Annotated in this window: 46 protein-coding genes, 1 tRNA gene and 3 pseudogenes (2 of these 50 cut by a window edge); 25 read left to right on the forward strand and 25 right to left on the reverse strand. The window is 57.0% G+C overall.

The window, feature by feature from the left end:
• The 7 genes and pseudogenes from V0R60_RS20900 to V0R60_RS20930 all read right to left on the reverse strand — a co-directional run.
• Nucleotides 1–3,307: pseudogene (locus V0R60_RS20900) on the reverse strand (DNA repair ATPase); its annotated part reaches 1,643 nt to the left of the window's first position; the annotation flags it as partial.
• Nucleotides 3,308–3,412: 105 nt separating this feature from the next.
• On the reverse strand, nt 3,413–5,446 hold the full coding sequence (locus tag V0R60_RS20905; protein WP_375547294.1) for a flotillin family protein: 2,034 nt from the start codon (nt 5,444–5,446) through the stop codon (nt 3,413–3,415).
• 98 nt (nt 5,447–5,544) lie between these two features.
• Nucleotides 5,545–6,189: a hypothetical protein gene (locus tag V0R60_RS20910; protein WP_330080625.1), complete on the reverse strand. Its 645-nt coding sequence runs from the start codon at nt 6,187–6,189 to the stop codon at nt 5,545–5,547.
• A gap of 52 nt (nt 6,190–6,241) precedes the next feature.
• On the reverse strand, nt 6,242–6,937 hold the full coding sequence (locus V0R60_RS20915) for a PspA/IM30 family protein (protein ID WP_330080626.1): 696 nt from the start codon (nt 6,935–6,937) through the stop codon (nt 6,242–6,244).
• A 1-nt stretch (nt 6,938) separates the two neighbouring features.
• Nucleotides 6,939–7,388, reverse strand: a complete 450-nt coding sequence (locus tag V0R60_RS20920; protein ID WP_330080627.1) for a YjfI family protein — start codon at nt 7,386–7,388, stop codon at nt 6,939–6,941.
• A 445-nt stretch (nt 7,389–7,833) separates the two neighbouring features.
• Nucleotides 7,834–11,424: an ATP-binding protein gene (locus V0R60_RS20925; RefSeq protein WP_330080628.1), complete on the reverse strand. Its 3,591-nt coding sequence runs from the start codon at nt 11,422–11,424 to the stop codon at nt 7,834–7,836.
• A 165-nt stretch (nt 11,425–11,589) separates the two neighbouring features.
• Entirely contained in the window at nt 11,590–12,786 is a 1,197-nt protein-coding gene (locus tag V0R60_RS20930; protein WP_136476958.1) for an EAL domain-containing response regulator, read from the reverse strand.
• 209 nt (nt 12,787–12,995) lie between these two features.
• Between V0R60_RS20930 and V0R60_RS20935 the strand changes: the two genes are divergently transcribed.
• From V0R60_RS20935 to V0R60_RS20980, 10 genes are all read left to right on the forward strand, one after another.
• The gene (locus V0R60_RS20935) at nt 12,996–13,622 is read left to right on the forward strand and encodes a response regulator transcription factor (RefSeq protein WP_136476959.1); all 627 of its coding nucleotides are present in this window, start codon (nt 12,996–12,998) and stop codon (nt 13,620–13,622) included.
• 344 nt (nt 13,623–13,966) lie between these two features.
• On the forward strand, nt 13,967–14,521 hold the full coding sequence (locus V0R60_RS20940) for a fimbrial protein (protein ID WP_136476960.1): 555 nt from the start codon (nt 13,967–13,969) through the stop codon (nt 14,519–14,521).
• A gap of 64 nt (nt 14,522–14,585) precedes the next feature.
• Nucleotides 14,586–15,131, forward strand: coding sequence for a fimbrial protein (locus V0R60_RS20945; RefSeq protein ID WP_136476961.1), 546 nt, complete (start codon nt 14,586–14,588; stop codon nt 15,129–15,131).
• A gap of 42 nt (nt 15,132–15,173) precedes the next feature.
• On the forward strand, nt 15,174–17,663 hold the full coding sequence (locus V0R60_RS20950; RefSeq protein ID WP_330080629.1) for an outer membrane usher protein: 2,490 nt from the start codon (nt 15,174–15,176) through the stop codon (nt 17,661–17,663).
• 21 nt (nt 17,664–17,684) lie between these two features.
• Complete coding sequence (locus V0R60_RS20955; protein WP_330080630.1) at nt 17,685–18,440, forward strand: fimbria/pilus periplasmic chaperone; 756 nt, start codon at nt 17,685–17,687, stop codon at nt 18,438–18,440.
• Nucleotides 18,441–18,472: 32 nt separating this feature from the next.
• Nucleotides 18,473–19,045 carry a fimbrial protein gene (locus V0R60_RS20960; RefSeq protein WP_136476963.1) on the forward strand — a complete coding sequence of 191 codons (573 nt, stop codon included), beginning with the start codon at nt 18,473–18,475 and terminating at the stop codon, nt 19,043–19,045.
• Nucleotides 19,038–19,538, forward strand: a complete 501-nt coding sequence (locus V0R60_RS20965) for a fimbrial protein (protein ID WP_330080631.1) — start codon at nt 19,038–19,040, stop codon at nt 19,536–19,538. The genes V0R60_RS20960 and V0R60_RS20965 overlap by 8 nt, the downstream gene beginning before the upstream one ends.
• Nucleotides 19,535–20,038 (forward strand): fimbrial protein, encoded by a 504-nt coding sequence (locus V0R60_RS20970; RefSeq protein ID WP_136476965.1) that lies wholly within the window; start codon nt 19,535–19,537, stop codon nt 20,036–20,038. The genes V0R60_RS20965 and V0R60_RS20970 overlap by 4 nt, the downstream gene beginning before the upstream one ends.
• A gap of 8 nt (nt 20,039–20,046) precedes the next feature.
• Nucleotides 20,047–20,580, forward strand: a complete 534-nt coding sequence (locus V0R60_RS20975; protein WP_136476966.1) for a fimbrial protein — start codon at nt 20,047–20,049, stop codon at nt 20,578–20,580.
• 149 nt (nt 20,581–20,729) lie between these two features.
• The gene (locus tag V0R60_RS20980; protein WP_136476967.1) at nt 20,730–21,194 is read left to right on the forward strand and encodes a hypothetical protein; all 465 of its coding nucleotides are present in this window, start codon (nt 20,730–20,732) and stop codon (nt 21,192–21,194) included.
• Between the two features lie 722 nt (nt 21,195–21,916).
• Here the strand turns inward: V0R60_RS20980 and V0R60_RS20985 are convergent.
• Nucleotides 21,917–22,507 carry an MrpH family fimbial adhesin gene (locus V0R60_RS20985; protein WP_330080632.1) on the reverse strand — a complete coding sequence of 197 codons (591 nt, stop codon included), beginning with the start codon at nt 22,505–22,507 and terminating at the stop codon, nt 21,917–21,919.
• Between the two features lie 955 nt (nt 22,508–23,462).
• On the opposite strand from V0R60_RS20985, the gene V0R60_RS20990 reads away from it, so the two are divergent.
• Nucleotides 23,463–24,302 carry an MrpH family fimbial adhesin gene (locus tag V0R60_RS20990; RefSeq protein WP_136476969.1) on the forward strand — a complete coding sequence of 280 codons (840 nt, stop codon included), beginning with the start codon at nt 23,463–23,465 and terminating at the stop codon, nt 24,300–24,302.
• A 246-nt stretch (nt 24,303–24,548) separates the two neighbouring features.
• Here the strand turns inward: V0R60_RS20990 and V0R60_RS27155 are convergent.
• From V0R60_RS27155 to V0R60_RS21005, 3 genes and pseudogenes are all read right to left on the reverse strand, one after another.
• Nucleotides 24,549–24,794: pseudogene (locus tag V0R60_RS27155) on the reverse strand (outer membrane protein transport protein); the annotation flags it as partial.
• Between the two features lie 251 nt (nt 24,795–25,045).
• On the reverse strand, nt 25,046–26,134 hold the full coding sequence (locus V0R60_RS21000; RefSeq protein ID WP_330080633.1) for a polyamine ABC transporter substrate-binding protein: 1,089 nt from the start codon (nt 26,132–26,134) through the stop codon (nt 25,046–25,048).
• A gap of 41 nt (nt 26,135–26,175) precedes the next feature.
• The gene (locus V0R60_RS21005; protein WP_136476971.1) at nt 26,176–27,477 is read right to left on the reverse strand and encodes an NAD(P)/FAD-dependent oxidoreductase; all 1,302 of its coding nucleotides are present in this window, start codon (nt 27,475–27,477) and stop codon (nt 26,176–26,178) included.
• Nucleotides 27,478–27,612: 135 nt separating this feature from the next.
• On the opposite strand from V0R60_RS21005, the gene V0R60_RS21010 reads away from it, so the two are divergent.
• Complete coding sequence (locus V0R60_RS21010; RefSeq protein ID WP_136476972.1) at nt 27,613–28,533, forward strand: LysR family transcriptional regulator; 921 nt, start codon at nt 27,613–27,615, stop codon at nt 28,531–28,533.
• Between the two features lie 279 nt (nt 28,534–28,812).
• Here V0R60_RS21010 and V0R60_RS21020 read toward each other — a convergent pair.
• A pseudogene (locus tag V0R60_RS21020) lies at nt 28,813–29,010 on the reverse strand (site-specific integrase); the annotation flags it as partial.
• Nucleotides 29,011–29,146: 136 nt separating this feature from the next.
• A tRNA-Cys gene (locus V0R60_RS21025) sits at nt 29,147–29,220 on the reverse strand.
• Nucleotides 29,221–29,530: 310 nt separating this feature from the next.
• Between V0R60_RS21025 and alkB the strand changes: the two genes are divergently transcribed.
• The 4 genes from alkB to V0R60_RS21045 all read left to right on the forward strand — a co-directional run bounded on the left by alkB (nt 29,531) and on the right by V0R60_RS21045 (nt 33,940).
• Nucleotides 29,531–30,184 carry a DNA oxidative demethylase AlkB gene (gene alkB / locus V0R60_RS21030; RefSeq protein ID WP_203481236.1) on the forward strand — a complete coding sequence of 218 codons (654 nt, stop codon included), beginning with the start codon at nt 29,531–29,533 and terminating at the stop codon, nt 30,182–30,184.
• A 104-nt stretch (nt 30,185–30,288) separates the two neighbouring features.
• Entirely contained in the window at nt 30,289–31,284 is a 996-nt protein-coding gene (locus V0R60_RS21035; RefSeq protein ID WP_218571403.1) for an alpha/beta hydrolase, read from the forward strand.
• A complete protein-coding gene (locus V0R60_RS21040; RefSeq protein ID WP_330080634.1) occupies nt 31,281–31,886 on the forward strand; it encodes a class I SAM-dependent methyltransferase in 606 nt (201 codons plus the stop codon). The genes V0R60_RS21035 and V0R60_RS21040 overlap by 4 nt, the downstream gene beginning before the upstream one ends.
• A 113-nt stretch (nt 31,887–31,999) precedes the next feature.
• Entirely contained in the window at nt 32,000–33,940 is a 1,941-nt protein-coding gene (locus tag V0R60_RS21045) for a DNA topoisomerase III (protein WP_330080635.1), read from the forward strand.
• Nucleotides 33,941–33,953: 13 nt separating this feature from the next.
• On the opposite strand, the gene V0R60_RS21050 is transcribed toward V0R60_RS21045, so the two are convergent.
• The 7 genes from V0R60_RS21050 to V0R60_RS21080 all read right to left on the reverse strand — a co-directional run bounded on the left by V0R60_RS21050 (nt 33,954) and on the right by V0R60_RS21080 (nt 41,513).
• The gene (locus V0R60_RS21050; protein ID WP_330080636.1) at nt 33,954–34,778 is read right to left on the reverse strand and encodes a class I SAM-dependent methyltransferase; all 825 of its coding nucleotides are present in this window, start codon (nt 34,776–34,778) and stop codon (nt 33,954–33,956) included.
• Nucleotides 34,779–34,826: 48 nt separating this feature from the next.
• Nucleotides 34,827–36,920, reverse strand: a complete 2,094-nt coding sequence (locus tag V0R60_RS21055; protein ID WP_330080637.1) for a TonB-dependent siderophore receptor — start codon at nt 36,918–36,920, stop codon at nt 34,827–34,829.
• 156 nt (nt 36,921–37,076) lie between these two features.
• A complete protein-coding gene (locus tag V0R60_RS21060) occupies nt 37,077–37,832 on the reverse strand; it encodes an ABC transporter permease (protein ID WP_203542657.1) in 756 nt (251 codons plus the stop codon).
• Nucleotides 37,832–39,031, reverse strand: coding sequence for an ABC transporter substrate-binding protein (locus V0R60_RS21065; protein WP_136477049.1), 1,200 nt, complete (start codon nt 39,029–39,031; stop codon nt 37,832–37,834). Before V0R60_RS21065 ends, V0R60_RS21060 begins: the two co-directional genes overlap by 1 nt.
• The gene (locus V0R60_RS21070; protein ID WP_330080638.1) at nt 38,997–39,845 is read right to left on the reverse strand and encodes an ABC transporter ATP-binding protein; all 849 of its coding nucleotides are present in this window, start codon (nt 39,843–39,845) and stop codon (nt 38,997–38,999) included. Before V0R60_RS21070 ends, V0R60_RS21065 begins: the two co-directional genes overlap by 35 nt.
• The gene (locus V0R60_RS21075; RefSeq protein WP_330080639.1) at nt 39,842–40,903 is read right to left on the reverse strand and encodes an acyl-CoA dehydrogenase family protein; all 1,062 of its coding nucleotides are present in this window, start codon (nt 40,901–40,903) and stop codon (nt 39,842–39,844) included. Before V0R60_RS21075 ends, V0R60_RS21070 begins: the two co-directional genes overlap by 4 nt.
• 52 nt (nt 40,904–40,955) lie before the next feature.
• The gene (locus V0R60_RS21080) at nt 40,956–41,513 is read right to left on the reverse strand and encodes a carboxymuconolactone decarboxylase family protein (protein WP_136477052.1); all 558 of its coding nucleotides are present in this window, start codon (nt 41,511–41,513) and stop codon (nt 40,956–40,958) included.
• A gap of 105 nt (nt 41,514–41,618) precedes the next feature.
• Between V0R60_RS21080 and V0R60_RS21085 the strand changes: the two genes are divergently transcribed.
• A complete protein-coding gene (locus V0R60_RS21085; RefSeq protein WP_136477053.1) occupies nt 41,619–42,530 on the forward strand; it encodes an AraC family transcriptional regulator in 912 nt (303 codons plus the stop codon).
• A gap of 130 nt (nt 42,531–42,660) precedes the next feature.
• On the opposite strand, the gene V0R60_RS21090 is transcribed toward V0R60_RS21085, so the two are convergent.
• Together V0R60_RS21090 and V0R60_RS21095 are read right to left on the reverse strand one after the other, a co-directional pair.
• A complete protein-coding gene (locus tag V0R60_RS21090; RefSeq protein ID WP_136477054.1) occupies nt 42,661–43,014 on the reverse strand; it encodes a DUF1428 domain-containing protein in 354 nt (117 codons plus the stop codon).
• A 172-nt stretch (nt 43,015–43,186) separates the two neighbouring features.
• On the reverse strand, nt 43,187–44,077 hold the full coding sequence (locus tag V0R60_RS21095) for a LysR substrate-binding domain-containing protein (RefSeq protein WP_136477055.1): 891 nt from the start codon (nt 44,075–44,077) through the stop codon (nt 43,187–43,189).
• A 103-nt stretch (nt 44,078–44,180) separates the two neighbouring features.
• Between V0R60_RS21095 and V0R60_RS21100 the strand changes: the two genes are divergently transcribed.
• The 3 genes from V0R60_RS21100 (at nt 44,181) to V0R60_RS21110 (ending at nt 46,561) form a co-directional block, all read left to right on the forward strand.
• Nucleotides 44,181–45,152: a DMT family transporter gene (locus V0R60_RS21100; protein ID WP_330080640.1), complete on the forward strand. Its 972-nt coding sequence runs from the start codon at nt 44,181–44,183 to the stop codon at nt 45,150–45,152.
• Nucleotides 45,153–45,251: 99 nt separating this feature from the next.
• On the forward strand, nt 45,252–46,004 hold the full coding sequence (locus V0R60_RS21105) for a carbonic anhydrase (RefSeq protein ID WP_330080641.1): 753 nt from the start codon (nt 45,252–45,254) through the stop codon (nt 46,002–46,004).
• 77 nt (nt 46,005–46,081) lie between these two features.
• Nucleotides 46,082–46,561 (forward strand): VOC family protein, encoded by a 480-nt coding sequence (locus tag V0R60_RS21110; protein ID WP_330080642.1) that lies wholly within the window; start codon nt 46,082–46,084, stop codon nt 46,559–46,561.
• 98 nt (nt 46,562–46,659) lie between these two features.
• On the opposite strand, the gene V0R60_RS21115 is transcribed toward V0R60_RS21110, so the two are convergent.
• Both V0R60_RS21115 and V0R60_RS21120 read right to left on the reverse strand, forming a co-directional pair.
• Nucleotides 46,660–48,855 carry a TonB-dependent siderophore receptor gene (locus V0R60_RS21115; protein WP_330080643.1) on the reverse strand — a complete coding sequence of 732 codons (2,196 nt, stop codon included), beginning with the start codon at nt 48,853–48,855 and terminating at the stop codon, nt 46,660–46,662.
• Between the two features lie 346 nt (nt 48,856–49,201).
• Entirely contained in the window at nt 49,202–51,142 is a 1,941-nt protein-coding gene (locus V0R60_RS21120; RefSeq protein ID WP_330080644.1) for an amidohydrolase, read from the reverse strand.
• 140 nt (nt 51,143–51,282) lie between these two features.
• Between V0R60_RS21120 and V0R60_RS21125 the strand changes: the two genes are divergently transcribed.
• On the forward strand, nt 51,283–51,930 hold the full coding sequence (locus V0R60_RS21125; protein ID WP_330080645.1) for a TetR/AcrR family transcriptional regulator: 648 nt from the start codon (nt 51,283–51,285) through the stop codon (nt 51,928–51,930).
• Nucleotides 51,931–51,966: 36 nt separating this feature from the next.
• Here the strand turns inward: V0R60_RS21125 and V0R60_RS21130 are convergent, their stop codons facing one another.
• Nucleotides 51,967–52,884, reverse strand: coding sequence for a LysR substrate-binding domain-containing protein (locus tag V0R60_RS21130; RefSeq protein WP_330080646.1), 918 nt, complete (start codon nt 52,882–52,884; stop codon nt 51,967–51,969).
• A 97-nt stretch (nt 52,885–52,981) separates the two neighbouring features.
• On the opposite strand from V0R60_RS21130, the gene V0R60_RS21135 reads away from it, so the two are divergent.
• The 4 genes from V0R60_RS21135 to V0R60_RS21150 all read left to right on the forward strand — a co-directional run.
• Nucleotides 52,982–54,073: a tartrate dehydrogenase gene (locus V0R60_RS21135; RefSeq protein ID WP_330080647.1), complete on the forward strand. Its 1,092-nt coding sequence runs from the start codon at nt 52,982–52,984 to the stop codon at nt 54,071–54,073.
• 197 nt (nt 54,074–54,270) lie between these two features.
• Nucleotides 54,271–55,869, forward strand: coding sequence for a BCCT family transporter (locus V0R60_RS21140; RefSeq protein ID WP_330080648.1), 1,599 nt, complete (start codon nt 54,271–54,273; stop codon nt 55,867–55,869).
• Between the two features lie 127 nt (nt 55,870–55,996).
• Nucleotides 55,997–57,118 (forward strand): aromatic ring-hydroxylating oxygenase subunit alpha, encoded by a 1,122-nt coding sequence (locus V0R60_RS21145; RefSeq protein WP_136477063.1) that lies wholly within the window; start codon nt 55,997–55,999, stop codon nt 57,116–57,118.
• A 51-nt stretch (nt 57,119–57,169) separates the two neighbouring features.
• On the forward strand, nt 57,170–57,671 hold the start of the coding sequence (locus tag V0R60_RS21150; RefSeq protein ID WP_330080649.1) for an NAD-dependent succinate-semialdehyde dehydrogenase. 947 nt of this gene lie beyond the right edge of the window; only the first 502 of its 1,449 coding nucleotides appear in the window; it begins with the start codon at nt 57,170–57,172; its stop codon lies off the right edge, out of view.

Genomic DNA, 57,671 nt, shown 5'->3' on the forward strand with positions numbered 1-57,671 from the left:
ATTTGCTGAACGTGAACTCGATCGACTTGGCCGCCAGTTCCTCAACCAGGTAGGCCGCCGCAGCCTGGCGCTGTGCCAGGCCTATCGGCAGCGAATGCTGGCCAAGGAAGCTCAGCATCGCTGCACCGATTTCTTCCTGTAGCCGCAGCACGCCATCGCTGCTGGCAAACAGCTCGCGCAGCTGCAGGCTGCTGCGGGCACGTTCTGGCCACAGCTCGGCCTCGATGCCCTCGCCACAGCGGTTCCAGAACAACGCGGCAAAGCCTCTCGCCGCGGGTGTGTATCGCAGCAGGCCGGCGCTCTCGCGCAGCGCCAGCAGTTGGGTAAGAATCAGCGCCGCGTCGTGGTCGTGGATGCCTTTCTCGTAGGCATCCTTGTAACGCGGCGCGGCGAAATCACGGATCAACCGGGTCAGGGCATCCGGCTGCGCCAAATGCGTCTTGAGCAGATCGAGACTAAGTCCTTCGCGCCCACCAAGGGCAGCGTCCAGAGCCAGCCCTGCCAGATACTCGGCGCGGTACAGCGACGGCGACTCCGACTCCGACTCCAGCGACACTTGCCAGTAGTCACGCAAGCTTTCCATGGCTTCATCGCGCAGCGGTTCGAGGAAGTCGGTTCCGGTCAGGTGCAGGTACAGTCCATCGGCGCGCGGCAGCAACGTCAGGTCGAGCTCTTGGGTATTGACGCTGAAGCGGTGGCGCGGGCCCAGCTTGATGACATTGCCGCCCTCTTCGAACAACTCGCTCTTGTCGCGCAGGGACCGCACCGCCTGATCGCGGGCAGCCTTCAGACGCGCTTCGACGTCGTCGGCCTTGACGCTGTCCTTGAGCTCGCGCAGGCGCTCAGCCATCTCGCGCAACTTCAGGATAAGCGGGTCGGCGGCAAAGAAGGCGTTCAATGATTGCATCTCGGGGAGGCGCGCGGTGCGCCGGCCCAGGCTGTCGAGAATACGCAGGGCAGCGTCGAGCACCCCTTGGGCGCGACGCTGGCGCTCGTCAAGCAGCCTCTGCTTGTGCGTCTCAAAGGTTTCCAGCAATTCTTCGCGCTTACTGAGTATATCGCCGAGAAACTGTTCCTCATCACCGAACTGACTTTCCAGCTCTTCCAATTGCACCAGCAGGCGCGACAATTGTTCGTCGCAGCGCTCCGGATCCGACGCCTGTGCCAGCGCGTTGGTGATGCCTTGGCCGAACAGCTTGAACTGGGCGCCGAACTGCGCGACCGTCTCGGCCGAACCCAAGCCCTTGCGCCGTTGCTCGGCGCGTGCCTTGGCTTGGTTGAGGCGTGCGTAAACCTCGGAAATCGATTCGACGATGTGGGTGCGCTGGGTGGCGTCATCGATCTTCAGCGACGCCATCAGACTGGACAGCATATCCAGGTTTGCGGCGATGTCCTGCATCTGAGCCAACGGCTCGTTCAGTTCGGTAACGGTCTCAGCCTTCTGGGCCCAAGCATCCAATTCTGCCAGGCGCAGCAGGTAAGGCTGCAGCGCCACTTCGCTGGCCAGAAAGGCCGAGGTGGCGCTGGCCACACGCTCCTGTGCCTGGAGCAAATCGGCTTCCATGGCATCAATGCTTGCGACGTCGATATAGCGATAATCGCGGATGGTCAGCAATTGTCCGCGCTGTGAGGTAATGGCATTGAGCGCGTCGACGAAATGCTGCACCTCATCCCAGCTGTCGGGCAGCAAGCCGGACAGCAGATTTTTCTGTCGCGACTGCGCCTCGGCCATGGCCCGAGTGGACTGTTGGCGAATGCTTTCGACCTTTTCGAACTCGTCGAGCACTCGCTCGGAGGTCGCAGCCACCTCACGCAGCAGCGGCGCCAACTCGGCGCACTGGGTGTCGCCCAACCAATGATAGATATCGAACAGGCGCCGGGTGTTCTGGCACAGCTGGGTGTAGCGCGCCACTGACACATCGCGGCTGTCGATCTCGCGACTGAGATTGAGTAGGTCGGACACGCCGCGCACCAGCTCAGCATTGCCGATACGCCCGAAGAAACCGCTGCGCGCCGGCTGGCGGTCAGCATACTCCTCGCTTTCGAACGGGGTCTGCCAGATCTGCATCGGGTGGATGCGGGTCGGCTCGCTGCCCTCGGCGCTAAAGATCACCATGCGCCCGTCTTCCAGGCGTGCGTAGCCGTGGCCGAAGATAGGATGGTGCAACTGGCGGTTGATCATGTTGTAGGTGAACAGCGCCGAACGACCTTCCTCCGGGTGGTAGAAGATGTACTGCACGTCTTCCCCGTTAGGCGAGCTTACCGAACGCTTGAAGCGCATGCCGTCCATGGGCTGTTCAAAGGTCTTGTATTCGCCGCTCTGCAGGTAGTAACCGCCGGGAAAGATGATGCCGTGATCTTCCGGCAGCTGCACGCAGGCAAGACCGATGGCGTCGATGCGCTCGACCTGCCGGCTCAGGCTGTTGAATACCAGGTAGCGCCACTGCTCCTCGCGGTACGGCAACACCTTGAGCAGAATCAGGCTGCCAAGACGGACATACTCGATTTGCGCATCGTCCAGCGACTGGGTCTTGTCCACCACCGCTTCGCGGTAGATACCCTGGCCGTCCTCGGTGTTGTTCTCGACTTTGATGGTCAGGTCGCCGCCGAGGGTTTCGACGAACACCGTGTCGAGAATGTTCATATGCGGATGGCGCCCCATGACAACCCCCTCGCGGGAAGTCTTCTGCCATTCGAAATCAAACGGCGCCGGCAGCGCGATATCACGCTCACCGCGGTTGTCGATGTAACGGAGGTTGTTGCCGTCACTGGAGATCGACCAGCGGAACACACGGATGTCGCTGATCCGCTCACCGATCTGGAAACTAGCCAACAACCTGCCGTCACGGATGGCCAGTTGCAGCAAGCGCGTGTTCTTGTAATAGGTATACAGTTCATTGAAGTCGGCGACGAAACTGGTTTGGGCGAGGAAGCTGCCCTCCAGCGGCACCGGTTGAGCTTCATAGCCTTCTTCAGCTGCCACCAGACGGTAGAGGGAGAACACGTCGGCGACATTGGTTTCGCGTTTTAAACCGATGAACACGTTGTAGCCGAACAACAGGCACTCCCCAACCTGGACGATGTCGCGGGCGATGCAATTGTTTTCGGTACGGATGCGCACCCTGCCAATGGCGTTCATCTGAGTATTGCCGAACTCAGCCAGACGCTGGCCATTAAGGGCCTCGGTCAATTGCTGCAGGCGCTGACCATGTTGGCGAAGCCGTTTATGCAGAACCTCGTAGGCACCGCCCTCGGCGACTGCTTTGTCCACTACGTTTTCCAGCGATGTGTTATGAGCGTCCGACATTCTGAATGTCCCAAGTCTGCGGTATTCATACAGTGAGAAAGCCCCTGCTAGCAGGGGCGATTCTTGCGGCTTGCTGGCGTTCAAAAAGAAAGCCGGCGACGCTGATCAGCTTTCGCTTTCGGCTTTTTCCACAGCGGCCACAGACGCAGTACTCTTACCGCTCAACACGCGCGCCAGGATGTCTTGCATAACCGGGCTCTTGCCAACAACACCCTCGATAGCCTTACCCACTGACAGGGACTTGGCGAAGGAGTTGAAGAAGTCGCCCTCACCGCCAACGATTTCGATCTTCGCTTTCGACATCGCGGCAGCCAGCACTTGGGCCTGGTCTTTGGCGATATCCTTGTTGGCAGCAATCGTAGCAATGGCTTCGTCGAAGTCCTTCTCCAACTGCATGCGGAACTCTTCATGCTGGCGAGCGCTGTCGCTAAGCGAGTCGAGTGCACCGAACTTCTTGCCCAAGCCTTCGGCCTCGGCATTCAATCGCTCTAACAGATTCGATGCTTCGGCCGCGCCTTGTTCCTTGGTCGCCTTGGCCTTGGCCAGACCAAGTTGCTCTTCACCGCGGGCCTGAGCACCCAGTTTTTCCTCAAGCACTTTGGCCTCAGCCAGACCGTCTTTCTCCTTGGCTGCTGCTTGTGCCTCGGTAACACGCGCCTGGGCCAAGCCCTTCTCTTGCTCACCTTTGGCATCGGCTATCAATTGTTCAGCGTGTACGCGAGCCTCGGCCATGCCCTCTTTCTCCATGGCAGCAGCGGTGACTTCACGCACACGCGCATCGGCCAGCCCAGGCGCGGCGCGTTCGGCTTCGATGCCTTCGGCCAGCTTCTTCTTGGCTTGCGCCTGTTTGGACGCTGATTCCAACTCGGCTTGAGCCAGTGTGTTGATTTCGACGGCCTTGTGCTTGGAGCGGGTTTCATCGGCTTCCGCTTGTTTAACCTGGCGCACGAGGTCTTGCTCTGCTTCAGCCTGGGCCTGCAGCACAACGACCTGTTTGTCTCGCTCTGCTTCGGAAACTACCCGCACCTCCTTGATGCGCTCCTCTTCCTGGGCCACAGTCTTTTCCACCGCAACGCGATCCCGGGTCACATTGGCGATTTCCTTGCGTTTCTCTTCGAGCGCTTTCTCGGCATCAATGCGTTGCAACTCCACTTCTCGCTGACGAGAAACAACTTCCAGATCCTTGGCGCGCGTCACCTTCTCAACTTCAATCACCACCGCTCGCTCACGGTTCTGCTGAGCAACCTCCACTTCCCGCTGATGATTCTCGGCACTGATGTCCAACGCCTGCTGGGTATTGATTCGCGCCTGCTCGAACTTCAAGCGCTCTTCTTCCTTGACCTTGAGGGTTTCAGCTTCCTCGCGGGCGCGGATAGTTTCGACCTCCCGCTGTTGGCGGGCCTCTGCATCAGCCTGTTGGCGCTCCAGCGCCAAGGTCGCTTCACGGGTCTCGACGTTTTTCTTCTTGATCGCAAGCTCTTCATTGCGTTCGAATTCATTGGTGATGACGTTCTGAGCCGCGGTCAGTTCAGTGATCTTGCGGATACCCTCGGCGTCGAGAATGTTGCTCGGATCGAGCGAGCTCTTCGGCGTCTGCTCCAGGTAGTCGATTGCAACGTCCTCGAGAACGTAGCCGTTCAGGTCGTCACCGATCACTTCGAGGATACGATCACGGAAATTCTGGCGTTCCTCGAACAACTGGACAAAATCAAACTGCTTGCCGGCTGTTTTTAGCGCCTCGGAGAACTTGGCGTTGAACAGCTCGTTGACCGCCGCACGGTCGGATGCACGCTCAGCGCCAATGGCCTTGGCAACCTTGAGGACGTCAGTTGTCGTTTCGTTAACGCGCAGGTAGAACGCGACGGTAATGTCAGCACGCAAGTTATCGCGGCAAATCAAACCGTCCTTGCTTCGGCGATCAATTTCCAGAGTGATCAATGAGATCTTCATGAACTCTTTCTTGTAGATCACTGGATAGACCAGGGCCCCGGTGAAGTGCACTTTGGGTATCGTAGACATGTCGTTGACGATCAGCGCCGTACCCTGCGGAACCTTGATATAGAACGCTTTGAACAGAACAAAGAAACCAAAAACCACAAGAAAAAATACGCCAACCCCGACCAGGAAAGGCATCACCATTGCTAGGTTCACTAGAGACTATCTCCTTGAAAATTGCGGGTCAGAAAGCTGCCCTGCACCTTATTTTGTAGGTGTCACATATATTCGCCGCGCCTGGCTCACGGGCCGTTGAACTCTTCCAGGCAAACCACTCTGTAGGCGTGTTCGTTTTCCAGGTACTCAAGAATCACGACGTGGTCACCGCGTTTGAATCCTTGTGCCTCCTCTGCCCGTACTCTCAAAATCAAACCAGCGCCGCCGTCTTCCAAAATTGCTTCGCCAAACACCGGTGTAACCTTTCCACTTCGCACAACGGCGGTCTGCCCTAGAAGCGATTGGGTGTCGGTTGTTTCAAGCTTGCGAAACAAAGGCCGTAACGGACGTATGACCAGGCTTACCGGCGGCGCAGCTAACATCAGCGCAGCGGCCGCAAGAGCGACGCCAAGTGGATAGCGAAAAACCCCGAGCGGAATGTGACGCAGCAGCAATAGCTCCACGAAATAACAGGCAGCCCATGCCACAAAAAACAGGAGTGTGAGCACCAACGTTACCGGCACCCCGTTCAGCCCAAGCTTCAGCAGCAAGCCTGCTAATCCTTCCGGTTGTAGTGAGCCTCCCTCCAGGCTTGAATCTGCCTCGATATCCAGCAGGTCGACCTCAAGAATTCCAAGGGCCGCGACAATCCAGTAGAGGATTGCAAAACACAGCAGGAAGCTGAGCACTACCACGGGAAAAGACAGCGAGGTTTTGAGGAATAGCTCCATCGTTACATCCCGGTCATCTGGAAATAGGCGGGGTGGCAACCCCGCCGCTGATTTAGACGTTTGCCTTTTCTCTCAGGCGAGCCAACACACTGTGGGCGCTCGCTTCAGCTGGCGCGATGCCTGCACCGCGCAACTTGGCGTCCAACGCCTCATCAGACGATTCTTGCGCTGCCAATTCAGCATCGGCTTCCATTCGTGCCTTGCGTTCTGCCTGCTTCTGCTTGATACGCTCCAGCGATTCCACAGCTGTTTGCATCGTTGCCTGCGAGCCGCCAAAGCGCCGAGCAACTGTCATCTGCGCCCTGTACACACTTTCCGTCGCTTTGACGGTGTCCACTTGTTGCTGCAAACGCTTCACGTGACCTTCGCCCTGAGCAACTGCCTTGCGCAGTTCAGATACGCTCTGCGATAGCTCACGCTCTTGCTTGCGGTCATCGGCCACGCTGATTTCAAGCGTGCTGATTTTGTGCGCCACCTCGCCAGCCAGCGCTTCATTGCCTCCCTCAAGCGCTTTGATAGCGTACGGCTCGTACTCCTCGATCTTTGCCACACTGCCTTTCAATCGCGCGTTGGCCAGCTTCTGTTTGGCCAGGACTTGGGCAAGCGCCTCCCTGGTCTTGCGAATGTCTTCATCACAGTCGCGGATTTCCTGATCAAGGATGCGAAGGGCCTGGTTATCAACCAGCGCCTCCCCCACTTCGTTGGCCCCGCCACGCAGGGCAGTCAGCAGCTTGCTCCAGACATTCATCTCAGCTCTCCTGTTGGTGCTTGGGCTTAAGGAAGTCTTCGTAGGCTTGAGTTGCCTTGATGACGTTGCCCGCCAAGAGTTCGACTTCGAACACGACATCCGAGAGGTTTGCGGACGAACTCAAGGCGCCGAACATGATGTAACCGTCCTGCCCATTCGGCATCTTCTCGAGGCCTATCGAAGACAGCGGGAACAGTTTGTGAGAGCGCAGCACCTCTTCGTTGAAGGCGGATGGTTCTTTTACATCGCAAACAGGCCAAAGCAGCGCTTCGACGACGATCTGCTCACCCATGACAGCCAGGTATAACGGCAGATCACCATGGTCATGCATCGTTGCATGGAGACTGGGATCGGACCCCTGGATAAGCTCCAGCGCAACGTGGTCAGCCTTGACCCACTCAGTTTCCGACAACGCTTCGTACAAAACCTGGGCAGTCCAAATTGGCTGCATGCTCATCCCTCCTTTTCTCCGCAAGAAAGCGAAATACGCGGCACTGGGCCGTGCAAACTAGATCGGAAAAAGACCCTAACAAGAGTCGAAAGCGATGGATGTAGGACGCTTCCTAAGCGATGTTAAGATGCGTCCCCAGCGAAAGACGGACGACATAATTAATGTATTAATTATGAGAATAAGCGTCGCACAGATGTTGGACTTGGCCGCCTTTTCGATAGGCTTTGTACAAGTTTTTTACATCTACACATCCAGGCCCAACAGACCGGATAAATTCCGAGCTGTATAATTTTTTGAGCATGCAAAGAAAAACCCCGCGATTGTTAATCTGCGGGGTTTTCGATGATGGCGACATACAGGACGCGATCTACTTTATCTAGAACGCATCACCAGGCGCGTTGTGCTGACAAGGAAAGCACGGAAAATTTAACCAGGACTGTGCAGTTCAAAAAGCCCTGAGCTCATTCTCCAACGCCATGATCGCGTGCTCCAGTTCCGTAACCGCCCGACTGAGCGCTTCAAATGAAGCATGTGGATCTGCGCAGATAACCTCTAGACGCCGACAGGATTCAACCAGTTGCTCGCCTTTCACCACCCGAGCAGCGCCTTTTATCCTATGAGCCAGCGCCTCCAATTTGCCCGTCTCTCCACTCTGCAGGAGAACTGTCAGCAATTGGCAATCTCTGCGATTGTTAGCAATCAACTCATCGAGTATCTCTCGAAACTTCACGGGGTCGCTACTGATGAGCAGCTCCAGGGGACCGAGATCAACTAGCCGTGAAGGCTCGGGCGCCACCGTAGTTGATGTAGTCTCAGGAGACTCAGTCTCTATCTCGAAATTCAGATGCAGCGCCAACAGTTTCGCATCCAACTCGTCGAGGCCGATTGGCTTGATCAGACACTCGTTCATCCCTGCCTGAATACACAGTTCCAACTCCTCAGGCTGAGCATCGGCTGTAAGACCAATGATGACGGTGGGTGCCAGTCCTTGCTCCCGTTCGACCGTGCGAATCGCGCGTGTGAGATCAGCACCATTCATGACCGGCATGTGGCAATCAGTGATGACGACGTCAAAGCACTGTTCACCCCAGCAGTCGAAGGCCTGCTTTCCATCCTCAGCTTCGTAGACGTCATGCCCAAGAAACTGCAGTTGTTGGTGCAGTACCTGACGGTTCACCCTGTGGTCATCCACCACTAACACCTGCAAACAATAGCGTTGCCGGGTCGGTGGCAAAATTGGCAGCGGTTTGATGTTAAGGCGTTCCAACACTTGTAAGTGCAGTTCTACAGCGACTAGCGTTCCACGCCCCAGACTACTCTTCATGGTCACGTGCCCCCCCATCATTTCGCACAGCGACCGACAGATTACTAAGCCGAGCCCCGTCCCTTCAGCAGGCTTTGTATTACGCTGTGCCTGGGCAAAAGGCCTGAACAGCTGTTGCTGATCGTTCGGACTGATACCAACGCCAGTGTCTTCTACCGTGAGTTCGACATTGAGCAGGCTGGCAGTCACCAAGTTTCCAGAGATGCAGATTTTTACCGAGCCTTCTTCGGTAAACTTGATAGCATTACTGACTAAATTCGACAAAATCTGCTTGAAGCGCAACGCGTCAACTAACACTTCGCAGTTAATACTGGAGTCAATATCGAGAACAAGATTCAGCCGCTTCTTTCTCGCCAGCCCTTCAAACACTCTCGCCACTGATTCAACCAGCTCACGCAGGTTGGCGCGCTTGGGTGATAAGCTTAGGCGTCCAGACTCAATGCGCGCGATGTCGAGTATATCGCCGATGAGTTCCAAAAGACTTTTCGCCGAAGTATGGGCGATTTCGATACTGGCTCGGTCGATGGGTTGAGTTTCGGCGCGTTTAAGCGCTAATTCCAAAATGCCAATAACCGCGTTCATCGGCGTTCGGATTTCATGACTCATGGTCGCCAAGAAGCTGGTCTTGGCACGGCTGGCGTCGTCCGCTTGGTTCTTTGCTTCCTGAAGCTGCTCCACCAACCTATGATGATCAGTGATATCCAGCCAGCCGCAGATGACACCTTTGATGTTGCCTTGGGAATCCTGGAATGGCTGAATCCAGTGATTGATCCATGCTTCCTTACCATGCAGCACAATAGTATGGCGCGACTCGATAGTGCGATTTTCCCGCATGGCGAGTAGGTAATTAGAGTGAAAATCCGGAAAGTTTTCAAAGCTTTCACTGGGTAACGCCTGCAAGGTTTCGTTCAATACCTGTTCGGCGCTCAAACCCAGACTTTGCAGATAGCTTCGGTTACACGACAGCATCCGCCCTTGCACATCACGCACATATAAAGGGGGCGGCATGCAGTCAGTCAACGTCTCAACAAATTGCAGTTGATCATTGAGCATGCGTTCGGCCTTGAGGCGCGCCTTTATCTGGCGCCTCAGGTAAACGACCCAAATAAGCGACAGCAGAAGAAGGGAACCGGCAATGGCAATGATTTCTTTAATCAGACGCTCGTAATCGACCCAGGTCTGACCACTCATTCCCGGCGGAGAGCGCCAGCGATTGGAAATTGCATTGAACTCATCCGGAGGGACGCTCTGCAACACCTTGTCGATAATGGATTGCAACTCGACATCACTGCGGCGCATGGCAAAGTTCACCGTCGAAGGCCCGACATCCAGCACCTGATTGATGGCCAGGTTGTCGCGAAACAAACGCTCTATGTAATAACGCGCAGCGGGCAACGACACGACCGCGGCGTCCACCTCACGCCGATAGAGCAGGTTCATGGCGTCTAACGATCCCCCGGCCTCCACCACAACAGCTTTGGGATAACGCTTACGTAACTGTTCCATTGCCACATGCTGCGTGGGAAGCGCTATACGCCTACCGGCCATATCTCCCAGTTTCCCTTGCTGGTCAATGTTGCTGAGCAATACAAAAGGAGTGTCGAGCAGGGGTCTGGAGAACCGCAGATACTCTTCTCGCTCTGGACTCGCCGTCATCAACGCCAAGTCAGCATTGCCCTTTTGCACCGCGTCGATTATTTGAGGGAATCCGCCGCTACGGGGGGTGACCTCGAAATGCAGTCCAGTACTGAGGGTTATGACTTCGAGTAGATCGGCGATTCCACCTGAGAAGACGCCCTTTGCATCAAAATAAGCGCCAGGTGCCAAATCATCATTGATGACTAGCTTGACGACTGGGTTCCTCTCAATCCAACGTACTTGCTCGGCAGTAAGATCGATAGGCTCCTCCCTTGGAAGGAAACTATTCCCAACCCAGCGCTTGGCCACGTTACGCAGTTGCTCGGCGCCTATTGCCTCAATGGCCACGTTGATAATTCGTTGTAGTCGTATATTGTCGGCACGTAACGCGTAGCTGTAGCCACTGCCGGGCAGATCGATGAATCGCTCAAACCCAAGATAACCGTAAAACGAGCGATTGATACGGTAATAAGCGCTGTACAGGTCGTCCAAGTACACGTCGGCCTGGCCAAAGGCTACCGCACCGATTGCCTTGGCATGATCAGCGAAGACTTGAAAATCTGCTCGTGGAAAGCGCTTTTTCAGCTCAGCACTGTGTTCGTCCGTAATTGCTACGCGCAATCCTGCAAGATCCGCAGGTGAATAACGGGGCTCTGCGCTGCGCTTGAAAAGCGTCAATTGGTCTCGTGCATAGGGAACGGTGAGAAGCGAGGACTGCCCAGGTGCACGGTTGCCGTGAACAGCAATGAAATCGACGCTGCCTGCCTGCAATGCCTTCTCTGCATCATGATCATTGGCAAAAAACACGACCTTCACTGGCATGCCTAATAACTGCGCAATCAAAGCGGTTACATCGGCGCTGATGCCTTCGTACTGCTGGGGATCTGCATTGATAGAGAATGGCGCTGACTCAGCAGCCGATACACCGACCCTAAGCTCAGCCTTGTGGCGCAGCCAATGCCAGTCCTCTGCGTCGATGTCCATTTCGTGACGGTCAATACGCAGTTGGCTGGAAAGCAATTTCGGCGACTGCGGCAAAGGCGCAGCCGTGGCCGACAAGGCCCCCAAAAGCATGCCGATAGACAGGCAAAAGCATCGTAGGTACATAAGAGATAAAAGACCGAAAGTGCCTGAAAGAAGGAGATTCAATGAGTTGATGACGGCTTGCTATTGCCAAAGCAAACAGTTAGCGCGGCACCTGGCTGATGCAATGATAGTTCACAGCCAGTGGTCAATTGGTCATTTATCCACGCTCCCCTTCTGTTCATCATAGAAGTCTATAAAGTGCTTCTCCGGCATGGGGCGAGCAAATAGAAAGCCTTGGGCAATGGTGCCACCCAGCTCAATCAAACGAACCTGCTGCTCGGTAGTTTCTACACCTTCAATGACCAGCGAGACACCCAACGCCGCGGCCAAGGCTACCGAGCAACTGATGATGGCGGCGCTTTTAGGCTGGCCATGCAATTTTCTGACAAACGAACGATCAAGCTTGATCTCGCTAAAGGGCAGCTCGCTCAGCCGATCCAGCGAAGAATAACCCGCACCGAAGTCATCCATGGAAAGACCACAACCGAGCATTCGCAAGCGAACCAGGTTCTCCAGACTGCAAGCGGGCGCACCGACGACACTCGTCTCAGTGACTTCGAATATCACGCTCGCTGCCGGCACCCGCGAGCGCTTGAGCAGGATAGCGATACGCTCAGTGAGTGCGCTACAGGCGAGTTGTGTTGGATGTAAATTAAAAGCCAGTGTCATTGCCCGACCTTGAGCTGTCAGTTTTTCGTGCAGCGCCAGACCTTGATCGAATAACTGCCAGAACATCCTGTCAATTAAGTTGTGCTCTTCCATCACCGGTAAAAAATGTGCCGGTGATAATACGCCCCACTGCGGATGCGTCCACCGCGCCAACACCTCTGCCCCCACCAACAACTCGCCCTCAAGAGTAACTTTGGGCTGGTAATACGCCTCGAATTCACCGTTATCTAAACCACGCTGCACGTCGCTAAGGGACGGCAACTCTACAGGCGACAACTGTCTGGGGGCTGTACTGCAGTGATTTCGGTAACGCTTGACCAATTGACTGAACCCTTCAAGCTTGAATGGCTTGCCCAGATCACCCAGAAAAGTCAGGCCTAGGAAGTGGATCATCGCCACCGTGGCTTGCCGCAATAACGGATCCAGTTCGCTACACAGCACGATGGCCCCCACTTTGCCGCTGCTGCTGGCATGGCGCAGAAACGCCAAGCCATCCATACCGGCCATTTTCAGGTCACAGAGTACGATATCCACGTAGTCACAGCTGGCCATTACCGCGACCGCTTCCTCACCATCAGCTGCTTGCAAGATGGGTCCCGGCAGTACTTTTTGCAGTGCTGTCACGGTGACAAGTCGCTGAAAAGGTTCGTCCTCCAGCACCAAAACAATCAAGTTTTGCATTGCAGATCTACACGCGCACAGTTGAGGGATGTACATTGTGCAGGGCGCCAAGCCTGCCCCCTATCGGAAATTTCCTACGCTGCAGAGGAAATTTCCCAAGGCTGGCCCTACTCTCTACTCCCTATGCTTCTCACTACGACGATGGTGTTAACCTTGTTAACATCAACGGCATACGTTCCGTAATCGCGTTATTGAGGGTGGGTTTTACCATGCACAGCGTCCTGATAGTTGACGATCATCCGGTCATTCGACTTGCCGTCCGGATCTTGCTGGAAAAACACGACATGCACGTAGTGGGCGAGGCAGACAATGGCCTCGACGCTGTACGCCTGGTACGTGATCTGACCCCGCAAGTGGTCATCCTCGACATTGGCATTCCCAAACTGGATGGTTTTACGACCATCTCCCGCATCAAGGCTTTGAATGTACGTAGCGAAATTCTGATATTGACTTCGCAACCCGCCGACTCTGTGTGCCGACGATGCATCCAGCTAGGAGCCCGCGGTTTTGTCAATAAAGAAGAAGACCTCGGTAGCCTGGTTACCGCCATCAAGGCAGTTGATGCCGGTTACACTTTTTTCCCTCCCCTGTCCTTCGACAGCGTCCACCCAATGGAACAACTTACAGAACTTGAGCAAATTCATCAGCTCACCGACAGAGAAGTGACTGTTCTTCAGTATCTGGCACAGGGGTATTCTAACAAGCAGATAGGTGAAAAATTATTTCTCAGCAATAAAACAGTCAGCACCTACAAGACACGCCTGCTGCATAAACTTGGCTTGCCATCCCTGGTGCACTTAGCTGACTTTGCCAAGCGCAACGCATTAGCCTCTTGACTCCGCGAGAATAAGATCCCGAAAACTTCCCGTAGCCTGTCGCCACGCTCCCGGGCGCCTTTACCGCTCAGCCCATCATAGTCATTGTGGCTGGGCGACTCCTGAGCCACCATAAACTTCACTGCTAGCTTTAGCTGAGCTTGCTAAACGCAACCCCCTATCGTTCTCGTTACACCTACGGCAACGCGGATGTGGGAAATTTCCTACAGCCTTGCCGGAAACATCCCACTGCCCTCAATCCCCCTTGCCCCTAGAATTATTCCAGCCAAACGGTACAGAGATGCTGTGGCTTCAACAGTGTTTCGCTTAGTCCCTTCAAGGACATCATAATCTAGGAGTATGTAATGAAAGTTAGTTCGTTAGCTGGCGCTATCATGGCAATCACCTTGGCAGCGACCTCTGCTGCCAGTTTTGCGAAAGATCAGGGGCACGGTGTTATCACCTTCAAGGGCGCGATTATTGACGCTCCATGCTCCATTGCTCAAGAGTCCCAGTATCAAACTGTCGATATGGATCAAATCGCCAACGTTGCACTGAGGAATGGCGGAAAATCCAACCCAACCACGTTCAAAATCCAACTGCAAGGATGTGAACTAGGCGCCCTGAACGCTGCAACTGCAACCTTCACCGGCTCGCCTTCGTCGAACCCTGATCTGATCGCACTAAAAGGATCGGCTCAAGGCGCTAGCTTGGCCATTGCCGACCACACCGGCACGCTTATCAAGCTCGGTGATGCTGCACCCGCTCAATCACTCTCCAACGGCAATACCTACTTGCAATTCAATGCGTATCTTCAGGGTGACATGATAACTCCGGAAGGCGGTGGTACACCTTCCGCAGCCGAAATCGTGCCGGGCAACTTCGAAACGTTCGCAAACTTCACCCTCGCTTATCAGTAATAAAATAGGCACTGAGGTGCCCCGCAGCACAACACTGTGCTGCGGGGAGCATGCGGAGGTTTAGATGATTCGCTCAACCGCACTGCTGCTACCGCTACTACTGTGCGTTTTTATCGAGCCGGTAGGTGCTATGGAGCTACCGATTAAAGCTGCATTAAAGGGTCGAGTACAACTGACCGGCAGCATTGCTGACAGCGCCTGTACGATTCGTGTAGGCAATGACAACCAAACGATAGTTTTTAATCCCGCAGCATTAAACGGGTTAGTCAGCGGCGATAGCTCAGCGCAACAGCCCTTGAATATTTATATTAGTGATTGCATACCTCCAGATGCACTGAGGGGTCTTCGCGTCTCCCAACGTTTCAAAATTTCATTTGAAGGTGAATCCGAGGGCAAATACTTCGGCACTCAGGGAACCGCACAAGGTATCGCCATCCAGATAAAAGACGAGCTTGGGAAATCAGTGTCGCCCGGCATGTTGCTTAATCATGACATGTCAGCCACTGACATATTAACCCTTAATTACTCGCTAACGCTTGTTGGTAGCGGTTATGCGCTGAAACCAGGCGATTATACCGCCACGATCAAACTCTATATTCAACACTTCTAACTGCAAATATTGAACACGCAGATTACCCAAGGACTTATTCACGTGGATCACCGTAAGGTACTGGCTACCACGGCGTTGTGCTGTATTGCGACGTGGGTAAGTGCAGCCGAAGAGTTCCAATTCAACACCGACGTACTCGACCTCAAGGATCGCGACAACCTTGATCTTGGGGTGTTTGCATTGGCAAACTTCATCATGCCTGGCCAATACAATCTAATGGTCCACATCAATCGCGATACGCTCTCGGAGTTCCCGATCGATTACTTCTCGGCCGAGGATGATCCGAAAAGCAGTGTCGCGTGTCTTTCACCGGAATTAGTCCATGAACTGGGCTTAAAAGAACAAGTCATGGCATCTCTGGCCTGGTGGCACGACGGCGCCTGTCTAGATCTGAGTAGTGTTCCCGGAATGCAGGCACGGGGCAACCTGGGCAGTGGGGGCCTATACCTGAGCATCCCCCAGGATCAACTGGAGTACACCGCGCCCAACTGGGATCCGCCTTCACGCTGGGACGAAGGTATTGCCGGGGGACTGTTCGACTACAACTTCAACGCTCAGACCACCGAGCGTAAACAAGGTCGAGGTCGCAGTGACAGCCTCAGTGGCAATGGTACGGCCGGTATCAACCTGGGCGCGTGGCGCTTGCGCGGTGATTGGCAGAGCCAGATGCAACACGATTCCAACCAGCCATCCCAGCAGCAATTTGCCTGGAGCCGCTTTTATGCGCTGCGTGCTGTCCCTTCGTTGCGCTCGAGCCTGATAGTCGGTGAGGACTACCTGGACTCCAACCTGTTTGGCAGTTTCCGCTACACCGGCGGTAACTTGAGCAGTAACGACAATATGCTACCCCCTAACCTCAGGGGCTATGCCCCTGAAGTCACTGGCGTAGCCCGCACCAATGCGCGAGTAGTAATTCGCCAACAGGGCCGAGTGCTTTACGACACCCAGGTACCGCCTGGCGCCTTCCGTATCCAGGACCTCAACGATGCGGTCTCCGGTCAGCTTGACGTACGCGTGGAAGAGCAAGACGGCAGCGTGCAGCAGTTCCAGATGGATACTGCCAGCATCCCCTATCTGACCCGTCCAGGCACAGTGCGCTACAAGCTTGCTGCTGGAAAACCGTCTGATTGGGAGCATCAACTGGATGGACCAGCCTTTGCCACAGGTGAATTTTCCTGGGGGGTGAGTAATGGCTGGTCATTGTATGGCGGAGGCTTGGGCGCCAAAGATTACGGCTCCCTGGCAGTGGGCGCGGGCCGCGATCTCATGGCATTCGGTGCATTGTCGTTCGACGTCACCCAGTCGCGGGCCACCCTACCGGATCACGCCACACTGAGCGGTAAATCTTACCGCGCCAGTTACTCCAAGCGCTTCGACGAGTACGACAGCCAGGTCACGTTCGCCGGCTACCGTTTCTCCGAGGAGAGCTATATGAGCATGAACGAGTTCATTGAAGCCCGACGTGGCGACCAACCATTGAACCAGAGCAAAGAGCTGTACACCGTAGCGTTAAGCAAGCAATTTCGCGACTCTGCGCTCAGCGTCTATTTGAACTACAACCACCAGACATACTGGAGCAGTCAGGCGAGTGATCGCTACAGCCTGTCGTTGTCGCGCTACTTCGATGTCGGTGGATTGAAAAATCTCAGCCTGTCGCTGACCGCTTACCAAAATAAGGCAAACGGCACTTCCGATGATGGTGCCTACCTGTCGGTCAGCATTCCTTGGGACAGCACCGGCTCGTTAAGCTTCAGCTCGTCGACTAGCAGCGGTGATACCACTCATAGCCTGAGTTATTACGACAGTATCGATGAGCGTAACCACTACATGCTCAGCGCCGGCACGTCCTCAAGCGGTGAAACCGCCAGCGGCTTTCTCTCCCATGACGGAGATCAGGCTCAGGTAGTGGCGAGTGCAAGCTACCAGGCTGGTGAGTACACCTCAGCCGGACTATCCCTTCAAGGGGGCGCCACCTTCACGGCCCAAGGCGCAGCGTTGCACCGCAGCAGCGTCATGGGCGGTACCCGGCTGCTGGTCGATACCCAGGGCGTAGCCGATGTTCCGGTGCGCGGCAACGGCGGGATAACTCGAACCAACCGCTTCGGTAAGGCAGTGGTAGCGGACGTCAACAGCTACTACCGCAACCAGGCGAGCATCGTGCTGGACAGCCTGGCTGACGATGTTGAAGCGACCCAGTCAATCACCCAAGCAACGCTAACCGAAGGTGCGATTGGCTATCGCCGTTTCGATGTGATTGCCGGCCACAAGGCCATGGTCATCATTCGCATGGCCAACCGCAGCGCGCCGCCGTTTGGCGCCACCGCACAGAACAGCCGCGGCCAGGAAACGGGCATTGTCGGCGAAGATGGATCGACGTACCTGAGCGGTATGAAACCGGGCGAAACCATGTCGCTGCAATGGGATGGCCGCGCACGCTGCCATTTCACCTTGCCAGATCAGGTGCTCTCACCTGAACGACAACTGGAGCTGCTATGCCAGCCCGTCAGCGCCGCAGACAACTCCGCCGCTTAATTTATTGCAACAGGTACCTGTATGAAAACTCGCTTCAACCGCAACACACTGACCTTGCTGGCCCTGTTCGGCTCCTGCGCGGCGCAACCCAGCCTGGCCGCCGTATCGCTGGATCGCACCCGCGTTATTTTTACTGGTGGCGAAAAATCGGTCAGCCTCAGCGTGAGCAACCAGAACAACCAGTTGCCCTATCTGGCCCAGGCCTGGGTCGAGAACGAACAATCCGAGAAAATCACCAGTCCGCTGGTGGTTGTACCGCCGATCCAGCGCTTGGAAGCCGGGGCCAGCAGCCAGGTAAAAATCCAGGGCCTTCCGGAACTGGGCCAACTGCCACAGGACCGTGAATCGCTGTTCTACTTCAACCTGCGCGAAATTCCACCACGCAGTGATAAACCTAATACCTTGCAAATTGCCCTGCAAACGCGAGTGAAGCTGTTTTATCGACCCGCGGCGATCGCCCCCCGAGCCGGCGTCAACGAAGCCCCCTGGCAGGAAAAACTGACCCTAACTCGGCAGAACGACCGCTATTTGGTGAACAACCCAACGCCCTACTACATCACGCTGATCGATGCCGCGCCAGACCTCAAGGCCGCCAGCTCAAGCCAGTTCAAACCTTTGATGGTCAGCCCGAACGGCCAGCTCGATCTGGGCATGAGTAGTAAGGCGTTGGGCGAGAAGCCGGTGCTGACTTACGTCAACGACTACGGCGGACGCCCGCAACTGCAGTTCAGTTGTGCGGCAAATAGCTGCACCGCCAGCCCCGTTGGCAACCGCTGACATCCGATGACCTATTCCAGTGAGGGCAAAACATGATCCCTGGATCCCGTAGCTGCCTTGTAACCTTGCTCTGTAGCGCCAGTGTCTCGACTTACGCCGCTGACAACCCTACGCATTCGGCCGAATTCCAGGTCACCGGCACTTTGCTTGAAAGCGCCTGCTACCTGGATCCCAGCTCCGCCTACCAAACCTTGGCACTCGGCGACCTGAGCACTACTCGCCTGCTGCGCTTGGGCGACCAGGGAACACCCATGGCCCTGCACTTGAAGCTGCAAGGCTGTGTGCGTAGCGACGGCGGTCGACGTGATAGCCAGCATGGCACCCTGGTTTGGAGCTCGATCGAGCCGGTGGTGGAACTCATCTTCAACGCGGTATCCGACCCCGACACACCTGAACTGATTAAAGTAGTCGGCGCCGAGGGTTTCGGCCTACGTCTGCTCGATGTTCAGGGCAACGACGTACGATTAGGCCGGGTCGCCCCCGCATGGTTCGTCTCGCCCGGCGCCAGCCAGCTGACCTATTACATCCGACCTGAGCGCACCGCGGCGTTTCTGCGCCCAGGCGCCTTCCGGGCCAGCCTAAATGTGAACCTGGCGTATGACTAAGCCCACTGTAATGACTGTCGCACGTCTCGCATTGCTGGGACTGCTGCTTGGCTATGCATCCTTGGCACCTGCTGCAGAGCAGCAGATCCTAACGATCAAAGGTGTTATCTATGCAGCAATTCCTTGCGTCATCAATAAAAATGCACCGATCAGCGCACCGTTTGGCGATGTGCAGACTGCCCGCATCGATGGTAATTACAAAACCATCACCTTGGAGTACACCCTCGACTGTACCCGCTCGGTGACCAATGAACTACGGATGCAGGTTCGCGGTAATCGAAGTTTCGACCCCGCGCTACTGATGGTGCCGGGCTACGACAGCCTTGCCATCGCCCTTAAAATGAACGGCTACCGGTTTGTGCTCAATACCTGGGCTGACTTCGACGCCAACAAAAAACCGGTGCTGCAAGCGGTGCTAGTCAAACGAGAAAACAGGGAAGTCGAAGCCGGCGTGTTCAAGGCCAGCGCGACGTTGGTGGTGGACTATCGATGAACATCCTGCACCGCACATTGACAATACTGTCCATGACCGCTCTGCCCCTGTCATGCGTTGAAGCGGACAACATACAGTTCACTGGTAACCTGCAAGCCCCGCCCGGTTGCACCGTCAGCGACAAGAACGGGCGAATTGATGTGCGGTTCCAGAGCAATATCGCTGTCAATCGCATTGACGGCGATCGCTACCGCCAATCGATTCCATACCAAATCGAATGCCCGGGGGCGTCCGGTACTGGCGTCAACTGGCACATGCGCTTAACCCTCAAAGGTGACTACGCACATTTCGATCCTGCTGCACTAAAAACCTCGGAGAATGACCTCGGCATTAAGGTGCTACTCGGCGGGACCCCGCTGATTCCCAATCAACCTCGCGAGATCGATGTCAACGCATCTACACCCCCTGTGCTGGAAGCCGTGCCGGTAAAGCTCACTGGTGCGGCGTTGCCTAGCACCCACTTCACCGCTTCGGCGCTACTGATGGCCGAACTCTATTAGGAGGACCTATGGGCAAGTGGGCCGTGACCCTGATCGGTTGGTTAGCCGCCAGCTTGTGGTGGCCGCCAGTATATGCGGCAGAAGACAACCTGTACTTCTCCGGCACGTTGGTGAACGAGCCTTGCGTACTGGCCGAGGAGGACAACTTAATCAAACTGGACTTTAACAACGTGGTGAATAAGGAACTTTACCTTAACGGCAGAACCAAAGGTCTCCCCATCAAGCTGCGTCTGAAAAATTGCGATCTTGACGTCGGCAATCACAGCGTAAAAATCACTTTCAGCGGTGATGAAAGCAGCGAACCACCGGGCTTTTTGGTGCTGCAAAGCGCCACGGTGAAGGGCCTGATGGTCGGGCTGGAGACGACGACTGGCACTGCCCTGCCGTTAAACCAGACCCACTCGATGGGCGAGTTGACCAGTGGAAACACCACGCTCAATTTCAATGCTTATCTGCAAGGCGAACCTGAGGTATTAGCCAGTCGCACGCTCGGCGAGGGTGAATTCGCAGCGGCCCTGACCTTCGCCCTCAGTTACGAGTAATTACCCATAAGCAGTTCTTTTTAACCCGGCGCTGGCCAGGTCACGGGTTTTGTAGATGCGCTTACGTATCCGGCGTATTCAAAGATGGATGGTTAGGGATCACAACCTGGCACAAGCGCTCTTGTTATTTGACCCTCTCTGCTGTGTTGATGTCTGCAAATGCCAATGGGCAAGACGTTATCTGGATCGGGAAACCTGCGGCCGAAGATTACATACCCTTCAACGTGCACAAGGCCGTCGAGCAATATGCCGAGCTGGGTCAGCAGATAGCGCAGTTCGAGCTACAGATCGAAGAAGCTCGAGGTGCGTACTTTGATGCTTCCACTGGCAATCGCGAGGCCGCTGGAGACAAATTTGGAGAGATACTCTTTCAGAAAGATATGCTGATTGCCTGGCCGCGAGTGGCTGGCAATGACGGCTCAGCGAGCTTAATGGCCAACCTCAATGCCCTCGCAAACAATGGTCGCCCACCCGATGGCGGCATTCCTCCAAGCGCCAGGGCGGCCTTCAACAACTGGGTAAACGCGTTGAGATTCAAGACCGGCGGCGGTCTGGGAATGACGCCCAATCCGATACAGGCTGCGGCCGCCCTCCAAGATGGCTCCAGCCTGTAAGAGTACGAAATGTACCGACGCCTAAGAGACCAGGCGGAATGGGATGAGTGGGAGTCTGGGCGCAATGGAGGGTTGCGCAAGTTACTCGAAAGCCATGTGGTAATCCCACGTACCTACTTCGGTGAAAACCCAATGAAAAGAGGGTTCGACCACCAAATCACCCAGCTTGAAAATAACATCCTGCAGTGTGAGTACACAGGTCGCCAAGTGGCCGGAACCGTATTCCACTTCTGGGAAGAAAACCCACCCGAAAATATCGCAATATTGATAGCAATGAACCCATGTGCTTTCGTGGGGTTGGCCGATCACGCGGTAAAGGAATGCCCTCCAGACAACCTACAAGCAAGCGCACTCGCCTCGGCGCAAATGAACGTGACCAAAAGACAAGGTGGCCCTGAAGGAAGTGCGGGACCGGCATCGCGAATGCAACATGGCCGTACGTCCGTCTTACGAACTTGATCAATCGCTACATATCTATCCGCACAAAACTAAAAACCCCGGAGAGGTTAGTCTGCGGGACTTTCAATCACAAAGGACGAAGTCGGAATCGAACCGGCGTAGACAGATAAAGTGTAGCCGCCGAAACGGGATTAACTTCTAAAATTGCTACCTTGTCAAATAGTTGGCAACGCAATTAGGAAACTTAATACCACTGCCGTAGGCTGCGAAAGTTTGGCAAAATGGCTGCCGTGCAGCTTGGTAAATAATTGCACCGAAACGGATTAGGGTGGAGAGACCGTGAGCACAGAAAATCCAGAAAAAGCACCAGGCCGAGCACTCCCTGCTGTGGTAAACAGCGTCGACTTGACGAGGATCGGCTTTGCAGGATTTTCTGACGCTGGAATATTAACTCCTTCTGCGCCATCTTGGTTATTAATTGTTATTTTTGAGTACAAGCCCTCATCACCTCTAAGTTTCACCACTGCTTTGTCATTACCACCGATAGCGACATTCACACTAGAAGGACCAGTGCAGGTTATATACATATGAGTCCATGCTTCATTCCCTTCAACCTTGGCATCACTTATATCACCATGATTTATTATTGGATTCCCCTGTATATCGCAAACCAACGCTGGCAATATTACAGGAGCGCATGGCCCCGTAGGCACTACAAAAGATATACCTCCCGGTTGATATTTTGACTCGGCAAAAGTAATACAGAAACTTTTGGATATCTTCCTATCTTTCGGAACAAATAGGCTCCCTTGAAGTGGAATTGAAAAACCGCCCCTTGCTTCCAACTGCTTACGGACCTCTGCCATCGAAGCATTTGGCTTGAGATGCTGCCAGTTGTAATCAGAACTGTACACTACATCTTCCCAATTTCCCGAACCCTTATATTGCGCCCCCACTATACTAACGCCACATGTACTAAATGTTAAATCGTTACATATCTTATCACCACCCTCCCAAGCAGTAACCGTAAAAAAAAATCGCCTCCCCCCAACTTCGTATTGGCTCCCAGTCGACACAATCGAGATAGCACAAGTGACATTCGACATAAACCCGAGCACAATAAATACTAGAACCTTATGGAAGAATTTATCTTTCAAAATATTAGACCTGCAAGGATGATCAGGAATGGTAGTCGCCCTGTCCGCACCAATATCTAGGATCCTTCCGAACGATCTGTAGGAATTTTCCCAGAGGCCACCAACGCGCCTTACAAAGCGGTCCCAGGCGATAGCTCATCGCTCCATCGGGCTAAGTGACCTTGATACATCATTAACCATGGCATTGAGTTTCGAATAGATTCATGTAGGGTGCGCCCTAGCTTGGTGCGGTAGGCTCCAACCAATTACCTGCAATGCCTTCAACAAGATTGATGGCTGTTAAGCAGAGGGCATGCTCACACTACTTGCAAAAAGAGGCCCGACAGAGTTCAAGCACGATAACCGGCTGTTGAAAGGCGTTTATAGGAAACTTCTTACGAGCCTTAGGAGATTTCCTAGGGTGATTTGCTGCACTCGCCCATACACTAGTTTTAACTTACCCCCAGCCAGGTGGGAAAGCAACGGTCCATCGGGGCTTCTGGTGCTCTAAAGCGCCACAGTACAGGGCATGTTTGTAGCCCTGAAAACAACGAGCGGCACCGCCCTACCTTTAAACAAAAACCCACCGCATGAGCGTTCTGAATAGCGGTGACAACCTGCTCAGCTTCAATGCTTACCTGCAAGTGCAGCCGGAAACTCTTGCTGAGCACGCGATGGGGTTAGCTGATTTTGACGCGCCTCACACCTTCGCTTTAAGTTACGAGTACTCTCAATGAACAAATCTTTCGTATCTGCGCTAGGCACCATCGTAGCATCGCTGCTGTTGATTGGAGCAGCGCCCCTAGCACGGGCCTACAGTATCACCACAACAAATAGCAAATATGAATCAGGCGGGGTACGTTATTATTTCGAAGTAAGAAATTGGACAACTGGCGACACTGGCTATAGCCCTTGCGTATCGAGCGATCTACAATTGACTACTTGTCACATTTTCTTAGGTTTGAGGCTACCTGGATCGATGCTTTCTGTAGGAAAGGATTACGAATGGCGTTTCCCCATCCGCCGAGGCTCGTCTAATTTGGGCCAACTTCTTTCAGACCTCCAAGGTCAAGGTTTCAGTATACCCTTTAGCGGATCTATTCTAGTTCCTAGTGAATCCGCCAGCAATGACCTTTGCGTCGGATTTGGTTCTGCCCGTACCGGCGTCAACATCGCAGGCGGCATTGGCTATTTCGGCCCATGCATTTCAGTTGCCACCGCGACGGTTGACTGCAAGATTACAGGAAATACTACCATCGACCATAAAAGTCTAGCAGACAACGCATTGGACGGAGCGAAGGCGTCAACCCAACTCTATTTGCATTGTCAGGGTGTGACAACCGTGACCGTTTCAACATCAAGATCGAATTATAATGGCGTGATGCTAAGAAAGGACGGAAGTTTATATTCGAAGTTAACCATAAACGGCAAAGATGCGTTTACGGGAATAAATGTGCAAGTTTCGGGCGGCCAGTTCAGCCCACTTTCTATCACTTCAACATTGAAAAGTAACGGAACTGTCGCGCCTGGAGGTTTCTCAGCTTCCTCCGTGATCACCGTATCCCCCCTCTGACTTAGGCGTAGACAAAAACGCATGAGGCCTTCTGCGCTGAATCGTCACGGAGCACGGAACGTCAGCATTAGAACTGCCACGTGGCAGCGGCACCGAGAATGTGCAGGGCGGCATTGCGATAAGTGCCAGACAACGTGGTGCCTGAGCGCGCCTTGGTTTGCTCCACGTCCATGTCGCCAAACCAGACTGTGTGTACTCGGCGTGCACGTCAAGGCCCTGGTCAACTTGATAGTTGACCCCGGTAGCCAACCGCCAGGCTTCGCCCATAGGGTTGTCGACCGTGCGGTGTTTGTCGTCCACCGCAGAACTGTCGTAACCCAGGCCTAAGTTCAAGCGCAGGCGCGGATTGATCTGGTACTGCGTACCGACAGAGGCATGCCCGGTGTCTTTATATTCGCGATCGGCAGTACGACTGACGCCTAGGGCATCGACATTCACTCCAACGCCGATGTTGCCGAACTCGCTCCAGTCCTGCCAGCCGAGACTGCCCAATAGCTTCCATTGCGCATTGAGTTCGTGGGCAATACTGAACAGCGGTTTGTGGCACCGCCATCCCCAGCTCCAGCGACTCTGTACCCAAGCGGCTCAGTGCGCCATTGATGATAAGGTTGTCGACCCTGTCCACATCAGGCTTGTCCTTAAACTTCAGGTCGATCTTGCTGACTCATGTCAGAAGTAGACGAGGTGGGATGTGGCCTCTTTTTCAAAAGAGCCGCATTCACTCGCGGCGGATGGCCGTGATATCACTTTCCACTCGTCACTCTGGTCCACAATCGGGTATTAAAGCGCATACCGGCCGGCGACAAAGTCTTTATCGGGAATAGCGAATCAAGGATCGATTCCGGTGGGTAGATCGCTGGATTGTCCCGCAACTCAGGCTTGATGAATTCCAGCGACGCCGCGTTTCCATTCGGGTAATTCACTGCATTGCTGATATTAGCGATCACCTGAGGCTCCAACAGGTAGTTCAAGTATGCAGACCCATTCTGCCGATGCGGAGCCCCCTTCGGCATCACTACCATGTCCACCGCCACGGTCGAACCTTCATGGGGAATGCTGTAGCCCACATCTACTCCGTTCCCGGCCTGTTTGGCACTGCCCATGGCCTGCAACACGTCGCCACTGAAACCGATGGCCACGCAGATATTGCCGTTGGCCAGGTCGCTCACGTACTTAGATTGGTGGAAGTAACTGATGTAAGGCCGCACCGCCAGCAACGTCGCCTCAGCCTTCTTCAGGTCTTCAGGGTTCTCGCTATGCGGATCCAGGCCCAATGCCTTAAGGGTGATGGAAACGATCTGCGTTGGGTTGTCGAGGAACGCCACGCCACACCGGCTGAGCTTCTGGATGTTTTCTGGCTTGAGCAGCAGGTCCCAAGATTGGGTCACCTCGGTGCTGCCGAAGATCGCCTTGATCTTCTCCACGTTGTAGCCAATGCCGGTGGTCACCCACATGTACGGAATCGCGTATCGGTTGCCCGGGTCGCTGGCCTCCAGGATCTTCATCAGCTTCGGATCAAGGTTATGCCAGTTGGGCAGTTGACTACGGTCCAGCTCCTCAATGGCCCCCGCCTTGATCAGGCGCGGCAGGAAGTGGTTCGAGGGGCTCACCAGGTCGTAACCGCTGTTGCCGGTCATCAGCTTGGCTTCTGTGGTCTCGTTGCTGTCGATCAGGTCGTAGGTGGTCTGGATGCCAGTGCGCCGGCTGAACTCGGCCAGGGTGTCATCGGCAATATAGCCGCTCCAGTTGGCGATATTGACCCGTTCTTCGGCGTGCGTTGCTGTAGCCAGCAGCGCTGAGGACAACAGGGCCACGCAAGTGTGCTTGATCATGGATTCGCTCTCTTGTTCTTGTTTGCAAGGTAATTGGAAAATCAGCGCTCGCCCTGGGCGCGGCGTACTTCCCAGGCCATGCGTACGCTGGCACCTAGGTCGAAAAAAGGCCGTGGCGGCAGGTAGCCCGGGCGAGCCTGGCCCAGCACATCACCCAGTAGGGGCGAGTCAGCTCCAATGGCCATATCCACCAGCAAGCGCCCCCACAAGGTGCCGCGGGCGACACCGGAGCCATTGCACCCAGCCACGGCATGCAGCCCGTCCTCGACCCGAGCGAAATACGGCTCGCCGGAGCGAGTCCCGCTGAGGTGACCAGTCCAGGTGTATTCGAGATCTTGCTCCGTGATGCCCGGGAAGCGCTTCTGCAGGCCCAGTAGGTGTTCGCGCTGGCGCACGGCCAGGCCAGCGGCATCGATGTCGCGGTGGCGATATTCCACGGTGTTGCGGATCAACAGCCGGCGCTCCGGCAGCAGGCGCAAGGTGCAGCCACCAGGCAAGGTGGACAGCACGCCCCAACCCTGCGCGTCGAACAACTGCTGCCAATGCCCTTCGGTAAGCGGACGGGTGATGCTGGCGCTCAGTTCTAGTGGGAAGGTGCCGCTGCGCTTGAGGCCAACCCTTGGCAGGAATGCGCCCACACACAGCAGCACCTGCCGGGCCTGCACTTCGCCAGTTTCGGTTTTCGCGGTCCAGCCTTTGTCGGGGCGACGGCGCAGGTCGGTGACGGCGCTGTGCTCGAAGATTTCCACCTGTTCCGGCAGGCTGTCGGCCAAACCTTTGACGTAGCGGGCCGGCTGCATCAGCCCGTTGCCACCCGCGCAGTGGATGGCGCGGGCATAAAACGACGTGCCCAGGCGCTGCTGCAGAGGCGCGCCTTCGAAGAACTGCACCTGGGCGCCCACAGACGCCAGGGTTTCCAGCGCCTTCTCGACTTGCTGCAGGTGCGCCGGTTCGTGCACCGCGAAGTGGTAGCCGTTGTCACTGAGTTCGCAGTCCAGCTTCAGCTCGGCGATGCGTCGACGCACTTCCTCCCCAGCCGCGACGCCAATGCGCGACGCAACCTGATAGCCGGCGAAGCCGGCCGTGCCGATCAGTTCGCCAGCGCCAGGCAGCTCGTGGCTGACCACAAACCCGGAATTGCGCGCCGACGCGCCTTGGGCGACGCGCTGGCGGTCCAGCAGCACCACCCGTTGCGACGGAAATCGCCGCGCCAGGGTATGGGCCGCCGAGAGGCCGGTGATGCCACCGCCGATGATCAGCCAGTCGACCTGTTGCGTGCCTTCAAGGCGCGGCTTTACCGGCGACTCTCCAGCTAGAGCGATCCAGCCACAGTGGTTGTTCATTGTCAGTCACTCCTTCACAATCGATGCGCAGGCGTGATTGACAAGGTACTCGGTAGCCCGCTGCATTCCTTTAATCTACGGGCATAATGCCGAGCTTTCTAACGCTAATAAATCATCCATCTATTCGGAATTTGCATGGATAGAAACCTTCGCACGCCCTCGCTGCAAGCGCTGCAGGCGCTGGTCCAGGTGGCGGACACCCGCAACTTCACTGAAGCCGCCCGCCAGCTGCACTTGACTCAGAGCGCGATCAGCCGACAGATACAGCAGTTGGAGGAGCACTACCAGACAGTGCTGTTCGACCGCACCAGCCGCAAGGTAGCGCTGACCGAGCACGGTCGCGAGGTATACGAGGTGGCGCGGGACCTGCTCAAGTCCCTGCGCACGCTGGAACAGCGCCTGGCTCCAGCGCCCTTAGACCGTCCTTTCCGCATCCGGATATTTGTATCCCTTGCGGTACGCTGGCTATTGCCGCGGCTGAGTTCGTTCTATGCGGTGAACCCCGGACTGACCCTGTCCATCGAGACCGTCAGCGGGGAACTGGTGGATGAAGGCGGCGATTGCGATGCCTATGTCTTGTACTTGCCTGGCGGCCTAGACGATCGTCGACTGACGCCCCTGTTCGACGAATACTTAATCCCGGTGTGCGCTGCGCAGCTAAACGACGGACGCGCCCCACCCTGCTCGGCCGAGGCACTGGGCGGGCACTCACTGATCCATGGTTCCACTTCACGCGGCGAATGGAACTTGTGGCTCAAGGCGCAGAAGAACTTGCCGGCGCACAGCTACCAGCACCTGCTTTTCAACCTCGACGATCTGGCGCTGGACGCCGCTGCCCGTGGCCTGGGCATCGCCATGACCGACCGCATGTTGGCCCACGACGCTGTCGTGCGCGGTGATCTAGTGGTGCCCTTCGGCGAAGCACTGAAGACCGGCGGTGTGTATGCCCTGTGGCTACGGGACAGCGGTGTTGCTCATCCCGCGTGCCAAGCAGTGTTGAATTGGTTTGAGGAGCAGGTGGAGCAGACCGTGCAGCCGCGAAAGGGTCTACGGTAATTGTTCAGACCAACGCAGAGTTGGCGCATTAGCGCCCGCCTGTCCCCATGGTTTGGAGTAAGCAATTGACCATTCGCTATAGGTCGTAGCAGGACGCTTCTATCGAGCTACTTTCGACCCATCTCGACCCTGCTCCTAGACGCTCGCAACCTTCCCCAACCCGCTTGAAAAATCTCAAGGCTTATTTCAGAACACCCCCTAGTGCATCGGGGGTCCAGTTCAGAATCATCAACTCACCAGTGAGCTCTGCCTTGCCTTGCCGCTGGTTGGTCGTTGTGTATCCAACGCTTCGGTCAAGGTCGTGCTTTCCGCCTCGCGCATATCAACGAATCTTGCCCGCGACATATCACCCTCGATCTCGGCCGCCTAGCGCTGGGCCTCTGCCTTGGTGTCAAAGGTACCGGAAAGTTGGGGGTATCCCTTTCGGCGGATCTTTGCCCGCCATGCGCCGCCTGGACGCTGTTCATAAGTGGCCATGCTGCGGAATTTGCCGGGGACATGTGGGACACGCAATTTCCTTTGGTGTCCCAAATTTGTCCCAAACCCAGATGGCCGTAACAATCCGCAGGCATGAAAAAACCCCGCAGACGTTAATCTGCGGGGCTTTCAATAATGGAGGCCGAGGTCGGAATCGAACCGGCGTAGACGGATTTGCAATCCGGAGCATAACCACTTTGCTACTCGGCCTCAAATGCCCGAAACCCTTGAACAAGCGATCTCAAACATATACAACTCTTTAAGGAAATAACTCATTACAACTGCTATCCCCTTGAAAACGCTGAGCTTTTCAGCTGCCTCGTTTTCGATGGACGCAATTATGTACTCATTCGTTTGAGCTGGCAAGCCCTTGAATTCAAAAAGTTTATTTTTTTCCTCAACACGGCACGACGAGCCTGGGTACACGGACCATACCCCTGAAACCAAGGTCACGCACCACTGCAAAAGGGTCTTATCATAGTGCCTCCCCCTCTGCCTGCCTGATCAACTGTCGTCGACCATGCAAACCGAACTGGATCTTTTCGACCCCGAAAGCCCGCTGCCGCCCCAGTGGGTTGCCGCGCAGGCTGTTGTTTTGCCCGGGTTTGCCTTGCCCCAGGTTGAGGTGATGCTCCCTCTGTTGCGTCACGTGGTCGCTCAGGCTCCGTTTCGCCACATGCTGACACCAGGTGGCCTGAAAATGGCGGTTGGGCTAACTAACTGTGGCGCGTTGGGATGGGTCAGTGACCGCCAGGGCTACCGCTACAGCCCGGTCGATCCGCTGAGCAATCGCCCGTGGCCGGAATTGCCTGGTGTACTACTAGAACTGGCCAGTCGTGCAGCGCTGGTGGCCGGGTTCACTGACTTCCAGCCTGATGCCTGCCTGGTCAACTGCTATCGCCCCGGCAATCGCTTGAGCCTGCATCAAGACCGCGACGAGCGCGACTTCACTCAACCCATCGTGTCGGTGTCGCTGGGGTTGCCCGCAGTGTTCCTCTTGGGTGGGCATAGCCGTAGTGAACCCACTCAGCGTATTGGTCTACGCCACGGCGATGTACTGGTCTGGGGTGGCGATGATCGGCTGCGCTTTCATGGGGTATTGCCGCTCAAAGCCGGCGCACATCCCCAGTTGGGCAGCCTGCGGATCAACCTGACCCTGCGCAAGGCTGGGTGACGGCAACCGTCTTGCACCTCTCTTCCTTTACCTCTACAGTCCTGTGCGCTCACACAATCAATAATGAGAATTGCTACTAGCACCTGACAGGAGTCGCGGTGGAGATGCAACGGATTAAGGAACTCGCAGCCGTGCTGGCTCTCTCGCTGCCTCTCACCGCTGCTGCATCAATGAAAGAAACAGCGATCCAGATTTCAGGCCCTCAAGGGCCGCTTGCGGGCAGCTTGCTCTCCAGCGAGCGCAATGCTGCGGTAGTGATCATTGTTGCGGGCTCCGGCCCCACCGATCGCAACGGCAACAGTCGTGAAACTGGCCTCACCCCCTGGACCTACAAGATGCTGGCTCAAGGCTTGGCTACACAGGGAATTGCCAGTTTGCGTTTCGACAAGCGCGCGGTGCGTGCCAGCGCCGGAGCGATTGTCGATATTAGCCAAATCATTATTGAAGATTACGCCAGCGACGTGCGAGCCTGGGCAGACCTGTTGCGCCAGCGCTTGCCTGGCACCCCGATCTGGATATTGGGCCATAGCCAAGGTGGCTTGATCGCCCTGCTGGCGGCACAGGACAACCCAACTATCCACGGCGTGGTCCTCGTCGCCACTGCGGGGCGCAGCCTCGATCAAGTAATGGTCGAGCAACTGCAAAGACACCCTGAATACACCTCGCTCGTCGCGCCTGCGTCTTCAATACTGCGCCGTCTGAAAGCCGGCGAGCCAGTGGAAGACCAACACATAGTACCGGCGCTGCAGCCAATCATGCGCCGAGAGGTGCAAAGCTTGCTTATCAGTGAGCTGGCTCGCAACCCGGCACAACTCATTGCCCGCACCCCCCAACCGGTCCTGATTGTGCAGGGTGGCCAGGATTTGCAGATAACGCAAACCGACGCAAATTTGCTCAAGGCAGCGAAGCAAGATGCTCACCTGGTGATCCTTGAGCACGCTAACCATGTGCTCAAGGATGTGCCTGTTGATGATCGGCAGGCCAATTTTGCCGCCTATAGCAACCCGCAACTACCATTGGCCAAAGGCCTTATGCAGGCATTAAGCAGTTTCATTCTCGCCAAACAGCCTGCGCATGACCCGGAACCCCATCAACGATGAACGACGAAATCTCAAGCCAAGCCAACTACCACCTCGCCGCTCAAAAAATCCCTGTATATGCACACCTAAGGCAGGCTGTTGAACAGTGCTACTGGGCTGCCGGAAGCAGGGCAATTGACGTTGGTTGCGGTGCAGGTCGAGATAGCCGTTACCTGCTTGAGCAAGGCTTCGTTGTTCATGCCTTCGATCAAGATGCCAATGCACTGGCCCACCTGCAGGACCTCAATGCGCATCCTCGACTAAAGGTGCACCAAAGCAGCTTCGACGCCTTCGATTACCCGCAAGCCGATCTGATCACCGCTTGCTCCAGCCTGTTCTTCTGCCCTCCTCAGGTTTTCCCCGCGGTCTGGCAGAAAATAGTCCACGCCTTGCGGCCCAATGGCGTGTTCTGTGGTCATTTCATGGGGCCCGAAGACAGTTGGGCGCAACTACAGCCTAATGATTTGAGCGTTCATGAATATGAGCAGGTCGAGCAACTAATGCGTGGCTTCGAGGTGCTCGATGTATACGAGCACAATCAACCAGGACAAACCCTGCTTGGTAAACGCAAACACTGGCATAGCTGGTCGGTTCTGGCGCGCAAGACCGACCGCTGTGGGTGAACATCTTTTGCAGAAACACTTGACTGTATATACATACAGATAAAGCTTGCCAGCCCAGTCAATCCTGCGCATTCTATGCCTCACTCCAGCCATAGAATGACTTCAACGCCGGTATGCGTCTGTTTCTTTGCGAAAAGCCCTCCCAGGCCAAGGACATTGCCAAGGTTCTCGGCGCCAACCGCCGCGGCGATGGCTGCTGGGTTGGCACTGATGTCACCGTCACCTGGTGCATCGGCCACCTGCTGGAAACCGCCCCGCCCGACAGCTACGACGCTCGCTACAAACGTTGGGTACTGGCTGATCTGCCAATCATTCCAAGCCAGTGGAAGATGCTGGTAAAACCCAGAACCGCCAGTCAGTTCAAAGCTGTCAAACGCCTGCTGGGAGAGGCCCGAGAACTGGTGATCGCAACCGATGCCGACCGCGAGGGAGAAATGATTGCCCGGGAGCTGGTTGAGCATTGCCGCTACCGTGGGCCGATTCGCCGCCTGTGGCTGTCGGCACTCGATGATGCATCGATCCGCAAGGCCTTGGCTGCTCTCAAGCCAGGTAACGAGACATTCAGCCTTTACCATTCGGCATTGGGCCGCTCACGCGCGGACTGGCTGATCGGTATGAACATGAGCCGTTTGTTCACTCTGCTCGGCCGTCGATCTGGCTACCAGGGTGTTCTGCCCGTAGGTCGGGTGCAAACGCCAACATTACGTCTTGTAGTGGACCGTGACCGCAGCATCGCCGACTTCGTGCCGGTAGCATTCTGGGCCATTGATGTGGTGCTCGACAGTGCCGGAACGCGCTTCACTGCACAATGGCGCGCCAGCGAAGACACCTGTGATGACCAGGGCCGCTGTCTGAACCAGTCACTGGCGCAGCAGGCTGCCTCCGCGCTCAGCAATGCCGACTGTGCGCGGGTGATCAAAGTTGCTACCGAACGCGTGCGCGAAGCGGCTCCCCTGCCCTTCGACCTCGGCACCTTGCAGGAGCTGTGCTCAAAAAAACTCGGTCTCGGCGCCCAGGAAACCCTCGACATTGCCCAGGCGCTTTACGAAACCCACAAGCTGATCACCTACCCGCGCAGTGATTGCGGCTATCTGCCATTGAGCCAGCACGCCGAAGCTTCGAGCATCCTCGGTGCCTTGCTGCGCGCCGACTCCAGCCTGGCGCCGCTGCAACAGCACCTGCAGGCCCAACGCCGCTCAAGGGCCTGGAACGATGCCAAGGTCAGCGCCCACCACGGCATTATTCCCACCGCAGCAGCGAGCGATCCTTCGCGCTTGCCACCCAAGTACAAGGCGGTCTACACCTTGATTCGCGCCCGCTACCTGGCGCAGTTCCTGCCTAATCACGAGTACGACCGCACCCAGGCCGACTTTGATTGCGCAGGCCAGGCTTTGCGCGCAGTGGGCAAGCAGATTGTCGAACCGGGCTGGCGCCGCGCCCTGCCTGAAGCCTTGACCCCGGCCAAAGGTCGCGAAGCCCCGATTGCCCAGGTGTTGCCCGCCTTGCATCAAGGTCAGGATTGCGCAGTAGCCGAGGTCAACCTCAAGGACTTGTGGACCCAACCGCCGAAACCCTTCACCGAAGGCGACTTGATCAAGGCCATGAAAAACGTGGCCAAGCTGGTGGATGACCCACGCCTCAAGCAAAAGCTCAAGGACACCACCGGCATCGGTACCGAAGCCACCCGCGCAGGCATTATTCAGGGCCTGCTTGACCGTGGTTACCTGGTCAAACAGGGCAAGGCGCTGAGTGCTACACCCGCTGCGTTCAGTCTGATCGACGCGGTACCCCGGGCGATTGCCGACCCTGGTACCACGGCCATCTGGGAACAAGCGCTGGACATGGTCCAGAGCGGAGAGATGAGCCTGGAAGAGTTTGTCGCCAAACAGTCCGCCTGGATGAGCAAGCAAGTGGAGCGTTGCGCTGGATTGAGCCTGACCATCAGTGGCCCGGCGGTGCCGAAAACACCCTGGAAGAAAAAGCGCAAACGCAGCACCGCAACAGGTAAAACTGCGGCGAAAGCGCCACGCAAACCGCGGGCAAAAGCGCAGTAAAGCCGTGCGCTGATCAGCCCGCCTTTACCGCCTGCAGGGTATAGCTCAGGGGCAGACGCCAGGGGTCTTTATCCAGCGACCACTCTCCGGCCGAGTTCTTACTCATCTGTCCCGGCAAGGCCTCCCAGGGAATACTGTCGTGTTCCACCAGCGCGGTGATCTGCATGCCTTGGCGCAACAAGGCAGTAACCACTTCACCCAGGCCATGACTCCACTCATGGGTGACCGTTTCGCTAAGCGCTGTGTCGGTTTCGACATAGGTCTGGTCGCTGTCCCAGACCATCGGCGCTTGTCGCTCGAAATAGGGGTACTCGATCACCAATCGATCCTGGTAATCCTCATTGACCGCCAGCAGCATTGGATGACCTTCACGCAAGAACAAGCGCCCTCCCGGCTTGAGCAACGTCGCGACCGTTTGCGCCCAACGCTCGATGCTGGGTAACCAGATCAAGGCGCCGATGCCGGTGTAGACCAGGTCGAAAGCACCCGGGGCCAACACCGTATCGGCTGCGTAGACATCCGACTCGACGTATTCGATTGGCTGGTCGCAACGCTGGGCCAGGGCACGGGCCTGTGCCAGCGATTGCGCGGAAAAATCCAGCCCGCTCATCTGCGCCCCCAAGCGCGCCAGCGACAAGGTATCCGTACCGATATGACACTGCAGATGTACGGCGCGCAAACCGCTGATATCGCCAAGGCGCGGCAGGTCGAAACGTACCACTTGCGACAGGTGCCGAGGGTCGGCAATGAACTTGCCGACTTCATACTCTTCAGAGGCTGCGTGCAAAGAAGCTCGTTCATCCCAACTGCGGCGATTCAGGTCCATCGAGTCGCTCATGGCCGGCCTTCCTTTGGCAAAATGTTCAAGCGCCCGACTATAGCCCCCTCAAAGCGCCAGGCTCAAGCTGACCATCAAATTGCGCGGTTCTCCAGGCAAGTTCCAGACTGCGTTGTATCCACGCTCGTAGTATTTGCGGTCGAACACATTGTTCAGGTTCAGGCCCACGGTAGCGCTTTCGTTGACCTTGTAATGTGCCAGCAGATCGAGAGTGCTGTAGCTTGGCAAGCGAAAGCTGCTACCTGCCTGACCGGAACGGTCTCCTACGTAGTTGGCCGCAGCACCCACATCGGAGCCCTGCAACAGGCCGTCCTGAAACGCATACACCGCCATCAGGCTACCGCTGTGCCGGGGGATACCCAGCAGGTCGCTACCCTTCGGCAAGTTGGCATCGCCTTTGGTGACCTCGGCATCGATGTAGGCGTAAGCACCGATCAGTCGCACGGCATCACTGAGCTGTCCACTGAACTGTACGTCAACGCCCTGGCTGCGCGCCTTGCCGGCAGCGATGCTGTCGCCAAAGGCGTCGGTGGTGATGACGTTTTCCTTATCGATCTGGAACAGTGCCAGGGTTGCGCCCAAGCGGCTGTCGAACAAGTCCAGTTTGAGCCCGGTTTCATAACCCAGTCCCTTCTCCGGTTTGTACACCTGCCCCTGGGTGCCAATACCGTTGGGCTTGAACGAAGTCGAGGCATTGGCAAACACACCGACCTCAGGCGTGAGTTGATACAGCAACCCTACGCGCGGCGTGGCGACGTCTTTTTCCTGGGTATTGCTCACGCGACTGCTACGGTTTTGCGCCGTCTGTTCGATGTGTTCCAGACGCACTCCAACTAGGCCGCGCAAGCGGTCGGTGAAGGTGATCTGATCTTGCAGGTTGAGCGCGTAGCTCTGCGTGCTCTCGAAGAAGTCATTGGCTCGGGTCAGAGGTGGCTTGGGTTTGCCATACACCGGGTTATAGATGTCCAGCCCATACGCCAGTGACGTGGCGCTCTGCGGATACTTCTGGCTGTTGCGGTAGTTTTCGTACTCAAGGCCAATCAGGCTCTGGTGCTGCCACCCGGCAAAATCGAACTGGCCATGCAGTTCCGCCTGGGTGATGGAGTCATTCCATTCAAAATCACGCTCTCGATAGAAGCGGCTCAGCGTAGTACCCACCAGCCGCTGAGGCTCGGAACTGTTGCCCTTGAGTCGACCCTGCGTGTAATGATTGGCCAGACGCAACTTCCAACTGTCGTTGAGGTAGTGCTCCAACGTCAGGTCCAATGTCTGGTTGTCGTTGCGGATGCGCCCATCGTTGGGTTCGCCAAAGAAGGCCGAGCGACTGACAGCGCCAAGCGCGTTGTTGACTGCCGGAACACCACGGTCGAACACCGACTCGGTGCGCGAAAATTCACTGTCGATCGACAGCAGCGTGTCCGGGCTCAACTGCCAGCTCAGCGACGGGCTGACGATGCGTCGTTCACTGCCAACGTAATCACGAAAACTGCCGTTGTCCTCCACCGCCAGATTAACCCGCGATAACACGCGGCCGTCGTCGCTCAATGGCGTATTCACATCCAGGCTGCTGCGGTATCGGTCCCAACTTCCGGCGCTGGCCTTGAAGTGAGTGAACGCATCGGCCTGGGGGCGCTTGGTGACAATGTTCACCAGGCCACCCGGGTCGCCACGGCCGTACAAACTGGCCGCCGGCCCCTTGAGCACTTCGATGCGTTCGATATTGGAGGTGTCCGGGGCGCTGTAGCTGCCACGGTTAACCGCAAAGCCGTTCTTGTACAGCTCGCTGGTGGTAAAGCCACGCACGCTGTAATTGAGGAAGGTCAGCCCACCAAAGTTGTTTTGTCGGCTCACCCCACCGGCAAAATCCAGTGCGCGGTCGATACGGGTGGTGTTGAGGTCTTCAAGCACCTGGCTCGGTACCACGGCAATACTTTGGGGAGTGTCGCGAATATCGGTATCGGTTCTGGTTGCCGTACTCGAGCGGTTGGCGCGATAGCCCTGTACGGGACCATTGGCGGACTCTTGGAATTGACGCTCACTCACCGTCAAGGTGTCGAGCAAAACAGGCTCGGCCGCAGCAGCTGGCAGCGCGAGCAACGAGGCAGACAGGCCGAGCGGCAGCCTTCCTGGGAAGTAGTTCATGGGAGCTCCTTATGAATTATGTAATAACATAACAACTAAAGCAGCCATTGGAAATCGAATAATCGAACCAAACGCGGGGCAAGCCCGCCTCTGACGCGCCGAACCGATGCGCCCAAGGTGAACTTGCCCCGCTACCCATCACACATTGCCTACCGCTCAGGCATGGACCCAGCGCCGGTGCAAGCCGCGGGCCAAGGCATCAAGCATGAACCCCAGCACCCCGATAAGCAGCACCATGGCCATCAACTCCGAGTACGCCAGGCGATCCCGGGTATCGAGAATGAAGTAGCCCAGGCCGGCACTCACCCCGAGCATTTCGCATGGCACCAGCACGATCCACAGAATACCGATCGCCAGGCGCACCCCGGTAAGCACATGGCCAATAACGCCCGGGATAATCACCTTACACAACGTCTCCCAGCGGGTGGCACTGAGGCTACGGCTCAGTTGCAGCCAGCGCGGATCGAGTTGGCGCACACCGGCGGCAGTATTGAGCAGAATCGGCCATAACGCAGCAAAGGCCAGGAGGAAGTAGATCGGCTGATCGCCCACCCCCATCAACATCACCACCACAGGCATCCACGACAGCGGCGAGATCATGCGCAGGAACTGGAACGCGGGCGTAGTGGCCGACTCAAGGTGGCGATAACTGCCCACCAACAAACCCAGCGGCACACCGATCAGCAACGCCAACGCCAAGCCCACCAGAATACGCTTGAGGCTGACCCACACATGCTCGTAGACCTCGCCCTGCCCCAGCAGCTCCACCAGGCTGGTGAGTGTGGCCTGGGGCGAGAACCGCGCCGACAGGCCATCGACTTCGCCAAACAGGTGCACACCCAACCACCACAGCAGTAATAACCCGAGCAAACCGCCCGCACCCAGCGCACCATGCAATAGATGCTTACCCATCAGATCGCGAACTCCTCGTTACGCTCGAAGCTGTCCGGTAAACCGAAAGCCTTCAGTCCACCGACCGCCTCGATGCTGTTGCGCACGAAGCGGTCATCCACCAGGTCGCGGGCAGTCTGCTGCGGATCAAGACCGGCGAGAAAGCCCTTGTCACCTTCAATCAAAGTGTTTTGCAAGCGTCGCACCAATTCCTCGGTATAACTGGGGAAGGGATAGGGCTGGAAGTCGATGCGTTTTTCGTCCCACTGCGCATGTTCAATTGCACCACTGGCGATATAGCGGGCCCGCGCTTCGGCAGACGGTGCCAACACCTGGCTGAGCACCTGCGGCGTGTGTGGGGTATAGCGGTTGGGACCCGCCTTGGACAACAGCGCCGCTGCTTCGGCGCGATGATCCCGCGTCCACAGCTGGGCTTTGACAATGGCGTTGACGACCTTCTGCGACCACTCCGGGCGGTTGTTGAGGTCATGCTCGTGCATGAACACAACGCAACAGGCGTGATTGCGCCAGATGTCACCGGTAAAGCGCTGCACCCGACCCACCTTTAGGTCTTCGGCCAGGGCGTTGAAGGGCTCGGCGACGATGTAGCCGGCAATACGCTTGCTGGCCAATGCCGGCGGCATATCCGACGGCGGCAGCACCACCAGGTTCACCTCGTTGGCCGCAAGCTCGGCGCTGGTCGGTTTCGACACCGGGGTCAGGCCGTGATCACGGAACAGCTGCTGCACCACAACGTTGTGAATCGAATACCAGAACGGAATCGCTACGGTTTGCCCGCCGAGTTGCTTGACCTCGGTAATATTCGGGGCCACGGTCAGACCCGAGCCACCGACATGGTTCCAGGCCACCACCTTGGCCGGCACCTTACTGCCATAGCGCGCCCATACGGTCATCGGCGACAGCAGGTGAATCACGTTGACCTGACCAGAAATGAACGCCTCGATCACCTGTGCCCAACTGCGCAACAGCACCGGCCGCTCGGCCTTGATGCCCTCGGCCTCGAACAGGCCGTTGTTGTGCGCCACCAGCAAAGGGGTGGCATCGGTGATGGGCAAGTAGCCGATACGCACTGGCGCATCCGGATCGCTGGCCGCCCGTGCCTGCAGGCTGCTCAGCAGCGGCATGGCACCGCCAGCAGTCAGCAAGGCGCTGAGTTTGATGAAGTCACGACGAGTGTGGGTGAAGTCGTCCAGGCACATGGGCAGTCTCCGACGGCAGCGGCAAAGGTTCAGGAGTAGGTTCAGGTGTGCGGCTGGCCCGCCGAAGGGTTTTGAGGATGTCGATACGCAACGCGCCCAGTTCCTCGACCCGCTGCTCGCGAGGTTGCGGCAGGTCGATGTGCCATTGGCCGAGGGTGCGCGCCGGGTGGTTGCCCAGTAGCAGCACGCGATCGGACAGCAGCAAGGCTTCGTCGATATCGTGGGTAATCAGGATCGCCGCAGTATTGTGCTGGGCGATCAGTTGCAGCAGCAGTTGTTGCATGTCGGCGCGCGTCACTTCATCAAGGGCGCCGAAAGGTTCATCGAGCAGCAGCACCTGCGGTTGTCGCGCCAGGCAACGGGCCAGCGCGGTGCGCTGGGCCATGCCCCCGGAAAGCTGCGCCGGATACTGTTCGCGGGCATGCTGCAAACCCACTGCTTCAATGGCGTGATCGATCCGCTTGCGCCGCTCGCTGGCAGTAATCTTCGCTTGGCGGGCGAAATCCAGGCCGAAGGCGACATTCTTTTCCAGGCTCAGCCAAGGCAACAGGCTGGGGTCCTGGAAGGCCACAGCCAAGCGTGGGTGCGGCCCTTGCAGCGGCTCACCCAGCAGGCTGACGCTGCCACTGCGTGCCTGCTGCAGCCCAGCCAGCACCCGCAGCAGGCTCGACTTACCCACACCACTGGGGCCGAGAAGGGTGATCACCTCACCCGGTGCCAGTTGCAGGTCGAAGTCCTCCAGCACACTTTGCCAGCCTTGCTCACGCGGGTAACCAAGACTGATTGCGTGGGCTTCGAGCAATACTTGGGTCATACAGCCGACGCCTGGCGCTGCAGTTCGGCTCGCAATTGCACAAGGCTCGGGGTAACGATCGGCACGAATGCCGACTCACGCCAACGCCGCGCAAAACCTGCGCCATACGCCCTCAAGTAAGCCTTGCCACCGCTGGCCTGCAGCTCAAGCTGCACGGCAGCGGCGGCAGTTTCAGCCAAGGTGATGCGCACGTTGAACAAGGCCGCGGGCTGGGCCAGGAAGCGACCATCGAGCAAGCCATTCTTCAACTCGGCAACAGTGCTCTCCAGGCGCTCCTGCAACCCACTCAAGGTCTCGCCGAGAAGCGAACGCGTGCCCTGCAGATGCGCTTCGACTTCGTTTAACGAACGGCGTGCCAGGCCGACGGCCATGCCACATTGCAGGCCCAGGAACGAAGGACGAACCGCCGGTAGAAATTGCCTGGCATTCTCATGCAGCAGCCAGTCGCTGCTGACGGCTACCTGTTCGAAGTTCAAGGCCGCGGTATTGCTCGATTGCAGCCCCATCAACTGCAGATCATCCGAGCGCGAAAGCCCAGCTGCGCTGTCGGGGATGGCCAGCACGAAGGGTGGAGCGCTCTCTTGTTCAATCGCCGCAGCCACTACAAAGCCACCTTTGCGCAGGTTGGTCACCCAATGCAAGCGACCCTCAAGGGTCCAGCCCTGCTCATCGGCAAGCCCCCTGACCTGTAATGCTTCAATACCGGATAGATACTTCATGGCGTTGGACAGTCCGGTAGCGCCCGCCAGTTCGCCGCTGAGCAGGCCTGGCAGCAGACGCTCGCGCAAGGTGCTGTTGGGACTGTGCAACAGGTATTCGATGAAGGCGCGCTGGCCCCAGAACACAAAGGCTGCAGCCAGTGAATGGCTAGCCACATTGGCGACGGCTTCCACCGCGTCGGCCACCGAGCCAGCGCTGCCGCCCTGGGCTGGATCAATGCCAACACGCAACACCTGTGCTGCCGCCAGTTGCCCCAGCACTTCCTGCGGATCGCAGTGCCCCAGATCGAGGGCTTCGGCCTGTGCATCCAGCCACGTGACCAATGCAGGATCGAGCATGTCGTTTACTCCTTTAAAAAAAGCGCCAGCCTGCGCCGGCGCCCAGGGATCGTTATGCCGAAGGCTGCCAGCGGTACTTGCTCAGCTCATCATTGAGCGGCGTCTGGGCAAACACATTAGCAAAGTTGCACAGGGTGGCGAGGCTCACGCCGAGAATCACCTCCAGAGCGTGGCCTTCACCATAACCAGCGTCGCGAAAAGCGCTGTACGCGGCATCACTCACATTGCCGCGGGTAGCGATAACTTCACGGGTGAACGCGGCCAGGGCTTCGAGTTTTTCCTGCGGCAGTTCGCCACGGGCGCGCAGGGCGTCGACCACCTCTTGCGGCAGTTTGGCCTTGTTCAGGGCGACAGCCGTATGGCCGGCCACGCAGAAGTCGCAACCGTGATTGGTGGCCGCCACCAGTTGCACCACTTCGCGCTCGGCCAGATTCAGTTCAGCCTTGCCGTTGAGGGCAGAAACGGTAACGTAGGTTTCCAGCGCGGCCGGGGCATTGGCCAATACGCCCAGCAGGTTGGGAATGAAGCCGGAATTTTTCTGGGCATTTTCTAGAAAAGGGCGAGCAGCTTCAGGGGCGCTTTGCAGCGTGTGTAGAGTAACGCGCGACATGGTGTGGTCTCCTGCATACTAGGGTGTCGCACAAGTCTGTTGGTTATAAGAAATACCTTCCATATTCTAGAGTCGCTATTACTTGCTCCTGAGTCTTTCCATTAGATGATTTCATCCAGCCCTGTTGTCGATTGGTTATTAGAAAGCCTTGAGCTAGACGCCAGCCTGTTCCATGTCGGGCGCTACTGCGGTGGTTGGCACGCCAGCACCCACGGTTTGGCACGGGCCAGCTTTCACCTCGTGGTGCAAGGACATTGCTGGCTGCATATCGCCAGTCAGCCCCAGGCCTTGGCCCTTGAGGCCGGTGATGCCGTGTTCCTGCTGCGCGACCTTGAATACCGGCTTTCTGGCACTGGCGACTGCGAACTGGCACTGCAGCAACCGCGCATGGCCATGCTGCCGCTGGACAGCGGGGCCAACGACGGCGTGGGATTGGTGTGCGGATTCTTTCACTTTCAGCCTGGGCTCTCGTCGCTGATCATCGACGGCCTGCCCGACTGGATTATCCTGCGTGCCGGGGACCCGGCGTTGAGCGCCGCAACCGCTCTGTTCGAGCTGATCCTCGCTGAATGCCAGCGCCAGCCCGCGCCCTCCTCGGCCTTACTCGAACGCCTGAGTCATTTGCTGTTTCTCTATGTGCTGCGCCAGCAAGTCCAAGCTGATCTGCCAATGGCCGGTCTGGTAACCCTGGCGCGCCACCCGCAGTTCGCTGCGCTGGTAGAGCAACTGATCGCACACCCGGAGCAGCCCTGGCCGCTGGAAAGCATGGCAGCCTGCACCGGCCTGTCGCGCTCGGCCTTCTTCAAACGTTTCAGCGAACTGGCCGGGCAATCGCCTGGACAAGTGTTGCTGGCGCTGCGCATGCGCCATGCCTGCCAATTGCTCAAGGCTCACAACACAGTCGAACAGGTATGCGCTAGCGTGGGCTATCAATCTATTGCGGCTTTTACCCGCGCCTTTGGCAAGGCCATGGGTGTACAGCCGGGCGCTTACCGGCGTCAGCATGAGGGGCGCTGAAACAATCACCGCTCTGTAGTCGAACTCAGGCCAATTTAGGCACCAGAGTCCGTACTGGAAAGTTCTGGTTGCTGTAGATGTTTACCCTCATTCTGCTGTTCCCCACCGTCAGTGCCTTGCACCGGCATTGCTACACATCCACCAAAATGTTGAAGCCACCAAAGATCATCCGCTGCCCATCAAACGGCATCGGGTTCTTGTCCGGCTGCAGGCGTGGGTCTTCCATCATTTTCTTCATCCCGGCATCACGCACCTGTCGAGACGGCCATAGAATCCAGGAAAACACCACGGTTTCATCTGGTTTGCATTTGACCGCCATCGGAAACGAAGTCAGTTTGCCGTCAGGTACATCATCCCCCCAGCACTCAATAACGCGCTGGGCGCCGCACTCCTTGAACACCACCGCCGCTTCCTCGGCATGCTGCTTGAATTGCTCCCGATTGGCAGTAGGTACGGCGATCACAAAACCATCGACATAAGACATAGCGTGTTCTCCTGTGCAGGGATTGAAGCGATCCGTTCGATCTATGCAGTAGTCGATTCACAGCGCACTGTTTCGACACAGCCAGACGGACACCGACAAGCGGTACGGCATTCTTTGCATTCCTAGTAAAAGAAGCGCCAGCACCTAGCCCTGACCGCACCGACCTTTGCACTCAATCACTACGCCCAGATAAAAAGTTGACTAACTGACGACCGTGACTGCTGAGCGACGCCCATCCCCGAATGCACAAGCGCAGTTCAAGGGTGGCCCACCCCTCTTCGAGTAATACCATGCGTACCGGCAGCTCCTGCTCCATGCGCAGCGCAATGGCCTGCGGCAGCATGGCAATACCAGCCCGTTGGGCAACCAATTGGGCGATGGCTTCGAAGCTCGGCGCACGCACGCGAATATGCAGGGGCATGGCTTCCTTGATGGCCCGCTCTTCGACAAAGCGCTGCATGGCCCGCTCGGCCGGCATGCCGATGAAGGGATAGCCCAGGGCGTCGCGCAAGCGGGTCTGCTCGCGCTCGGCCAGAGGGTGCTCATGAGGCACCAGCATCACCAAGCGTTCATTGCAAAAGGGCAATGACATCACCCCATCGCTGATGACACTGCCATCAAACACACCTATCTCGCATTCACCAGAAAGCACCGCACGCATCACGTCCGCGCTTCTGAATTCGCTCAACTGCAAGTCAACCTCGGGATAGTCGGCAAGAAACTTTCCCAGCACCGCAGGTAACAGACTGCTGGTGGTCACGGTGGTTGCGGCCAGCCGCAAAGTGATACGGCGCTGTCCGGCAAGTTCCTTGAGTGTGTCTTGCAGCTTTTGCGCTTCGGCCAGCACGCTGCCGGCTGCTTCCAGCACCAGGCGGCCGGCCGGGGTGAGCTGCATGCCGTCGGCCTTGCGGGTGAACAGGATGACGCCACAGCGCGCTTCCAGCAGGCGCAGTCGCGTGCTGGCGGCTGAGACGGCAACCGGGATGCTGGCGGCGGCCTTGCTCAAGCTGCCGGAAGTGGAAATGGCCGTGAGCAGGCGCAAATCAGCAAGATCAAAATGCACAAGGTTTCTCTTTTGGCGAAGGCCACGTTCGTAGAAATGCGATTCTGCGCCAACGGCGTTCACTTTAGAATAACCCCAATGAACCTTCTTTATCAGGCCGCCAATGAATCGTTTGCGTGGATTGTTCCAGCGTTGTGTCCAGAACGGCAGCCTGTTTGCGGTGTTGTCGGCATTGGGCTTCAGCCTCAAGGCGATTTTCGTCAAGCTGTCCTACGCTGACAGCCAGGTGGATGCAATTACCCTGCTGGCCATGCGCATGGGGCTTTCATTGCCGCTTTTTGCCTGGCTGGTATGGGCCAGCCGCGGCCCAAGCAACGCGCCGCTGGGTCTCGGTGATGGTGTGCGGGTGATGCTCTTGGGGCTGTTCGGCTATTACCTGGCGAGCTTGTTCGACTTCTATGGTCTGCAGTACATCAGCGCCGGCCTCGAGCGGCTGATTCTGTTCATTTACCCGACCCTGGTATTGATCTTTCAAGCCATTGCCCTGCGAGAGCGCCCTACCCTGCGCACGCTGGCGGCGATGGGTTTGTGCTATTTGGGCCTGGGCATCGCCTTCGTGCATGACGTCAGCGTTGCCGGCCTGGGTGGTCAGGTGATGCTAGGCGCGGCGTGGGTGTTTGCGAGTGCGGTGACCTATGCGCTGTATTACTCGGGCACCGGCATCATGCTCAAGCGCATGAGTTCCATGCGCCTGGCCGGATTGGCTGGCGGCGCTTCGGCGGTGATGGTTCTGGTGCATTACCTGTTGGTTGCCGATTTCAGCGTGCTCTGGCAATTGCCGGGTTCGGTGTGGGTGTATGCCGCCTTGATGGCCCTGGTCTCCACCGTGTTGCCTATCTATTGGGTGGCGCTGGCGATCCAGCGCATGGGCGCTACGCATACTGCTGCCGTCGGAAACCTGGGGCCGGTGTTGACGGTGTTTGCGTCCTGGGCAGTGCTGAGCGAAGAGGTTTCGATCTATCAAATTATCGGCCTGGCCCTGGTGCTGGTTGGCGTCTCCCGCTTGAAGCCGCGCCAGGCAACAACCAAGGCGCGGACAAATGGGCCATCCGCCACGGTTGCGCAAAAAACATAAGGGATCAGGTCAACTAAACTTCAGGGTTCTGGCGCCGAAAATTACGCCAGTTTGCCAACAGTAGTTACATCCACTGAGTTGACCTGAGTACACACCATCATGTGTAAATCATGTGATTCAACTTCCTCTTCAAACTCAACTGATCGTCGTCGTTTTCTTCGTATTGCCGGACTTGGAGCAGGCGCCCTGCTGCTCGCCGGCACCCTGCCAGGCAAACTTGCCACGGCAGCCGAGAAAACCTCTACGCCTCCAAAACCTCAAAACGCAATCGACCCCGAGCAGGCGTTGCAGCGATTGATAGCTGGTAATGAGCGGTATGTGAGCGGGAATTCGCAAACCCATGATTTCAAGGATGAGCGCGAAGCGTTGGTATCTGGCCAGAACCCGTTTGTCGCGGTGCTTAGTTGCTCCGACTCACGGATCGCTCCCGAGTATGCGTTCGACACCGCACGCGGCGATCTTTTCGCCATACGTGTAGCAGGCAACTTCGTCACCGCAGAAGGACTGGCCAGCCTTGAATACGCCGTCGCCGTACTCGGCGCCCCGCTGATCCTGGTGCTGGGTCACGAAAGCTGTGGCGCCATCGAGGCAGGGATCAAAGCGATTAAAGATCAAACCGTGTTCCCCGGGCACATTCCGAAACTGACTGAGGCGCTCAAACCCTCAATCGAAAAGGTGCTCAAGCAACCCGGCCATCTGATGGAAAATGCCATCGCGCAAAACGTCAAAGACTCGGTCCAGAGTCTCAACAATGCCACGCCACTGCTTACTGAGGCACTTGGAAAAGGAAAGTTGAAGATAGTCGGTGGCGTCTATCGTTTGAGCACCGGAAAAGTCGAAATGATCGCTTGATCGCAAACCGGGCAAGGAAGCCCGGCCAACGCATAGGGCTACACTGATTGTCCCAGTCCCGGTTTCGGAGACCTACGATGACCAGCAAAAATACAATATGCCTGTGGTTCGACGGCACGGCGTTGGACGCTGCGCAATTTTACGCCCAGACCTTCCCCGACAGCGCCGTGGTCGCCGTAAACCACGCCCCAGGCGATTACCCTTCGGGTAAGACCGGTGATGTGTTGACCGTAGAGTTCACGGTAATGGGCATTCCCTGCCTGGGCCTGAATGGAGGCCCCACATTCAAACACAGCGAAGCGTTCTCCTTCCAAGTAGCGACCGACGACCAGGCCGAAACCGATCGCTTCTGGAATGCGATTGTCAGCAATGGCGGCGAGGAAAGTGTCTGTGGTTGGTGCAGGGACAAGTGGGGTATTTCATGGCAGATCACACCGCGAATTCTGACCCAGGCAATCACTCATACCGATCGGGCAGCGGCCAAGCGCGCATTCGAGGCGATGATGGAAATGGGCAAGATAGATGTTGCGCGGATTGAAGCAGCACTCAAGGGCTGAACAGCATTGCACTAGACGGTGAGCAAGGTGAGTCCTTTCACGCTCGCCGTTTTTTCTTTTTCGATTTTCAAACCCTGGAAGCTAAAGGTTTTAGCGAATCAGAATTTGTACTTGGCAGTCAGCATGTAGTTACGCGGATTACCGTAGGTATCGGTGGAGCCCCAGGTCACGTCGGAACCAATCGCTGAGTAGTAGACGCGATCGAAGACATTGTTGGCGTTGAGCTGCAGGTCTAGATGTTTGTTCACCTCATAGCCGGCCATCAGGTCGGTAACTGCGTAACTGCCTTGTTCGACCCGATAGCTTCCCCCGGTGACATCCACATCGTTATACATACGGCTTTGCCAGTAGACATTGCCGCCGACACGCAGCTTTTCCAATGGGCCTTTGAAGCGGTAGAGGGTCGATACTTTGAACAGATGCTCCGGCTGTTCAGGAAGAACGGCCTGGTTCTCTTTGGACGGGTCCTGGTCCTTGATGTAATGGGCACGGGTATAGGTGTAACCGGCACCCACCTGCCAGTGCTCGGTCAACGCACCTTGCAACTCCAGATCAAACCCTTGGCTGCGCACCTTGCCAGCGGCCTGGTAGCAGTCGAGCTTCGGGCAACCGACCGGATTATCCACTTGTACAGCGCGGTTCAACTGATCGACCTGGAATACCGCCAGACTGGCGTTGAGGGCGCCCTCGAAGTATTCGCCCTTGATGCCAATTTCGTAGTTTTCGCCGACGATCGGCTTGAGCACGCTGCGCGACAGGTCTTTCTCGGTTTGCGGTGTAAAAATATCGGTGTAGCTGGCATACACCGAGTAGGTGTCGTTGATGTCGTAGATCAGCCCGCCATAGCGCGTAACGTTACGGGTGACTTTGTAGTCGCCATCGCCGGCTTGCGGGTCAACGACCTCTGGCCTGTTGTCATAGTCGTACCAGTCCAGGCGACCACCGAGAATCAAGGTGAGCGGGTCGGCCAGGCTCAGTCGGGTGGTCAGGTAAACCCCCTTCTGCGTGGTGACTTCATGATCGTCGTTGGTGCGCACAAAGTTCGGCTTCGGCGCACCGATGGGCAGGCTGAACACATAGGGGCTGTAGTTATGCGTGGTCACGTCGGACTGGCGGCTGCTGGTGCCGATGACCACTTCATGGCTGCGGCCGAATGCTTCGACCGGGCCACTGGCAAACACGTCATAGGCCGTTTTGACTTCATCGTAGCGCGCTTGCCAGGCAGTGGTGGCCAGCGGGCCGCTGTAGCGTGACAGATAGGTGCCGGAGAACAGTGCTTTCTGCGTCGCTTGCGAAGCCGCCAGGTGCAGCTCCCAATCGTTGGCAAAGCGATGTTTGACTTCGCCGAACACGGTATTGATGTCTTGTGTCTTATCTTCCCAATCGGTGCCCGGGTAAGTAGAGCGTGGCAGGTCCAAATGATGGCCGTTGGTACCGATTGGCAGGCCACCCCAGAAGAAGTTGGTGCGGTCATGTTGACGGGAGAAACCCAGGGTTGCGGTGGTGGCTTCGCTCAAGTCAGCCTCGCCCACGGCATAGAACACACCGTGATCGCTGTTCTCCTTGTCGCGGAAGGTGTCGGCATCGCGGTACGAGCCTACGACCCGACCACGCAAGGTGCCGCTTTCATTCAGCGGGCTCGAGGCATCGATCTCACCGCGGTTGTCATCCCAACTGCCGGTAGCCCCGGTCAAGGTTACTTGCTGATCGGCAGTCGGGCGCTTGCGCACCATGTTGATCGCCGCCGAAGGGTTGCCGCTACCGGTGATCAAACCGGTTGCCCCACGAATGATTTCGACCCGATCAAACATCGCCAGGTTCGGCTGGACACCTACCCCCCACCCCGAATAAGACGTCGGCAGACCGTCGTACATGATGTTATCGATGTCGAAACCGCGAGAGCTATAGGTTTGCCGCCCCGGACCGCTGGACTGGCTGAGAAACAGGCCGGGAGTCGCCTTGACCACGTCGTTGACACTGGTCATGGCTTGGTCGTCCATGCGCTGACGGGTAATCACCGTCACGGCCTGCGGGGTTTCACGCATGGTCAGGGGCAGCTTGGTCGCGGTCTGCATGGCGCCGGTGGTATACGAGCCGGTGCCTTCGGTGGTCTGCCCCAAACCAGTGGAGTTGATGCTCAAGGAGTCCAGGATCATCGGTTCGCCATCACCGGCCTGAGCAGCAGGTTTGTCGTCAGTCGAAGCAACCGTGACCGCCTCCTGGGCAACAGCGAAGGGGGCGGCGCTTGCCAGTGAGACAGCAACAGCGAGGGCGCGGGGCCAAAAAGGGTGCACGCAGACTTCTCCTTACATTTGCAGGTGTGTGATTCAGCGATTGGGGTGCGCGGGTGTCTCAGAGGCAGGCGTACCGGGTAGGTCAGACTGCGGATTGAAACGACTGCTGCCGAACTAATGAGCAGCGAATACGATTACTTTTGATAATAGTTATCATTAGCTTGTCAGAATGTGTCGCAAATAAAAAGCCTTGGCGGCCTGTTTGTTGACGAATTTTTCACATCCCCTGCGCACTACCCTGCCCGTCTCTCGAAAATGGGAAGGCTGCGCGTTTCGCTGATGGCTGCGCTGGCAAAGAAAAGGGGCCGTAAATGGCCCCTTTCAGACAACTACTGCTCTTTACCCGTCAATTGGTGTAGATCGTCTGTCCGCGGAATACGGTCCGCACGACCTTGGTTTCGGCGATTTGTTCGGGTGTACCCTGCTCGACCAAACTGTACAGGTTGCGATCAAGCACAATGAAATCGGCTGACTTACCCGGTTCAATCGAGCCGATAATCTTGTCCTGGCGAACCGCTCGAGCGCCGTTGATGGTGTAAGCGTCAAGCATCTGCTCCAACGTGGCCGACTGCTCCGCGTTGTAGGCGGGCTCACCAGGAATGGCGCGGGTGATACCGGCAGCGATATTCATGAATGGACGCGGGTCGCGCGAGTCGACTGGCGCATCACTACCCGCGACCAGAACCGCCCCGGCCTTGTAGGAGCTTTGCACCGGGTAGGTGGCATTCCAGGTGTAGTTGTTTTTGTTGTAGAGCAGGTCGTTGATGTCCTGGCCCTTTTTACTCTTCTCCAGAAATGGGGTGATCAGCACGTCATACTCTGGCTGCTGATTGATCCAGGCGTAGGTATAGGTCAAAAAGACGCCCAGTTCGCCGAGGCGGCGTTGATCGTCCGGATGGATCACCTGCCAGTGGGCAAGGGTATGCGGGATATGGCTGTTGCCATTGCGTTGCCGCGCAGCCTCAAGCGCATCAAGAGCCACCCGCGTGGCACGGTCGCCAATGCTATGTACATGGATGGCGAAACCATCGGCATCGAGTGCACTGGCGTAGTTCTTGAAGTCCTCATCGCGGTAATTGACGATACCGTTATTCTTGGAATCTTCGCTGTCGGCGCTGACAGTGATCGCGCCAGTGTCCTCATTGAGTTTTAGATGGGGGGTTTGGTAGGTATGCAACATCCCGGCGTTGGGTGAAAACGGCGGATTACTGAACGAGTCGCCTTCAAGCACACCATCGGCAAATATCTTCACCGCATCGGCCTTGATCAGCGGGTTGTCAGCGAACGCGGCGCGTACTTCCTGGGCTTTTTTCAAGTGACCGGCAATATCGACCTTGCCCTTGTAGTCATCGTCAATGAAACAGGTGGCAGCCGTGACCCGCATGTTCAGCAGGTTCTGCGTTTGCATCTTCACCAACTGTTCACGGATGAAATCGTTGCTACACGCATCCTGGATACTGGTGATACCACTTTGCGCCATGACCTTGGCGACGTCCGGAAGGATATCGCCATAGATTTTTTCACCGCGCGGATCGCCCGGTTTTTGCGCGAACATGTCGAAGTTGCCCACCGGGATCTTTTCTTTCGCCGCATCACGTACCACCCCGGTGTCGAGGCTGACATAAGGCGCCAACTCGGCGAACACACCGCCCTTGCCCAGCGTCTTGGGGTTGAAACCGACGCTGTTGCCCTGCTCGTCTTCAGCCATGCTCAAGGCTTTGGAGTTATAGGCACTGGCATGGCCGTCGACCCCGGACAAGATGATCGGATGACCATCGGCAGCTGCATCGAGGGCTGCAAGAATGGTCTTGTATTGGGCCGTCGGTTCGTTGCCTTCATAGGGAACCCACTGGTCGATCTTAAGCCAGGCACCCGGCTCACTCGCGTAACGAGGGAGGCACTCCTTCACCTTGCTGGCCAATTGATCGAGATTCACCGCCTTGCCTTGCAGATCGCAGACATCCAGCGCGACCGTACCCAGCACATGGATATGGTTGTCATGCAGCCCCGGCAGCACCATTTTCCCGCCCAGGTCGACGACCTGAAAGCCTTGCTTGATGAAGCTTTCTGCCCCCTCTCGGTTACCGGTATAAACAAATTTGTCATCGGCCACGGCGATGGCTTCGACCTTTTGGTGCTGGCGATTCTGGGTGTAGATCTCGCCATTGAGGTACACCGTGTTCTTACCGCTGTCGACGGTTGCAGCCAACGCTTGTCCGCAGCCAACAACCCCTGCGATCAGGGCGATGGAGGAAAGCGATAGGTGTTGTTTTTGTTTTGAGCGCATACCTTCTCCGTTAAATTACAGTAAATACTGTAATTTGATCTTCTACCAGCGTTGCGCAACAGCGTCAATTGTCGAGATTTGACTCCATCGACCGAGTCAATGTGAAATGCGGGCCAATGAACGATAAGGCTGGGTGCTGGATGACTTCGCAAGACTTGAGAATGCGCCGCGAGCCGCGGCAACAGCGGACCTTGGCGATCATCGAAAAGGTCGAACAAGCAACGTTGGCGCTGCTCAAGGAGGGCGGCATCACCCAGCTCAACACCAATGCCATTGCCGAGCGCTCCGGCATCGACATCAAATCGCTCTATCGGTTTTTCCCCAACAAGGAAGCAATCGTCTATCGCTTGGCCGAGCAATGGCTGACGGAAATCCGCAGTCGAGAAAAGGCACTGTATGAAAGCGAACTCAGCCTGGTACAAATCTGGGACGCGCTGGATGACATGATCGATGGCATCGAGCAGCAGTACTCGGGTTACAGCGCACTCTGGCAGGCAATGGATGTGATACCCGCCCTGCATGGCCTGGAGCAGGAGCATGAAGCGATCCACATAGACAACATGGTGGAACTGCTGAAAAAGCATGGCTGCTGCTGGCCACAGAAGGAAATCACCGAACTTGCCCGTTATCTGTATCGAACCTGGGATGTGGTCAAGCAAGGCAGCATCGAACAAGGCGAAGCACGTGGCCTTATGTGGCGCGCACATAAAAAATGGCAGCACCGGCTGCTATTGTCGGCGGTTGAATGCCAGGACTGCGCTGCGTTTGAACGGGATCTTCTGGTTTAGACCGCGCGTTATGCAAGGCCCGTTCTTACCAAACCTTCATCCCAGCGCAGGCAGGCTGTAGCGCTCGGCAAAGTATTGTCGGAAGAACTCCACCGCAACGCGCACCTTTGCCGAACTTGCCAGTGGCGAGGTATAGACCGCCCAGATGTCCGCCGGTTGGTGGTAGTCGCCCAGTACCTGAACCAGTCGCCCGTTTTCCAGGCTGTCGTGTACATCCCACCACGAGCGCAGCAATATCCCGCGACCATCCAGGCACCACTGATGAGCTACTTCGCCATGGTTGCTCGACAAGCTGCCAGTCACCCGGACGCTCTCCTCACCATTGGGTCCTTCTAACTGCCAGATACCAAAGGGGTGGTCGCGTTCCTTGATCACCAGGCAGTCATGGCTGCCCAGCTCGGCCAGCACTTTGGGCGTGCCACGGCGCGCCAGGTAGGCGGGTGAGGCACACAGCACCCGGCGGTTCCGGGCCAGGGGTTTGGCGATCAGGTTGGGGGCAATGATGTTGCCAACCCGGATATCCAGGTCCACGCCCTCCTCGATCAAATCCACCAAGCGGTCGTGAACATCCAGCCTTATGTCCAGGCGCGGATACCGCTCGGCCAATTCCGACAAGGCCGGGGCCACGAAGCGCCGCCCCAGGCCCAGGCTGCTGGCAATGCGCAGTTGTCCTGCCGGCTCGCGGTGCTGGGCGCTGATGTCGTCACCCATGCGCTGCACCGCATCGAAAATCTGTTGCGCCCATTGGTAAACCCGCTCGCCCTCCTCGCTAATGGTCACCCGGCGAGTGGTGCGATGCAGCAAGCGTACTTCAAGGGTTTGCTCGAGCACGCGAATGCGCTTGCTGACAAAGGCCGCCGACATGCCCAGCTCATCAGCCACCGCGGCGAAGCTGGCGCGCTTGGCCACCTGAAGAAAGATATTGAGATCGTCGAGGCTAGGAAAATTATTCACGTTTCGTGTTCTAAGAATCAATGAATGGCGAGATTATCTCTGAATCAAGCCCTTATAGCATGGTCGGCACCTGTTCCCTAGACAACGAGTGCGCCCCATGAGCAAGACTTTCAGAATCGCCGCAATCCCTGGTGACGGCATCGGCATCGAAGTTCTCCCCGAAGGTATCCGCGTGGTCGAGGCTGCTGCGCGCAAGCACGGCCTGGACATCAGCTTTGAATTCTTCGAGTGGGCCAGCTGCGATTACTACCTGGCTCACGGCAAAATGATGCCGGACGACTGGTTCGAGCAGCTCAAGGATTTCGATGCTCTGTACTTCGGCGCAGTGGGTTGGCCAGACAAGGTTCCGGATCACATCTCTTTGTGGGGCTCGCTGCTCAAGTTCCGTCGCGACTTCGACCAGTACGTAAACATTCGCCCGGTGCGCCTGTTCCCGGGCGTACCTTGCCCCCTGGCCGGCCGCGAGCCAGGTGATATCGACTTCGTGGTTATCCGCGAAAACACCGAAGGCGAATACTCGTCCCTGGGCGGGCGCATGTTCGAAGGCACCGAAAACGAATTTGTCCTGCAAGAATCGGTGTTCACTCGCCGCGGCGTTGATCGCATCCTCAAGTACGCCTTCGATGTGGCCCAGACCCGCGAACGCAAGCATGTCACTTCGGCGACCAAGTCCAACGGCATGGCCGTGAGCATGCCGTACTGGGATGAGCGCACCGCCGCCATGGCTGCCAATTATCCGGAAATCAGCTGGGACAAGCAGCACATTGATATCCTCTGCGCCCGTTTCGTGTTGCAACCGGATCGCTTCGACGTCGTTGTAGCCTCGAACCTGTTCGGCGACATCCTTTCCGACCTCGGTCCAGCCTGCGCTGGCACCATTGGAATCGCGCCATCGGCCAACCTCAACCCAGAGCGCAAATTCCCATCCCTGTTCGAACCCGTGCACGGCTCGGCGCCGGACATTTTCGGCCAGAACATCGCCAACCCGATCGCAATGATCTGGTCCGGTGCACTGATGCTCGAGTTCCTCGGTAACGACGGTGCCGACGCCCGCTATCGCGCAGCCCACGATGACATTCTCAAGGCCATCGAACAGGTCATTGCTGCCGGTGACACCACGCGAGACATGGGTGGGCAGAAATCGACCCAGGAAGTCGGCCAGGCCATCACAGCACTGATCGAAGCCTGAGAAAGCAGGGCCGACCATCAGAATTGTCTGACAAACCGGCCCTCACCCTCTTGCTAGCGGCGTGGATTAAATGCAAAATCTGTTAACCAAAAGATTCATGTCAACTTTTGGTTAACAGCCAAGGAAGGAGCGAGACCGCAACACCCCGGAAATGCCTGCCGGGTATAGATAAGTACGCCAACGTCCAGGAGACGATGATGTCGCACAAGAATAAAAAGATTGATGTGTTCCTGATTACAGTGAGTCTGATAGCCGTGCTGCTCACTGTAATAGGCCTTGCAGCTTTCCCTAGCGAAGCTGAAAGCGCTGCCAACCAGTTGTTCGAACTGTCCACCCGCACCTTTGGTACCAGCGTCCAGGTACTGGTGTTCGGTAGCTCATTGGCCGTGCTGTACCTGGCTTTCAGCAAGTACGGCAATATCCGTCTGGGCAGTGGCAAACCCGAGTATGCAACCGCTACTTGGGTGTTCATGTTTATCTGCGCCGGTATGGGTTCGTCGACCCTTTACTGGGGGGTGATGGAGTGGGCCTACTACTACCAGACCCCTGGCCTGAACATCGCCGCAGCCAGCCCGAAAGCGCTCGAGTACAGCATCAGCTACTCGTTCTTCCACTGGGGTGTCAGCGCCTGGTCGATCTACGCCCTGGCGTCGCTGGCCATGGCCTACCACTTCCATGTGCGCAAAAAGAGCGGCCTGAACCTGGCCTCCATCGTTGAAGCTGTTACCGGTTTCAAGGCTACCGGCCCGGTTGGCCGCAGTGTCGACCTGATCTTTCTGCTGACCATGATGGGTGCACTGACAGTGTCGCTGGCGTTGACCGCCTCGACCTTGACCCGTGGCTTGCATGACCTCACCGGCACCCCGGACACCTTCACTGTACAGCTGATGGTGATCGGCGCCGTCGCAGTCATGTTCTCGCTCAGCTCCTACATCGGTATCGATGGTGGCCTGCAGCGCTTGAGCAAGATCGTCTGCATCGGCGCACTGGTTTTTGCCGCCGTCGTGCTGCTGGTCGGCCCTACCCAGTTCACCATCAACAACACCGCCAACTCGATTGGCTTGATGATCCAGAACTACGTGCACATGAGCCTGTTCACCGACCCGGCCGGCGATGGTGCCTTTACCCGCAACTGGACGGTGTTCTATTGGCTCTGGTGGGTGTCTTACGCCCCAGGCGTGGCAATGTTCGTGACCCGCGTATCACGTGGCCGGCAGATAAAGGAAGTGGTACTGGCTTTGCTGCTTGGCGGTAGCTTCGGTTGCTGGTTCTTCTTCGGCGCCCTGGAAAGCTACAGCATGCACCAGTTCATTACCGGTGCCGTGGATGTGCCGAAAATGCTCAGTGAACAAGGCGGTGAATCAGCGGTAACACACCTGCTGCTTGCCTTGCCGTGGGGTCAGGTGTTCCTCGGCGTGTACTTGTTCATCATGGCGATTTTCTGTGCCTCACACATGGACGCTGCCGCCTACGCCGTAGCTGCAACCAGTACCCGCAACCTGCGTGAAGGCGACGACCCGACGCCAACCCATCGTTTGTTCTGGTGTGTAGTGCTGACCCTGGTGCCGTTGGCCATGCTGTTTGCCAAGGCATCGCTGTCAACCATGAAAACCGCCGTGGTGCTGACCGCGATCCCGTTCATGGTGATCCTGCTGGTGAAGATCTACGGCTTCTTCAAGTGGATGATCGAAGACTACGGTCAGGTTCCGGCCTACCGCATCGAGGAAGAAGCGGCGCGCCTGGCCGGTGAAGAACCGCAACACCTGGCCCCGCGCAGCACTGCAGCCGTGCACTAAGCGCCCCCTGCAGGAGCGGGCTTGCCCCGTTCCTGCAGGCAGTAGCCAAATTTTTTTGCCTTACTTGTTAACTGATAGATACGCGTTAACCAATAACTAAAAAACCGAGCTTGTGAGAGACCCCACAATGAATGACTTCAAACGCCTGCCCGCCGATTTCTGCGCCAACGCCGAAGAGGCTTTCACTATTCCCGCCAGCTTCTACACCCAGGCTGGGGTGTTCGAACACGAGAAAGAAAGCATCTTCGCCCGCAACTGGATCTGCATTGGCCATCGCAGTGAAGTGGCCGAGAACAATGCCTACATCACCCGTGAAGTGATCGGCGAGAGCATCATTGTCGTGCGTGGGCGCGACAGCGTACTGCGGGCGTTCTACAACGTCTGCCCACACCGCGGCCACCAACTGCTCAGCGGTAGCGGCAAGGCCAAGAATGTCATCACCTGCCCTTACCACGCCTGGACCTTCAAGCTCGACGGCGAACTCGCCCACGCCCGCAACTGCGACAACGTGGTGAACTTCGATAAAGAAAACTCCACCCTGGTGCAACTGCGCGTCGAAGAGTACGCAGGCTTCATCTTCATCAATATGGACATGGAAGCAGGCTCGGTCGAAGAGCAACTGCCAGGCCTGCAAAAGCGCATGCGTGAAGCGTGCGCCGTGATCGATGATCTGCACCTGGCCGCGCGCTTTGTCAGCGACACGCCGGCCAACTGGAAGTCGATCGTCGACAACTATCTCGAGTGCTACCACTGCGCCCCTGCCCACCCAGGCTTCGCCGACTCGGTGGACGTTGGTCAGTACAGCCACAACCTGCATGGCAACTGGACCCTGCAGTACGGTCTGGCAAAACCGTCGGAGCAATCGTTCACGTTCGATGAAAGTGTGAAAGACCCGTCCTTCGCAGGCTTCTGGGCCTGGCCGTGCACCATGTTCAACGTGCCGCCAGGAGCGAATTTCATGACTGTGATCTATGAGTTCCCGGTCGATGCAGAAACCACCCTGCAGCACTACGACATTTACTTCCTCAACAAAGACATCACCGAAGAGCAGCAGAAGCTGATCGACTGGTACCGCGAAGTGTTCCGTCCAGAAGACCTGCGCCTGGTGGAAAGCGTGCAAAAGGGTCTGAAGTCCCGCGGCTACCGTGGCCAAGGCCGAATCATGGCGGACCGCGAGCGCAGCGGCATGAGCGAACATGGCATTGCCCACTTCCACAACCTGATCGCCGTCGCCCACCTCAACGACTGATAACAACCGCCGCAGGCGCTACAACCTGCGGCGGACTTCGGAGTGCCTTGCGTGAAACTCAATGACAATAAGCTGTTCCGCCAGCAGGCCTACATCGCCGGACGCTGGTGCGACGCCGATGACGGGCGCAGCCTGCAAGTAACCGATCCGGCCAACGGCGAGCTGCTTGGCAGCGTGCCGCTGATGGGTGGTGCCGAAGCCATACGCGCCATCGAAGCCGCCGAAGCAGCGCTGGGCGACTGGCGTGCACGTACCGCCAAAGAGCGCGCGCAAATTCTGCGCCGCTGGTTCGAGTTGTTGCTTGAACACGAGCAAGACCTGGCTCGCCTGATGACCTTCGAACAAGGCAAGCCCTTGCATGAAGCCCTCGGTGAGATCCGCTACGCCGCCTCCTTCGTCGAGTGGTTCGCTGAAGAGGGCAAGCGCGTTTACGGTGATGTGATTCCCAGCCCTGCCAACGACAAGCGCCTGCTGGTGATCAAGCAAGGCATTGGCGTCTGCACTGCAATCACGCCATGGAATTTCCCCGCCGCGATGATTACCCGCAAGGTCG

It is taken from the genome of Pseudomonas auratipiscis (assembly GCF_036324085.1).
Classification (GTDB): domain Bacteria; phylum Pseudomonadota; class Gammaproteobacteria; order Pseudomonadales; family Pseudomonadaceae; genus Aquipseudomonas; species Aquipseudomonas auratipiscis.

Bases quoted from the DNA above. Each gene is read 5' to 3' on its own strand.
- V0R60_RS20905 (WP_375547294.1), bottom strand. From the start codon at position 5,446: ATGGTGATGCCTTTCCTGGTCGGGGTTGGCGTATTTTTTCTTGTGGTT.
- V0R60_RS20910 (WP_330080625.1), bottom strand. From the start codon at position 6,189: ATGGAGCTATTCCTCAAAACCTCGCTGTCTTTTCCCGTGGTAGTGCTC.
- V0R60_RS20915 (WP_330080626.1), bottom strand. From the start codon at position 6,937: ATGAATGTCTGGAGCAAGCTGCTGACTGCCCTGCGTGGCGGGGCCAAC.
- V0R60_RS20920 (WP_330080627.1), bottom strand. From the start codon at position 7,388: ATGCAGCCAATTTGGACTGCCCAGGTTTTGTACGAAGCGTTGTCGGAA.
- V0R60_RS20925 (WP_330080628.1), bottom strand. From the start codon at position 11,424: ATGCTTTTGGGGGCCTTGTCGGCCACGGCTGCGCCTTTGCCGCAGTCG.
- V0R60_RS20930 (WP_136476958.1), bottom strand. From the start codon at position 12,786: ATGCAAAACTTGATTGTTTTGGTGCTGGAGGACGAACCTTTTCAGCGA.
- V0R60_RS20935 (WP_136476959.1), top strand. From the start codon at position 12,996: ATGCACAGCGTCCTGATAGTTGACGATCATCCGGTCATTCGACTTGCC.
- V0R60_RS20940 (WP_136476960.1), top strand. From the start codon at position 13,967: ATGAAAGTTAGTTCGTTAGCTGGCGCTATCATGGCAATCACCTTGGCA.
- V0R60_RS20945 (WP_136476961.1), top strand. From the start codon at position 14,586: ATGATTCGCTCAACCGCACTGCTGCTACCGCTACTACTGTGCGTTTTT.
- V0R60_RS20955 (WP_330080630.1), top strand. From the start codon at position 17,685: ATGAAAACTCGCTTCAACCGCAACACACTGACCTTGCTGGCCCTGTTC.
- V0R60_RS20960 (WP_136476963.1), top strand. From the start codon at position 18,473: ATGATCCCTGGATCCCGTAGCTGCCTTGTAACCTTGCTCTGTAGCGCC.
- V0R60_RS20965 (WP_330080631.1), top strand. From the start codon at position 19,038: ATGACTAAGCCCACTGTAATGACTGTCGCACGTCTCGCATTGCTGGGA.
- V0R60_RS20970 (WP_136476965.1), top strand. From the start codon at position 19,535: ATGAACATCCTGCACCGCACATTGACAATACTGTCCATGACCGCTCTG.
- V0R60_RS20975 (WP_136476966.1), top strand. From the start codon at position 20,047: ATGGGCAAGTGGGCCGTGACCCTGATCGGTTGGTTAGCCGCCAGCTTG.
- V0R60_RS20980 (WP_136476967.1), top strand. From the start codon at position 20,730: ATGTCTGCAAATGCCAATGGGCAAGACGTTATCTGGATCGGGAAACCT.
- V0R60_RS20990 (WP_136476969.1), top strand. From the start codon at position 23,463: ATGAACAAATCTTTCGTATCTGCGCTAGGCACCATCGTAGCATCGCTG.
- V0R60_RS21000 (WP_330080633.1), bottom strand. From the start codon at position 26,134: ATGATCAAGCACACTTGCGTGGCCCTGTTGTCCTCAGCGCTGCTGGCT.
- V0R60_RS21005 (WP_136476971.1), bottom strand. From the start codon at position 27,477: ATGAACAACCACTGTGGCTGGATCGCTCTAGCTGGAGAGTCGCCGGTA.
- V0R60_RS21010 (WP_136476972.1), top strand. From the start codon at position 27,613: ATGGATAGAAACCTTCGCACGCCCTCGCTGCAAGCGCTGCAGGCGCTG.
- alkB (WP_203481236.1), top strand. From the start codon at position 29,531: ATGCAAACCGAACTGGATCTTTTCGACCCCGAAAGCCCGCTGCCGCCC.
- V0R60_RS21035 (WP_218571403.1), top strand. From the start codon at position 30,289: ATGCAACGGATTAAGGAACTCGCAGCCGTGCTGGCTCTCTCGCTGCCT.
- V0R60_RS21040 (WP_330080634.1), top strand. From the start codon at position 31,281: ATGAACGACGAAATCTCAAGCCAAGCCAACTACCACCTCGCCGCTCAA.
- V0R60_RS21045 (WP_330080635.1), top strand. From the start codon at position 32,000: ATGCGTCTGTTTCTTTGCGAAAAGCCCTCCCAGGCCAAGGACATTGCC.
- V0R60_RS21050 (WP_330080636.1), bottom strand. From the start codon at position 34,778: ATGAGCGACTCGATGGACCTGAATCGCCGCAGTTGGGATGAACGAGCT.
- V0R60_RS21055 (WP_330080637.1), bottom strand. From the start codon at position 36,920: ATGAACTACTTCCCAGGAAGGCTGCCGCTCGGCCTGTCTGCCTCGTTG.
- V0R60_RS21060 (WP_203542657.1), bottom strand. From the start codon at position 37,832: ATGGGTAAGCATCTATTGCATGGTGCGCTGGGTGCGGGCGGTTTGCTC.
- V0R60_RS21065 (WP_136477049.1), bottom strand. From the start codon at position 39,031: ATGTGCCTGGACGACTTCACCCACACTCGTCGTGACTTCATCAAACTC.
- V0R60_RS21070 (WP_330080638.1), bottom strand. From the start codon at position 39,845: ATGACCCAAGTATTGCTCGAAGCCCACGCAATCAGTCTTGGTTACCCG.
- V0R60_RS21075 (WP_330080639.1), bottom strand. From the start codon at position 40,903: ATGCTCGATCCTGCATTGGTCACGTGGCTGGATGCACAGGCCGAAGCC.
- V0R60_RS21080 (WP_136477052.1), bottom strand. From the start codon at position 41,513: ATGTCGCGCGTTACTCTACACACGCTGCAAAGCGCCCCTGAAGCTGCT.
- V0R60_RS21085 (WP_136477053.1), top strand. From the start codon at position 41,619: ATGATTTCATCCAGCCCTGTTGTCGATTGGTTATTAGAAAGCCTTGAG.
- V0R60_RS21090 (WP_136477054.1), bottom strand. From the start codon at position 43,014: ATGTCTTATGTCGATGGTTTTGTGATCGCCGTACCTACTGCCAATCGG.
- V0R60_RS21100 (WP_330080640.1), top strand. From the start codon at position 44,181: ATGAATCGTTTGCGTGGATTGTTCCAGCGTTGTGTCCAGAACGGCAGC.
- V0R60_RS21105 (WP_330080641.1), top strand. From the start codon at position 45,252: ATGTGTAAATCATGTGATTCAACTTCCTCTTCAAACTCAACTGATCGT.
- V0R60_RS21110 (WP_330080642.1), top strand. From the start codon at position 46,082: ATGACCAGCAAAAATACAATATGCCTGTGGTTCGACGGCACGGCGTTG.
- V0R60_RS21120 (WP_330080644.1), bottom strand. From the start codon at position 51,142: ATGCGCTCAAAACAAAAACAACACCTATCGCTTTCCTCCATCGCCCTG.
- V0R60_RS21125 (WP_330080645.1), top strand. From the start codon at position 51,283: ATGACTTCGCAAGACTTGAGAATGCGCCGCGAGCCGCGGCAACAGCGG.
- V0R60_RS21135 (WP_330080647.1), top strand. From the start codon at position 52,982: ATGAGCAAGACTTTCAGAATCGCCGCAATCCCTGGTGACGGCATCGGC.
- V0R60_RS21140 (WP_330080648.1), top strand. From the start codon at position 54,271: ATGTCGCACAAGAATAAAAAGATTGATGTGTTCCTGATTACAGTGAGT.
- V0R60_RS21145 (WP_136477063.1), top strand. From the start codon at position 55,997: ATGAATGACTTCAAACGCCTGCCCGCCGATTTCTGCGCCAACGCCGAA.